General features: G+C 63.8%; 54 protein-coding genes (1 of these 54 only partly in view). 23 read left to right on the forward strand and 31 right to left on the reverse strand.

Features of this window, described 5'->3' with window-relative positions:
• Positions 1–154 precede the first annotated feature (154 nt).
• Both GXP34_04230 and GXP34_04235 read right to left on the reverse strand, forming a co-directional pair.
• Positions 155–1,633: an AAA family ATPase gene (locus GXP34_04230; GenBank protein NOY55175.1), complete on the reverse strand. Its 1,479-nt coding sequence runs from the start codon at positions 1,631–1,633 to the stop codon at positions 155–157.
• A 150-nt stretch (positions 1,634–1,783) separates the two neighbouring features.
• Positions 1,784–3,004, reverse strand: a complete 1,221-nt coding sequence (locus GXP34_04235) for a cysteine desulfurase-like protein (protein NOY55176.1) — start codon at positions 3,002–3,004, stop codon at positions 1,784–1,786.
• Positions 3,005–3,079: 75 nt separating this feature from the next.
• On the opposite strand from GXP34_04235, the gene GXP34_04240 reads away from it, so the two are divergent.
• The 3 genes from GXP34_04240 to GXP34_04250 all read left to right on the forward strand — a co-directional run bounded on the left by GXP34_04240 (position 3,080) and on the right by GXP34_04250 (position 5,782).
• The gene (locus GXP34_04240) at positions 3,080–3,487 is read left to right on the forward strand and encodes an archease (protein ID NOY55177.1); all 408 of its coding nucleotides are present in this window, start codon (positions 3,080–3,082) and stop codon (positions 3,485–3,487) included.
• Between the two features lie 294 nt (positions 3,488–3,781).
• Entirely contained in the window at positions 3,782–5,146 is a 1,365-nt protein-coding gene (locus GXP34_04245) for an RtcB family protein (protein ID NOY55178.1), read from the forward strand.
• Between the two features lie 90 nt (positions 5,147–5,236).
• Entirely contained in the window at positions 5,237–5,782 is a 546-nt protein-coding gene (locus tag GXP34_04250) for a cysteine hydrolase (protein ID NOY55179.1), read from the forward strand.
• 9 nt (positions 5,783–5,791) lie between these two features.
• On the opposite strand, the gene GXP34_04255 is transcribed toward GXP34_04250, so the two are convergent.
• From GXP34_04255 to GXP34_04290, 8 genes are all read right to left on the reverse strand, one after another.
• Positions 5,792–6,202, reverse strand: coding sequence for a helix-turn-helix transcriptional regulator (locus tag GXP34_04255; protein ID NOY55180.1), 411 nt, complete (start codon positions 6,200–6,202; stop codon positions 5,792–5,794).
• Positions 6,203–6,205: 3 nt separating this feature from the next.
• A complete protein-coding gene (gene dnaJ, locus GXP34_04260; GenBank protein NOY55181.1) occupies positions 6,206–7,336 on the reverse strand; it encodes a molecular chaperone DnaJ in 1,131 nt (376 codons plus the stop codon).
• The gene (locus GXP34_04265; protein NOY55182.1) at positions 7,326–7,895 is read right to left on the reverse strand and encodes a nucleotide exchange factor GrpE; all 570 of its coding nucleotides are present in this window, start codon (positions 7,893–7,895) and stop codon (positions 7,326–7,328) included. Before GXP34_04265 ends, dnaJ begins: the two co-directional genes overlap by 11 nt.
• Entirely contained in the window at positions 7,895–9,733 is a 1,839-nt protein-coding gene (gene dnaK / locus GXP34_04270) for a molecular chaperone DnaK (GenBank protein ID NOY55183.1), read from the reverse strand. Before dnaK ends, GXP34_04265 begins: the two co-directional genes overlap by 1 nt.
• A gap of 143 nt (positions 9,734–9,876) precedes the next feature.
• Positions 9,877–10,935 (reverse strand): ABC transporter permease, encoded by a 1,059-nt coding sequence (locus GXP34_04275; GenBank protein NOY55184.1) that lies wholly within the window; start codon positions 10,933–10,935, stop codon positions 9,877–9,879.
• Positions 10,932–12,014, reverse strand: a complete 1,083-nt coding sequence (locus GXP34_04280; GenBank protein NOY55185.1) for an ABC transporter permease — start codon at positions 12,012–12,014, stop codon at positions 10,932–10,934. Before GXP34_04280 ends, GXP34_04275 begins: the two co-directional genes overlap by 4 nt.
• The gene (locus GXP34_04285) at positions 12,011–12,874 is read right to left on the reverse strand and encodes an ABC transporter ATP-binding protein (protein NOY55186.1); all 864 of its coding nucleotides are present in this window, start codon (positions 12,872–12,874) and stop codon (positions 12,011–12,013) included. The genes GXP34_04280 and GXP34_04285 overlap by 4 nt, the downstream gene beginning before the upstream one ends.
• The gene (locus GXP34_04290; GenBank protein NOY55187.1) at positions 12,871–13,221 is read right to left on the reverse strand and encodes a MarR family transcriptional regulator; all 351 of its coding nucleotides are present in this window, start codon (positions 13,219–13,221) and stop codon (positions 12,871–12,873) included. The genes GXP34_04285 and GXP34_04290 overlap by 4 nt, the downstream gene beginning before the upstream one ends.
• A 175-nt stretch (positions 13,222–13,396) precedes the next feature.
• Here GXP34_04290 and GXP34_04295 point away from each other — a divergent pair, with 175 nt between their 5' ends.
• A complete protein-coding gene (locus GXP34_04295; protein ID NOY55188.1) occupies positions 13,397–13,798 on the forward strand; it encodes a TIGR03667 family PPOX class F420-dependent oxidoreductase in 402 nt (133 codons plus the stop codon).
• Positions 13,799–13,990: 192 nt separating this feature from the next.
• Here the strand turns inward: GXP34_04295 and argE are convergent, their stop codons facing one another.
• The gene (argE, locus tag GXP34_04300; GenBank protein NOY55189.1) at positions 13,991–15,127 is read right to left on the reverse strand and encodes an acetylornithine deacetylase; all 1,137 of its coding nucleotides are present in this window, start codon (positions 15,125–15,127) and stop codon (positions 13,991–13,993) included.
• 209 nt (positions 15,128–15,336) lie between these two features.
• Here argE and GXP34_04305 point away from each other — a divergent pair, with 209 nt between their 5' ends.
• The 5 genes from GXP34_04305 to GXP34_04325 are packed head-to-tail and all read left to right on the forward strand — an operon-like array spanning position 15,337 to position 19,521.
• The gene (locus tag GXP34_04305) at positions 15,337–16,212 is read left to right on the forward strand and encodes a DUF4129 domain-containing protein (protein NOY55190.1); all 876 of its coding nucleotides are present in this window, start codon (positions 15,337–15,339) and stop codon (positions 16,210–16,212) included.
• A complete protein-coding gene (locus GXP34_04310) occupies positions 16,209–16,700 on the forward strand; it encodes a hypothetical protein (GenBank protein NOY55191.1) in 492 nt (163 codons plus the stop codon). Before GXP34_04305 ends, GXP34_04310 begins: the two co-directional genes overlap by 4 nt.
• A gap of 10 nt (positions 16,701–16,710) precedes the next feature.
• Positions 16,711–17,679, forward strand: coding sequence for a MoxR family ATPase (locus tag GXP34_04315; GenBank protein NOY55192.1), 969 nt, complete (start codon positions 16,711–16,713; stop codon positions 17,677–17,679).
• Complete coding sequence (locus GXP34_04320; GenBank protein NOY55193.1) at positions 17,676–18,974, forward strand: DUF58 domain-containing protein; 1,299 nt, start codon at positions 17,676–17,678, stop codon at positions 18,972–18,974. Before GXP34_04315 ends, GXP34_04320 begins: the two co-directional genes overlap by 4 nt.
• On the forward strand, positions 18,961–19,521 hold the full coding sequence (locus GXP34_04325) for a hypothetical protein (GenBank protein ID NOY55194.1): 561 nt from the start codon (positions 18,961–18,963) through the stop codon (positions 19,519–19,521). The genes GXP34_04320 and GXP34_04325 overlap by 14 nt, the downstream gene beginning before the upstream one ends.
• A gap of 151 nt (positions 19,522–19,672) precedes the next feature.
• On the opposite strand, the gene GXP34_04330 is transcribed toward GXP34_04325, so the two are convergent.
• A complete protein-coding gene (locus GXP34_04330) occupies positions 19,673–20,305 on the reverse strand; it encodes a hypothetical protein (protein NOY55195.1) in 633 nt (210 codons plus the stop codon).
• 491 nt (positions 20,306–20,796) lie between these two features.
• Between GXP34_04330 and GXP34_04335 the strand changes: the two genes are divergently transcribed.
• A complete protein-coding gene (locus GXP34_04335; protein ID NOY55196.1) occupies positions 20,797–22,206 on the forward strand; it encodes an LCP family protein in 1,410 nt (469 codons plus the stop codon).
• A gap of 317 nt (positions 22,207–22,523) precedes the next feature.
• Here the strand turns inward: GXP34_04335 and GXP34_04340 are convergent, their stop codons facing one another.
• Positions 22,524–23,123 carry a sugar transferase gene (locus tag GXP34_04340; GenBank protein NOY55197.1) on the reverse strand — a complete coding sequence of 200 codons (600 nt, stop codon included), beginning with the start codon at positions 23,121–23,123 and terminating at the stop codon, positions 22,524–22,526.
• Between the two features lie 1,356 nt (positions 23,124–24,479).
• Here GXP34_04340 and GXP34_04345 point away from each other — a divergent pair.
• Positions 24,480–26,018, forward strand: coding sequence for a PQQ-binding-like beta-propeller repeat protein (locus tag GXP34_04345; GenBank protein NOY55198.1), 1,539 nt, complete (start codon positions 24,480–24,482; stop codon positions 26,016–26,018).
• Between the two features lie 317 nt (positions 26,019–26,335).
• Here GXP34_04345 and GXP34_04350 read toward each other — a convergent pair whose 3' ends face one another.
• Positions 26,336–26,560: a hypothetical protein gene (locus GXP34_04350; protein NOY55199.1), complete on the reverse strand. Its 225-nt coding sequence runs from the start codon at positions 26,558–26,560 to the stop codon at positions 26,336–26,338.
• Positions 26,560–27,702 carry a PspC domain-containing protein gene (locus GXP34_04355; GenBank protein NOY55200.1) on the reverse strand — a complete coding sequence of 381 codons (1,143 nt, stop codon included), beginning with the start codon at positions 27,700–27,702 and terminating at the stop codon, positions 26,560–26,562. Before GXP34_04355 ends, GXP34_04350 begins: the two co-directional genes overlap by 1 nt.
• A gap of 34 nt (positions 27,703–27,736) precedes the next feature.
• Here GXP34_04355 and GXP34_04360 point away from each other — a divergent pair, with 34 nt between their 5' ends.
• Together GXP34_04360 and GXP34_04365 are read left to right on the forward strand one after the other, a co-directional pair.
• Positions 27,737–29,044, forward strand: coding sequence for a PspC domain-containing protein (locus tag GXP34_04360; protein NOY55201.1), 1,308 nt, complete (start codon positions 27,737–27,739; stop codon positions 29,042–29,044).
• A complete protein-coding gene (locus tag GXP34_04365; protein ID NOY55202.1) occupies positions 29,041–29,673 on the forward strand; it encodes a response regulator transcription factor in 633 nt (210 codons plus the stop codon). Before GXP34_04360 ends, GXP34_04365 begins: the two co-directional genes overlap by 4 nt.
• Before the next feature lie 66 nt (positions 29,674–29,739).
• Here the strand turns inward: GXP34_04365 and GXP34_04370 are convergent, their stop codons facing one another.
• Positions 29,740–30,030: a hypothetical protein gene (locus tag GXP34_04370; GenBank protein ID NOY55203.1), complete on the reverse strand. Its 291-nt coding sequence runs from the start codon at positions 30,028–30,030 to the stop codon at positions 29,740–29,742.
• On the reverse strand, positions 30,027–30,779 hold the full coding sequence (locus GXP34_04375) for a ParA family protein (protein NOY55204.1): 753 nt from the start codon (positions 30,777–30,779) through the stop codon (positions 30,027–30,029). The genes GXP34_04370 and GXP34_04375 overlap by 4 nt, the downstream gene beginning before the upstream one ends.
• 53 nt (positions 30,780–30,832) lie before the next feature.
• Here GXP34_04375 and GXP34_04380 point away from each other — a divergent pair, with 53 nt between their 5' ends.
• Positions 30,833–31,603: a M15 family metallopeptidase gene (locus GXP34_04380; GenBank protein NOY55205.1), complete on the forward strand. Its 771-nt coding sequence runs from the start codon at positions 30,833–30,835 to the stop codon at positions 31,601–31,603.
• Between the two features lie 4 nt (positions 31,604–31,607).
• Here the strand turns inward: GXP34_04380 and GXP34_04385 are convergent, their stop codons facing one another.
• A complete protein-coding gene (locus GXP34_04385) occupies positions 31,608–32,345 on the reverse strand; it encodes a class I SAM-dependent methyltransferase (GenBank protein NOY55206.1) in 738 nt (245 codons plus the stop codon).
• Between the two features lie 77 nt (positions 32,346–32,422).
• On the reverse strand, positions 32,423–33,004 hold the full coding sequence (locus GXP34_04390; GenBank protein ID NOY55207.1) for a DJ-1/PfpI family protein: 582 nt from the start codon (positions 33,002–33,004) through the stop codon (positions 32,423–32,425).
• A 312-nt stretch (positions 33,005–33,316) separates the two neighbouring features.
• On the opposite strand from GXP34_04390, the gene GXP34_04395 reads away from it, so the two are divergent.
• Positions 33,317–36,028, forward strand: coding sequence for a pyruvate, phosphate dikinase (locus tag GXP34_04395; protein ID NOY55208.1), 2,712 nt, complete (start codon positions 33,317–33,319; stop codon positions 36,026–36,028).
• Positions 36,029–36,099: 71 nt separating this feature from the next.
• Here the strand turns inward: GXP34_04395 and GXP34_04400 are convergent, their stop codons facing one another.
• From GXP34_04400 to GXP34_04425, 6 genes are all read right to left on the reverse strand, one after another.
• Entirely contained in the window at positions 36,100–37,095 is a 996-nt protein-coding gene (locus tag GXP34_04400) for a hypothetical protein (protein ID NOY55209.1), read from the reverse strand.
• A 26-nt stretch (positions 37,096–37,121) separates the two neighbouring features.
• Positions 37,122–37,682: a sigma-70 family RNA polymerase sigma factor gene (locus GXP34_04405; GenBank protein NOY55210.1), complete on the reverse strand. Its 561-nt coding sequence runs from the start codon at positions 37,680–37,682 to the stop codon at positions 37,122–37,124.
• 246 nt (positions 37,683–37,928) lie between these two features.
• Positions 37,929–38,717 carry a YwiC-like family protein gene (locus GXP34_04410; protein NOY55211.1) on the reverse strand — a complete coding sequence of 263 codons (789 nt, stop codon included), beginning with the start codon at positions 38,715–38,717 and terminating at the stop codon, positions 37,929–37,931.
• Positions 38,714–39,310 (reverse strand): DNA-3-methyladenine glycosylase I, encoded by a 597-nt coding sequence (locus tag GXP34_04415; protein ID NOY55212.1) that lies wholly within the window; start codon positions 39,308–39,310, stop codon positions 38,714–38,716. Before GXP34_04415 ends, GXP34_04410 begins: the two co-directional genes overlap by 4 nt.
• Before the next feature lie 55 nt (positions 39,311–39,365).
• Positions 39,366–40,865: a peptidase S10 gene (locus tag GXP34_04420; GenBank protein NOY55213.1), complete on the reverse strand. Its 1,500-nt coding sequence runs from the start codon at positions 40,863–40,865 to the stop codon at positions 39,366–39,368.
• 283 nt (positions 40,866–41,148) lie between these two features.
• Complete coding sequence (locus GXP34_04425; GenBank protein ID NOY55214.1) at positions 41,149–42,945, reverse strand: acyl-CoA dehydrogenase; 1,797 nt, start codon at positions 42,943–42,945, stop codon at positions 41,149–41,151.
• A gap of 266 nt (positions 42,946–43,211) precedes the next feature.
• Here GXP34_04425 and GXP34_04430 point away from each other — a divergent pair, with 266 nt between their 5' ends.
• From GXP34_04430 to GXP34_04440, 3 genes are read left to right on the forward strand one after another with little or no spacing between them, the layout of a single operon-like run.
• Positions 43,212–44,963 carry an ABC transporter ATP-binding protein gene (locus tag GXP34_04430; GenBank protein ID NOY55215.1) on the forward strand — a complete coding sequence of 584 codons (1,752 nt, stop codon included), beginning with the start codon at positions 43,212–43,214 and terminating at the stop codon, positions 44,961–44,963.
• Positions 44,964–44,989: 26 nt separating this feature from the next.
• Complete coding sequence (locus GXP34_04435; protein ID NOY55216.1) at positions 44,990–46,744, forward strand: ABC transporter ATP-binding protein; 1,755 nt, start codon at positions 44,990–44,992, stop codon at positions 46,742–46,744.
• A gap of 6 nt (positions 46,745–46,750) precedes the next feature.
• Complete coding sequence (locus tag GXP34_04440) at positions 46,751–47,842, forward strand: cation transporter (protein ID NOY55217.1); 1,092 nt, start codon at positions 46,751–46,753, stop codon at positions 47,840–47,842.
• On the opposite strand, the gene GXP34_04445 is transcribed toward GXP34_04440, so the two are convergent.
• Positions 47,843–48,484, reverse strand: coding sequence for a class I SAM-dependent methyltransferase (locus tag GXP34_04445; protein ID NOY55218.1), 642 nt, complete (start codon positions 48,482–48,484; stop codon positions 47,843–47,845).
• 214 nt (positions 48,485–48,698) lie between these two features.
• Between GXP34_04445 and GXP34_04450 the strand changes: the two genes are divergently transcribed.
• Genes GXP34_04450 through GXP34_04460 form a run of 3 tightly spaced genes read left to right on the forward strand, consistent with a single transcriptional unit; the run spans position 48,699 to position 50,484 of the window.
• The gene (locus GXP34_04450) at positions 48,699–48,860 is read left to right on the forward strand and encodes a PLDc_N domain-containing protein (protein NOY55219.1); all 162 of its coding nucleotides are present in this window, start codon (positions 48,699–48,701) and stop codon (positions 48,858–48,860) included.
• A complete protein-coding gene (locus tag GXP34_04455) occupies positions 48,857–49,738 on the forward strand; it encodes an ABC transporter ATP-binding protein (protein NOY55220.1) in 882 nt (293 codons plus the stop codon). Before GXP34_04450 ends, GXP34_04455 begins: the two co-directional genes overlap by 4 nt.
• Complete coding sequence (locus GXP34_04460) at positions 49,735–50,484, forward strand: hypothetical protein (protein NOY55221.1); 750 nt, start codon at positions 49,735–49,737, stop codon at positions 50,482–50,484. Before GXP34_04455 ends, GXP34_04460 begins: the two co-directional genes overlap by 4 nt.
• 72 nt (positions 50,485–50,556) lie before the next feature.
• Here the strand turns inward: GXP34_04460 and GXP34_04465 are convergent, their stop codons facing one another.
• The 5 genes from GXP34_04465 to GXP34_04485 form a co-directional block, all read right to left on the reverse strand.
• Positions 50,557–51,753, reverse strand: coding sequence for an ABC transporter permease (locus GXP34_04465; protein NOY55222.1), 1,197 nt, complete (start codon positions 51,751–51,753; stop codon positions 50,557–50,559).
• Positions 51,753–52,457 carry an ABC transporter ATP-binding protein gene (locus GXP34_04470; protein NOY55223.1) on the reverse strand — a complete coding sequence of 235 codons (705 nt, stop codon included), beginning with the start codon at positions 52,455–52,457 and terminating at the stop codon, positions 51,753–51,755. The genes GXP34_04465 and GXP34_04470 overlap by 1 nt, the downstream gene beginning before the upstream one ends.
• Positions 52,454–53,497, reverse strand: a complete 1,044-nt coding sequence (locus GXP34_04475; GenBank protein NOY55224.1) for an efflux RND transporter periplasmic adaptor subunit — start codon at positions 53,495–53,497, stop codon at positions 52,454–52,456. Before GXP34_04475 ends, GXP34_04470 begins: the two co-directional genes overlap by 4 nt.
• Entirely contained in the window at positions 53,497–54,105 is a 609-nt protein-coding gene (locus GXP34_04480) for a hypothetical protein (GenBank protein NOY55225.1), read from the reverse strand. The genes GXP34_04475 and GXP34_04480 overlap by 1 nt, the downstream gene beginning before the upstream one ends.
• Before the next feature lie 310 nt (positions 54,106–54,415).
• Positions 54,416–56,119 (reverse strand): aminotransferase class V-fold PLP-dependent enzyme, encoded by a 1,704-nt coding sequence (locus GXP34_04485; protein NOY55226.1) that lies wholly within the window; start codon positions 56,117–56,119, stop codon positions 54,416–54,418.
• Positions 56,120–56,245: 126 nt separating this feature from the next.
• Here GXP34_04485 and GXP34_04490 point away from each other — a divergent pair, with 126 nt between their 5' ends.
• Together GXP34_04490 and GXP34_04495 are read left to right on the forward strand one after the other, a co-directional pair.
• A complete protein-coding gene (locus GXP34_04490) occupies positions 56,246–56,929 on the forward strand; it encodes a response regulator transcription factor (GenBank protein NOY55227.1) in 684 nt (227 codons plus the stop codon).
• A protein-coding gene (locus tag GXP34_04495) for a HAMP domain-containing histidine kinase (GenBank protein NOY55228.1) crosses the window boundary here: on the forward strand, positions 56,926–57,056 show its start. The gene runs 1,210 nt beyond the window's last position; the window shows 131 of its 1,341 coding nt (coding positions 1–131); it begins with the start codon at positions 56,926–56,928; its stop codon lies off the right edge, out of view. The genes GXP34_04490 and GXP34_04495 overlap by 4 nt, the downstream gene beginning before the upstream one ends.

A 57,056-nucleotide genomic window follows, 5' to 3' on the forward strand; every position in this document is an offset into this window, starting at 1 on the left:
CCTGGGGAAACAACGCTTTGTCATGCCCTGCATTCAAAGCGTCCTCGCCGGCCAGCGGATCCTCGGCAGAGGCCATTCCCGTGCATCTCGAGTGTCCAGTTCACCTATCCGCGTGTCCTCGAAGTACGAAACACAAAGAAAACCAGCCGTTTCTCTAGGCCATCACGGCTCTCGTGGAAGCCCACGCGCGCAGTCGTGCCACGTCCTCGGCGCGTGACACCGACAGCGGTACGGTGGAGCGAATCTCGTCGAGCACCCGTGCGGTCGTGAGCGGTTGGTCGGCGGCGACGGCCCGATACAGGGCGCCCACGATCGCCGTCTCGATCTCGGCACCGGAGAAGCCGGCGGTCTGTGCCACGAGCGTGGTCAGGTCGAAGCATGAGGGATCGTTTGCTCGCTTGGCCAGATGGACTCTGAGGATCTCGCGGCGCGCGTCCTCGTCGGGGAGATCGACGAAGAAGATGTCGTCGAACCGACCCTTGCGAAGCAGTTCCGGAGGCAGCGCATCGATCTGGTTGGCGGTCGCGACGAGAAAGACCTCCTCGGAATGGTCCTGCATCCAGCGCAGGAACGTTCCGAGAAGGCGGCGGGCCACGCCTCCGTCCTGGTCTCCGGTCGCGAATCCTTTCTCGATCTCGTCGATCCAGAGCACGGCCGGAGCCATCGCCTCGATTGTTCGAAGAGAACTGTCGAGACGGTTCTCGGATTCGCCGACGAACCTCCCGTAGAGCCGCGACGGGTCGAGCAGGACGAGCGGCAACCCCCAGGTGCGAGCGAGGGTTTTGGCGATGAGGGACTTTCCACATCCCGGTATGCCCGTGAGCAGGATCCCTCTTGGAGGATCGAGGCCGGGCATTTCGGAGTCCATGGCGATCCGGCGCACCCGCAACCAGGACTTCACTTCTTCCAGACCGCCGACCTCGTCGAGTGTGCCGGCGTCGGATTCGACGAGCTCGAGGACTCCGTCTGTGTTCAGGAGATCGGCTTTGGCGGCTCGCAAGGCCGAGATGTCGTTCGATCCGAGCCTGCCGTCCTGGAGTGCCTGGCGCTGGATGAGGCCGGCGGCCTCACGAAGCGTGATTCCTTTCAATGCGTTCGCGACCTCGGTGAGGTGGTCGTTGTCGAGGACCACCGGGAACCCACGATCCGCGAGCCGCCGAACGGTCCTTCTGACGAGCCGGAGCAGTTCCGCTTCGCTGGGCGGATGCAGCCTCCAGCGGTGGGCCAGTCCCTTGATCTCCTCCGGAAGATCGGGATGCGGGGCGGTGAGGATGATCGTCTGACTCCGGCGCTGCGCCTGGGCCAGCTCCTTGATTCGGCGGACGACGATCGGGTCGCGAAGGATCGGGTTGGCATCGGCGAACACGAATGCCCCCGGTGTCGAGATCTCTGCAATGAACCCGAGTGCCTGGTTCGGGTCGGTGCTCTGATACTGGGCCTGCTGCCGATCTCGGGCCAGACCTTGGGTTGAGGACCACGTCCAGACCGGAATGTCGAGTTCCCCGGCAGCGCTTCTCAGGACTTCAAGGAATCGTGGCTCCTCGTCTGTGGCGACGACGAGCAATGGGTACTGGGAAGCGAGCAGAACTCGAAGGTCGCCGGTGTTGTCCATGATCACAGATATCGCCCGCATCCGGGGGGACACTTAGGAGTTCCGGGGCACCTGCCGGGTTCAGAACTCGATGTGCCCGTCGCGATACGGACCGGGGGGCAATGACCCGGCGTCGGCTCGGCATCGGTCTCTTCGATACATCTGCCACGATGCCGCAGTCCGAACGTCGGCTCAGGGAGTGAGGTCGGCCAGTCCCTCGAGGACTCTGGCGACTTCCTCGAGGGTGTTGTAGTGGACGAATCCGACCCGGACCGCTCCTCCGGTTTCCAGCAGTCCGAACCGGTCCATGATGTTCAGCGCGTAGTAGTGACCCGACCACACGAAGATGCCTTCCTCGGCCAAACGCGTGGCCGCCACGTGCGGGTGCACACCGTCGATCGTCACTGCAAACGTAGGTACCCTGTCCTCGATCCGATCCACGCCCCAGAGGTGGGCGCCGTCGATGGCGGCGATGCCATCGAGGAACGCCCTCGCCATGTCGGATTCGTGTTGTCCGATCCACTCATAGGCAGCTATGAGTCGGCTGCGCCGAGGGCGGTCGGTGCCGACTGGAGCCAGGTTCGCGAGGTACTCCACGGCGGCGGCGACACCGGCGAGCGATTCAAAGCTCTGTGTTCCCGTTTCCCATTTCTCAGGTGGCTCCTCGGGGGCCGGGCGCACCTTGTATGCATCGATCCGGTCGAGAAGGTCGGTACGACCGTAGAGGACCCCCGTGTGTGGCCCGAAGAACTTGTATGCGGAACAGACGAGGAAGTCACAACCGATCTCGGCGACATCGAGCAGGCGGTGCGGTGTCGAGTGCACCGCGTCCACGAAGACGAGTGCACCCGCTGCATGCGCCCGGCGGGTCACCTCTTTGACATCGACTTTGGTTCCGAGGGCATTGGAGGCAGCGGTCACGGCCACGAGTCTGGTTCTCTCCGACAGGGAGCGATCGAGGTCGTCGAGATCGAGCGTTCCGTCGTCCCGGACTCCCACCTGCCGCACAACGGCGCCGGCGTCACGGGCGGCGAGCACCCATGGGGTGACGTTGGCATCGTGGTCGAGCGTCGTGACGATGACCTCGTCGCCTTCGTGCCACGAGTGGCCGATCGCCCTGCTCATGGAGAATGTGAGCGAGGTCATGTTCTGGCCGAATGCGATCTCGCCCGGGTGTTCTGCCCCGAGAAGCTCGGCCATCGCCGATCGGGCGGCATCGGTGATGGTGATGGCGTCCCGGCCCGGAGCGAAATGCGAGCTCAGGTTCGAGACCCCCGCCGTCAACGTGGCGGCCATGGCATCGATGACCGATCGGGGAGTCTGCGTTCCTCCAGGTCCATCCAGCCACGCGACTTGGCGGCCGTCCTGGGTTCGAGACAGTGCGGGGAATCGGGATCGAATGGTTGCGAGCATGGAGCGAACGATAGCGCTCGGCCTGCTCGGTGGAACTCGCCCGCGTGCGGCGACCCCCGGTGGCACAATGGCCATGTGCGATACGAGGTCGTCGCCCACACCGCCGATACCGGCATCATCGCCTACGGAAGAACGCTTGCCGAGCTGTTCGAGAACGCCGCGTACGCGATGTTCGACCTCATGTTCGATCTGGCTCCCTTGGTTGCGGCTTCGGAGATCGAGATCGTCGTCGAGGGCGAGGATCTTCAGGACCTGATGTTCGGCTGGCTCTCCGAGCTTCTGTTTCGCTTCGAGGTCGACGGACAGGTGTGGTGCCGATTCCGGGTGGGCATCGAGGGTGACCGGATCCGGGCGCTGGTCGGTGGTACGTCGGCGGCTTCGTTGCCATTGCGAGGATCACCGATCAAGGCTGTCACGATGCACGACCTCGAGGTCGTTCGCAAGGGACCCGAATGGGCAGCGACGGTCATCTTCGACGTCTGAGTTTGGGCAAGGCAGCAGCCAAAGGGCCGAATGAAGCGGCGAGGGAGTTCAGGGACTTGCTTGCCCGCGACGATCCGGGCGTCGATGTGCACAGGCCCTCCAGAGTGAAAAGGGAAGAGGAGGAGCGGGTCGGATCTCCGGAGGACACCCCGCTGTTGTGGGAGACGTCGAACCGACCGGCAAGGTGGCAGCGTGCACAGGACCGTTCAAGTGCCGGCTGCAACGCGTAACCTTGAGGCCGTGGAACTGCGAGCCCTCGGCAGGCATGTATGGGAGATCCCGAAGGAAGGCGGGATGCGTGTGCCCGGTCGAGTCTTCATCCCGGAGATGTTTCTTGTGGAGGCGGACAAGGCGCTGACGCAGGTGAAAAACGTTGCGTGCCTTCCCGGTATCGTTGAAGCCTCGATGGCGATGCCGGACATCCATTGGGGATACGGGTTCCCGATCGGGGGCGTTGCGGCAACCGACATCGAAGACGGCGGCGTCGTTTCACCCGGCGGCGTGGGGTTCGATATCGGCTGCGGCGTACGGCTCCTCGCTTCCAGGTTCACGGCAGAGGACTTCGAAGCGCGGGCCGAGGCGGTAATGGGAGAGCTCGATCGACGGATTCCACGGGGCCTTGGCAAGGGAGCCGTCGCCGACCGCCTCGACATCGACGAAGTGCTCAGTGACGGTGCTGCCGCGGTGCTTTCCGCCGGGTATGGCTGGGAGAGTGATCTGGATCGGTGTGAGGAGAATGGGACATCCGTCGGAGCAGTCCCCGCGTCGATCGGCGACCGCGCCAAACGGCGCGGGGGTGGACAATTGGGCTCGCTCGGGGCGGGTAACCACTTCCTCGAGGTCCAGGTCGTGGAGGAAATCCACGATGCCGCCACAGCGAACGTCTTTGGACTCGGTGCAGGGATGATCTGTGTGATGATCCACTGTGGGAGCCGGGGCCTCGGTCACCAGACCTGTACGGATCAACTGGAGATCATGGGCCGTGCCTCGGCTCGGTACGGGATCGAGCTTCCCGATCGGCAACTTGCCTCGGTCCCCGTGCGGTCCCCGGAGGGCGAACGGTATCTCGCCGCGATGGCGTCGGCAGCCAACTTCGCGTGGGCGAACCGGCACGTCCTCGCTCATGAAGTTCGTCAGGCCTTCGCTCGAGCATTTTCCACGACCCCGGAACATACGGGCATGCGACTCGTGTTCGACGTTGCGCACAATCTCGCCAAGATCGAGGAGCACATCGTCGATGGCTCGAGCCGGCGTTTGTGCGTACACCGCAAAGGGGCGACGCGTGCCTTTGGCCCCGGACATCCTGATCTCGCAGACGACCTCCGCGCGGTCGGCCAGCCAGTGCTCGTTCCGGGATCCATGGGGACGGCGTCGTGGGTGCTCGCCGGTGTGGAGAACAATCCGGCATTCTTTTCGGCGGCGCACGGTGCCGGCCGGATGATGAGTCGCAAGAAGGCCAAGCGGCGCGGATCGGGTGCGGACGTCAAACGCGCGCTCGAGAGGAAGGGGATTGTGGTGCGCCCAGGTTCGGTGGCGCTCCTGTCCGAGGAGGCGCCCTATGCCTACAAGGATGTGGACACGGTCGTCGGTGTCTGTGAGGAAGTCTCTCTGGCTCGCAGGGTGGCGCGACTGCGACCGCTTGGGGTCGTCAAAGGGTAGGAGGGTCGCCTCTCCGGTCGGTGACCCCGGTCGACCTTCGAAGTACGAGGTGCCGGGTACCGGGTATGCAGCACCGAGTATCCTCGAATCATGTCCGACGCCACCGCCCTCATCGTGATCGACGTGCAGCAGGGATTTGACGATTCCGGCTTTGGACGTCGCAATAACCCCGACTGTGAACGCAACGTGGCCATGCTGATCGATGCGTGGCGATCGAACGGCCGGCCACTGGTCTTCGTTCGGCATGACTCTGCAAAGAAAGGGTCCCCGCTCGCGCCAGGGACCGTGGGGAATGCTTTCAAGGATGTCGTTTCCGGCGACGCCGATCTGCTGGTCACCAAATCGGTGCACTCGGCGTTCTATGGACGGCCGGATCTCGACGCGTGGTTGCAGGAGCGGGGGATCGAGAAGGTGGCCATTTGCGGCATCCAGACGAACGTGTGCTGCGAGACGACCGCCCGGATGGCCTCGGACCTCGGGTATGAGGTGCAGTTCGTGGCCGATGCGACGTTCACGTTCGCCACGCACGGGCCGGATGGGGACGTCGTCTCGGCAGACGAGCTCACGAGGGCTACGTGTGCAAGCCTGGAAGGTGAGTTCGCGACGGTGGTGAGCACCGCGAATCTCGTGTCGTGACAGGTCGAGCTATTCGAACAGGTCTCGCAATTTCCTACGGATGTCCGGGTGTGCATGGCGGCGCAGAACGATGTCGCGTCGGTAACTGCGGTGCACCTCCGCGATCTGACGGCCGGTCTGCTCGATGGTCTCGTTCAACGAAGCCTTGATCGATTCCAGATCGCTCTCGAGACGTTCGATGCGTTCTCGGAGTTCGAGAACTTGTTTGACGCCCTCCAGGTTCAGGCCCTGGTCGGTGAGGCTCTGAATCAGAGCGAGGCGTTCAATGTCTTCCTGCGAGTACCGGCGCGTACCGCCCGGTGTCCGGTACGGCTCGATCAAACCCCGGCGTTCGTAGATGCGCAGCGTCTGCGGGTGCACACCTGCGAGTTCGGCGGCCACCGAGATCACATAGACTGCCTGATCCTTGCGCTTCGCCATGATCTACACCTCGAGGCCTTCGCGAGGATTGATCCCCGCCTCGAATTCCTCTGCGAACTGCTGAAGCATCTTCTTGGCTTCCCTCGACAGCCTGGTGGGCACGACGACCTCGACGGTGACCAGGAGATCACCAGGGCGTCCCCTCTTCTTCTTGACGCCGCGGCCACGAACACGGAAGGTGCGCCCACTGCGGGTTCCGGCCGGGATCTTGAGGCGCACCGGTTCGTCGAGGGTCGGGACCGTGATCTCGGTTCCGAGCGCAGCCTCCGTGAACGTGATGGGCACCTTGATCTTCAGATTGTCGCCGGCACGCCGAAACAGCTTGTGTCTCGCCACGTGCACCTTCACGAGCAAGTCGCCTGCAGGTCCACCGTTCTTTCCTGGAGCACCTTTGCCCTTGAGCCGCACGACGGCACCGTTCTTGACGCCTGCCGGGATCTTGACTTTGATCGTGCGGGAGAGCGTCGTCGTTCCAGAGCCATGACACGTGTGGCATGGGGTTCTCACCGTCGTCCCGGTGCCGCCGCATGTTGGGCATGGCCTGGTCGTGGAGAAGAAACCTTGGCTCTGGGCGACCACGCCGCTTCCGCGGCACGTCGGACACGTCTCCACCGGAGTACCCGGCTCCGCTCCACTACCTCGACACGTCCGACACACCGTCTCGCCCTTGACGGACACCGTTGTCGTGACGCCGCGAATCGCGTCTTCGAAAGACAGATGGAGTTCGGCGCTCGTGTCGGCTCCTCGCTGCGGGCCGGACCGTCGACCTGCGGTGCCTCCGAATCCGAACACTTCTCCGAGGCCTCCCCCGAACAGATCCCCGAGGTCCTCGAATCGAATCTTCTGGCCGGCACCGAAGCCGCCGGGAGCGTTCTGGAAGCCGCGGAACCCACCGGAATCGACCATCCGCCGCACCTCGTCGTACTCCTTTCGCTGCTCCTCATTGGAGAGCGTCGCATACGCCTCCGAGATGTCCTTGAACTTCTCTTCGGCTTTCGCGTCAGTAGGGTTCGCGTCGGGGTGGTACTGCTGAGCGAGTTTGCGGTAGGCGCGCTTGATCTCCTTGGCGTCCGCATTCTTCGAGACACCAAGGACTTTGTAGAAATCCTTGTCGACCCAGTCCCTATTCATGATCCACTGCGACGAGTGCTGCGCGGATCACACGACCATGCAACGTGTAGCCACGGCGCATCTCTTTGGTAACCACGAGCCTGCCTTCGCCCTCCGAAGGGGCGATAGCTGCTTCGTGGGCCTCCGGGTCGAAGGGAACTCCGACGGACGGGATCGGTTCCAGGCCCTCGTTGCGGAGGATGTCCAGGAGGAGATCGCGAGTGCTGCGGACTCCCTCGAGGAGTCGCTCCTCGGCCGGTGAGCCCGGCTCGGTGGCAAGAGCGGCATCGAGCGAGTCCAGCACCGGCAGCAGGTTCTTGGTGACCCGCTCGGCCGCCCGTTCGATGTTCTGTGCCTGCTCGCGCAGCATTCGCTTCCGGTAATTGTCAAAATCGGCCGCGACGCGCTGCAGATCGTTGAGGTAGGTTCCTGCTTCCTGCTGGAGCGCCGCCACGGTCCGCAGGAGAACCTGGACTGCCTGGGACGGGTCCTCAGGCAGCTCCAGTCCGAGATCGCGCGGGTCGATAACCTCTTCTTCCGGCAGGATCTCTGCCGGCACGACAGCTTCTGGCTCTTCGGTCATCAGGACTCATCACCTTCGTCGATGATCTCGGCTTCGACGACGTCCTCGTCGGAGGGGCCTTCATCGCTCCCGGCCGCCGTTTGCTGGGCCTGCTCGGCCTGCTGTTGGTACAGCCGCTGTGCGAGGGACTGCGAAGCCGACACCACGGCGTCCATCTTCGCCCGGAGGTCTTCCGTCGACGCGTTCTCGTCGTTGAGCGTCGTTCGCAGCTCTTCGAGCGCAGACGTGATCGCCGTCTTCTCCTCGTCGTTGAGTTGTTCCGCCTGCTCGGTCAGCAACTTGTCCGTCTGGTGCGCCAACTGGTCTGCCTGGTTGCGCGTCTCTGCTGCTTCACGAAGCCTGCGGTCCTCTTCTGCGTACTGTTCGGCATCGTGAACCATGCGATCGATGTCCTCTTGGGCCAGGGCAGTGCCACCGGTGATCGTCATGGCCTGCTCTTTGCCGGTGCCGAGGTCTTTCGCCGAGACGTGAACGATGCCGTTCGCATCGATGTCGAACGTCACCTCGATCTGGGGGACCCCCATCGGAGCAGGTGGAATACCCGTCAAGCGAAACTTGCCAAGGCTCTTGTTCGCGGCAGCCATCTGGCGCTCGCCCTGCAGCACGTGAATCTCCACCTCCGGCTGGTTGTCGTCGGCCGTCGTGAAGATCTCGGACCGGCGGGTCGGGATCGTGGTATTGCGCTCGATCATCTTGGTGGCGATACCGCCCTTGGTCTCGATCGACAGCGTGAGGGGGGTCACGTCGAGCAGGAGGATGTCCTTGACATCTCCGGTGAGCACACCGGCCTGGATGGCGGCGCCGGCAGCGACCACCTCGTCCGGGTTGACGCCCTTGTGGGGTTCCTTGCCGCCGGTGAGGTCACGTACCAGCTCCTGGACGGCCGGCATCCGGGTCGATCCACCGACCAGCACGACGTCATCGATCGCGGACACGGAGATGCCGGCGTCCTTGATGGCCTGCTCGAATGGCGGCTTGCACTTCGCCAAGAGGTCCTCGGTCATCTTCTGGAACGTGGATCGGGAGAGCTTGACCTGCATGTGGAGCGGTCCCGCTGCCGTTGCCGTGATGAACGGAAGGTTGATCTCGGTTTCGGCGACCTGCGACAACTCGATCTTCGCCTTCTCGGCCGCTTCTTTCAGGCGTTGGACCGCCATGCGATCCGCCGACAGGTCGACGCCATGCTCGTTCTTGAACTCGGTGACGAGCCAGTCGACGATCGCCTGGTCCCAGTCGTCGCCGCCCAGGTGGGTGTTCCCCGACGTGGACTTCACCTCGAAGACGCCCTCACCGATCTCCAGGACGGACACGTCGAACGTGCCGCCACCGAGGTCGAACACCAGGATCGTATGGTCGTGTTCCTTGTCGAGACCGTAGGCGAGTGAAGACGCCGTCGGTTCGTTGATGATGCGCTGCACTTCGAGGCCTGCGATCTGTCCAGCCTCTTTCGTGGCCTGGCGCTGCGCGTCGTTGAAGTATGCGGGCACGGTGATTACCGCTTCGGTGACCGGCTCCCCGAGGTACGACTCGGCATCACGCTTGAGCTTCATCAGGATGCGTGCGGAGATCTCTTGGGGCGTGTAGCTCTTGCCTTCGATCTCGACTTTCCAGTTCGGATCGCCCATGTGTCGCTTCACGGAGTGGATCGTGCGGTCCGGGTTGGTGATCGCCTGCCGTTTGGCGACTTCTCCGACCATCACCTCGCCGTCCTTGAACGCGACGACCGACGGGGTGGTGCGGGCGCCTTCCGCGTTCGGGATGATGATGGGCTCGCCGCCTTCGAGGGTGGCGATCACGCTGTTTGTGGTACCGAGGTCGATACCGACTGCCTTGGCCATGGGGAACTCCTCAACTGTGTCAGATTTAGTGTGTCACAAGTGTATAACCTGAGTGACCCTTTGTCATATTTCATCTTTGTCACTGAACCCAGGGCTCAGGGGGGTCGTCACGACCCCCCTGAGCCCTGGGTTCAATGAGGGGGCTACGCGGTGGCGGCGAGGCGTCCCTCGAGGCGGTGGCCGAGCACCTTGACGATCGGGACGAGTGCCGCGCAGATGGCCACGCCGATGGCCAGCGTCACCCAGACGTCCCTGAGGGCAGAGCCTTCGACGGCGATCTTGAAGATCGGATCCAGGAAGTAGTACGTCGGTCCCAGGTGCGCGATCCACTGTGGCAGGTTCGGGAAGATCGGAAAGATCACCGGGAAGAGGAGCAAGATCCCTGCCGACTTGAACAGGGTGAACAGGACGGTCGAGTCCTTGGATACGGACCCGAGGATGAGGCCGATCTCGGCCATCATCACGCCGGCGATCGCGAGCGAGATCAGCATGGCTCCACCATGGCGGCCCCAGGCGGAGTTGAGGAGCAGCGTGAACACCCCGGTTGCGATCGCCAGCACAAACCCGAACAAGCCCTTGGCGGCCAGCACCTCCGTCATGCGAGCCGGTGTGGCCAGTACGGCGTCGAGGGTGCGGTTCTCCCGCTCTTGCACGATGCTCATGGCCGGAATGAACGAGCCGCCGATGACTACGGCGTAGATCATCACGAGTGGCAGAAGGCGGGTGACGAGGTCGTATCCTTCCTGGCCGAGCGAGATCACCTTCACGTCGACGGGGGCCGGAGCGCCCGCGATGCTCCGGATGAGATCGAGCATGGTCACCTCGAGGATGATGCGGTTCGACACAAGACTCTCCCCGGAGACGAACAGGTGCAGCTCCGGCATTGCGCCCGTCTTCACGTCCGTGTCGAAACCGGGCTGGAGAACGAGTCCGGCATCGAGGTCGTTCGACTCGACCATGCGCTTGAGCTTCTCCACCGAATCGAGGACGGTCACCTTGATCCCATCGAGTTGCCGGACCTGCGCCGTGATGACCGAGTTCCCTTCATCGACAACACCGAGGCGGGGCTGTGCTTGGAACAAGGTCCCGAACACGCCTCGAATCAGCAGAGTGATCAGGATCGGCAGGACGATCGCGTAGAGGAGCAACGGCGATCTGGGTCCGACCTGGAGCTCGCGTCGGAACAGGGCAAGAAGTCTCATAGCGTCTCGACTTTCCGCTTGAGGACGAAGACTCCTGCGCCAAAGGCGACGGCGCTCCATGCGACGGTCATCGCGAAGAAGGGAGCGGTCTCGCTCCATCCGGCTCCATAGGATGTGGCACGCACGATGGCTTCGGTCATGCCGTAGGACGGCAGGACCTGGATCCACGTCGCCGGCGTGCCCGGGAACAAAGCCGCTCCGGCGGGAATCATGATCGGAATCATGAGGAACATGCTCCAGAAGAGAATCTCGATGAAATCCTTGCCGGTCGCTCCTGCAAGCAGGGCAAGCCCGGTCACGAGGAACGCACCGAGGAGGAGCGCGGCCGCGAGCACGAGCGGCCGGCCGCCAAATGATCGGATCGCGACCATCAGGACGGCGACTTCGGCGAACGCAAGCCCGGTGCCGAGCAGCGTCTTGGCTGCCAGGAAGTCCGACGTCCGAGCCGGTGTCACGAGTATGGCCGTGACGGTTCGGGAGCGTATCTCCTCGGCGATGAGCGCGGCAAAGGCGAACATTTCCATCATGAGGGCGAAGATGGCCAACAGCGGGCGCATCCGCTCTTGCATCGAGATCTGGTCACCCGTCCGGTCCGGACCGAGCACCATGGCTTCTTCGGCCGGCGCCGACACCGGTGGCCGGTTGCCGGCGATCATGTAGGCGAGCTCGCGAACCATGCTGCGCATGGCCTCGCGGATCTCGGGGGGTGTACCGGCCGGAACGAACACCCGCACGGTGGTCTGCCGACCGGTCGCGACGGCGCTCAGAAAGCCATCGGGGAAGTCGATTCCTGCGGCCAGTTGGTTCTGTTTCTCTTCGACCGCGGTCTGCAGCGCCTCCGATGTGTCGAAGTTCGTCAAGGCGAGCCCCTCCTGGTCGCCAAGTCGGGCGAGGAGCGTCTCGATCCCGGTTCCGTGGACTCCGAGACGGATCGTTTCGTCGACGGTGTCAGGCATCGCCCAGAAGAGCGCGACGTAGCCGACGAGGGCGAGCGTGGTGATGAACACGAAGAAGCGATCCCTGCTCATCTGGGCGACGTCCTTGCGGACGATCGCCCAGATGATGCGTCCTCGGTTCATGCCACGAGCCTCTTGCCGGCGAAGTGAATGAAGATATCCTCCAACGTGGCCTCTTCCGTGTGGATCGTGAGGAGGTCGTCCTGGGCGACTGCCTGGCGGATCCGCTCGCCGGCATCCTGATCGTCGAGTGGGATGACGATCTCGACGATTTCGCCGTCCCTCCTGGCTCTGATCCTGACGGAACGCCGGCCGTAGGTCTGCTTGAGGTTTTCTGGTGTGTCGGTGACCAGGATGCGGCCCTCATCGATGAACGCGACACGATCGGACAGCTTGTCGGCCTCCGTCATGTCGTGGGTCGTCAGCAACACGGCTGCTCCACGAAGCGCCTCTTCCCGGATCACCTGACGAATCGACTGAGACGAGACCGGATCGAGACCGTCGGTCGGCTCGTCGAGGAACAGAACGTCGGGTGTGTTGATGAGCACCCTGGCAATCATGAGGCGCTGCTTCATTCCCTTGGAGAACTCGGCGACCCGATCACCGCCGCGGTCGGCGAGGTCGACTCTTCGAAGGAGCGAGTCGGCGTCGAGATTGGCGATTCCGAAGAGCCGACCGAAGAAGATCAGGTTCTCCCTGGCCGACATGTTGCCGTAGAGATTCTTTTCTTCGAACGCCACGCCGATGCGGGCCTGAATCTCCGTGGCCCTTGTGGGCATGCTCATGCCGAGGATCGTGATCGTGCCCGTCTGCGGCTTCAGCTGGCCGGTGAGCATCTTGATGGTCGTCGACTTGCCGGCGCCGTTCGGGCCCAGGAATCCGAGGATCTCTCCCGGCGCGACGGTGAAACCGATGTCGTCGACGGCGAGTTGCCCGTCGTACGAGTAGCCGATCCCTTCGACCCGGATGGCTGGTTCACTCATGTGGTCCCCTTCTTCCAGCGTTCCATGAGTGCAGGCCACTCTCGTTCCCAGAAGAGAAAGGCATCGCGCATCTCCACGAGGCGGTTTCCTCGGTTCGTGTCATTGCCGACGGCGGCGATGCCACGTTCAGCCAGCCGGCGCAGGTTGATGATCTCATCTCCTTGGCGCTCGAAGACCGTCTGCCAAGCTCCGGGTGTGACACGGTGGTGCATCTCGCGGGATCCCGGCTTTCGGTACCGGTCGATAAGCCCCACCTGCTCGAGAAGACGACTCATCGTGCTCGTGGAGCTCTTCGAGGTGCCCAGTGCCTTCACCAGCTCGCCCGTGGACTGGCCGGGGGGGATCACACACCATCAGCCATCCGATCAGGCGACCTGCCATTCGGGGGAGGCCGTTGGACACGTAGTAGGAACCGAAGGCCTCGACGATCCGTGCAATGTCGGAGTCTTCATCACTCGGCGGCATGATCGTTCCGAACGTTCAGGAATGACCGAACGATACCAAATTGGTACCGTGGAGATCATGCAGATACCCGAAGCAGCGGAGCAGCGTCTCCAACGAGAACTGATCATCTGGTTGACCACGGTCACGCCGACCGGGCGGCCGCAGACGTCACCGGTGTGGTTCTTGTGGAAGGACGGCGAGTTCCTCATCTACAGCCTCGCCGATACGGCACGGGTTCGGAACATTCGGGCGAATCCGCATGTCGCCCTCAACTTCGATGGGGACGGTGTGGGCGGTGCAGTCGTGACCTTCGAAGGAGTCGCGCGTATCGATGATGCTGCCCCGCCGGCGAGCGGCATGCCCGAGTATGTCGAGAAGTATCGTGACGACATGGCCGAGAACAAGTGGACGCCGGAGGTGTTCTCGGCCCGCTATTCGGTGCCGATCCGAATCACCCCGCGGCGGGTCCGATCCTGGTGAGAGGGTGGGGGTCGGGTCTTCTCGGTGTCGTGCGTTCGATTCGAGTGATCCGTCAGGGTTGGTGTATTCACCGACGACCGACTGTTCCGTGGTGCGGTGGATCGATGGGAGAGTTCGATCGTTGCACCGAAACCGATGTGCTGTGACTGTGGTCACAGGGGCTCTTTGAAGACATGCTCACGCCTCAGGGAGTTACCGCTTCGCCCACCCGATCAGGTTCGAGACGAACCGGTCGGCGAGCGCCAGTTGGGCAACGCTGACATATTCGTCCGGCTGGTGGGCTTGGGCGATGTTTCCGGGGCCGAGGAGAATCGAGGGAATCCCGGCGTTCGAGAACAATCCTGCCTCGCTCCCATAGGTGACTTTCCCCGTGTCCCGGCGCTCGGCGAGGCTGTTCGCCCATCGGACGATCTGTGCATCTCGGGCGGTGGAGAGACCAGGGAGATACACATTGGGCTCGATGTGGATGGCGCCGTAGCTTCCCATCTCGCGTGCCAGCCTGTCGCCTTCTTCCCGGATGCGTCGGAGGATCGTGTCGAGGTCGTCTGTGGGGAGATTGCGGATCTCGAACTGGAAGACACAGGAGCCGGGGACGATGTTCAGGGCGGTGCCCCCGGCGACGGTACCGACGTGGACCGTGCTGTGCGGCACGACGTATCCGGGATCGAAGGGACCGTTCTTCGCGATATCCCGGGCCAGGTCTTGAAGGAACACGATGAGTCGTGCCGCATACTCGACTGCGTTGACACCTTGCGGGGCGAGGGAGGAATGGCGTTCTACTCCCGTCACATTCACTCGATAGGTGCCGATGCCTTTGTGATCGGTAACGACCTGCATCTCCGTCGGTTCTCCGACCACGCAGAATCGAGGAAGAACCGGGAGGGATTCGAGCGCTCGAATCAGATCAGGTGCACCCAGACCACCGACTTCCTCGTCGTAGGAGAGGGCAATGTGGATGGGAACTCTGAGATCGGCAGCGACGAAGGCCGGCAGAGCGGAGAGGATGGCGGCGATGAAGCTCTTCATGTCGGCGGTACCGCGGCCGTAGAGACGCTTCTTGTGCTCGGTTGCTGTGAAGGGGTCGGTCGACCAGTTCTGGCCGTCGACCGGAACGACGTCGGTGTGTGCCGAGAGAACGACACCGGGTTCGGATATCGGTCCGATGACGGCCAGCAGGTTCGCTTTGGTCCCTTGGGGGTTCGGAATCCGGCGGCTTTCGATACCGTGCTTCGCCAGGAGGTCTTCGACGAATGCGATGAGCGGCAGGTTGGTCCCGGCACTCGTCGTGTCGAAAGCGACGAGCTGCCGGAGCATGTCGATCGTACGCATGGGCAGATCCTAAAGGCTCGCTGCACTCGTCGAATTCGGCACCCGGTATCTCTACGCCGGGTCGACCCAAGATCCGGGGGCGAACGCAGCCATCACCGCTTCGCGGCTGCTGTTCCCCGCATTGCGTTCCATGCGCCATTCAACGGAACGTCGGCACTTCCTGCGGGGGACCTCGGTCGACAATCCGTACGCGTCGGTACCCTGTGACCGTGAACAAGCTGGAACCGACTCCCCGCTGGGTCGTCGCGGTGCTCGGCCTGGCTCTGCTGACGCTCCTGACGGTCGTGGCGATCGGTGCACGGCAGATTCCCGGCGCGACCGGTGATTCACAATTGCCGCTGGACTCGCGAGCGATGGGACAGATCCTCGCGGTCACCGCCTGGCTGGTGATGGTCGCGTTGCTGATCTGGATCATGTTGCCGGGTGGGGTACGGAAGAAGCAAAGGACGCCCCCGAAGCGGAAGTCGTGGTTGGCGGCTGCCTTGGTACTGGTCGCTCTGCTGGCCGTGTTCATGCAGGTGGGAAAGTTCACACAGTCGGGAAAGCAGCATTCGGATCTCACGGCGGAGCAGCCGTCGACGATGCTGAGTGTCCCGAACGCGCAGAACCCGACCGCCGTGTCGATGGGGTCGCGTGCAGCCTTGCCGGCCGGCTCGACGGCAGGGCTTCTGCTCGTGGCGGCCGCAGTGGTCCTGGCGGTCGTGGCACTGTCTGCAATCGGGAAGGGGAGGAACGACCAGTCCGACATGGAGCCTGTCGAGGAGCCTGACTTCTCGAGCGTCATCGATGATCTCCTCGCAGAGTTGGAGCACTCCGGCGATCCGAGAGCCGTCGTGATCGGAGCGTACGCGCGAATGGAGCAGGCGCTCGGAAAGGACGGCATGTCGCGCCGCAGCACGGAAGCGCCACTGGAGTTCCTCGACCGGGCACTTCGCCAGTTGGATGTGAGTGGACATGCCGCGAAGCGTCTCACCGGCCTGTTTGCGGAGGCGCGTTTCAGTCCGCATGTGATCGATGAGGGAATGTCGGCGGAGGCGATCGATGCCCTTCGTGAAATCCGTGATGAGTTGAGGGCCAAGGCATGAGACGGGTGGTGGTGGCGACTCTGGCGGTGGCGGTGGTTGTCACGGGCATCCTGTTCTGGTTTTCCGGCTTCATGGAGGCAGCCGCCTATGAGGTGCTGCTGGGAGTCGTTGCCGTCGCCGGTCTGGTCGCGTTGCGCACGTCGGTACCCACCTCCCGGTCGGCGATCGGCGCGCCGGCGCGCCGGCGCGCCGTCCCTCCGCAACTCGAGCGCCTGGAGCGAATCGTCAGGTTTGGAACGAGCACGGCCATCGATGCCGATCGCCGGTTGTACCGGGTCTTGCGCGACCAGGCCCGCGAGTTGCTGCTCAGCCGTTACGGGGTGGATCTGGACGCCGAGCCGGAGGAGGCAAGGCGGCTGTTGGGTGACGGCGCATGGGAACGCATCCGTCCCGATCGGCCCGTTTCCAAGGATCCTCTCGGTCCGGGTGCCGAGCTGTCGGAAGTGGATATGGTCGTCGGCGCGATCGAACGCATCGCCGGTCGGTAGGCTGCGGCTGATGAACGAACTCGATGTGCAGCAGGTTGCCACGCTGGCCAGGCGTGTCCTCGATGAAATCGAGCGGGCGGTGATCGGAAAGCGGGCTGCTCTCGAGCTGATGCTGCTGTCGATTCTGTCGGACGGTCACATCTTGATCGAGGATTATCCGGGACTTGCGAAGACGCTGATGGCTCGCTCGTTCGCTCAAGTCACGGATCTGGCATTCAACCGTGTGCAATTCACCCCCGATCTGATGCCGATGGACGTGACCGGGTCCATGGTGCTGGGTGCCGGACGACAGCTCGAGTTTCGTCGAGGGCCCGTGTTCACGAACCTGCTGCTCGCCGACGAGGTGAACCGTGCGCCGGCGAAAACGCAGGCGGCCCTGCTGGAGGCGATGCAGGAACGCCAGGTGACCGTGGACGGCGTGACACATCCGCTCGATCGGCCATTCCTGGTCATGGCGACTCAGAATCCGATCGAGTACGAAGGCACCTATCCACTGCCGGAGGCGCAACTCGACCGCTTTCTGATGCGACTCTCCGTCGGGTATCCGGAGCCGGAAGACGAATGGCGAATCTTGGAGGACCGCATGGAGCGACGGTCCGACGACGTACGGCTCGACGTTGTCATCGATGGTCGGACATTGCGAGGAATGCAGCGGGTGGTCGAGAGCGTCCACGTTTCCGAGCCTGTCGGCAAATACATCGTGGATCTTGTCGGGTCGACGCGGACACGGAGAAGGACACAGGTCGGAGCGAGCCCTCGGGGATCGTTGGCGGTGATGAAGCTGTCCAGGGCGAAGGCTGCGGTCGATGGGCGAGACTTCGTCACACCCGACGACGTCAAACGCGTTGCCATCCCTGCCCTTGCGCACCGCATCATCCTGCGCCCCGAGCTCTGGGTTCAGGACGTCCGGGGCGAAGACGTCGTGGAAGAGTGCCTCGACACCGTTCCCACTCCACCATCCGTGCCGCGCGACGAATGACCCGTCTGGTCTCTCCTCGCTTCCGCACCTATGCGGTGCTGGGAGTCGTGGCGTTGATCGGAGGCCTCGCCTCCGGCAGGCCCGAGCTCGTTGCCGTGTCCGCGCCCTTCATCTTGCTGATCGGACTCGGCCTGATGGGGACCTTCGATCTGTCTCCGGTGCTCGAGGCTCGATTCGATCGGGATCGCGCCTTGGAGGGCGAAGATGTTCACCTTCACATCGCCATTACTTCGCGGGCCGTCCGCTTACTGGAGGTCTCGTGCGATCTGCCTGCCGGGCTCTCGGTTGCGCCAGACCAGGACGATCCGCTGATCACTCTCGTCGGCGAGACCGGTGTCGTGATCCGTCACGGCGGCGGGCTGGTGGATCTCACCGTGCGCCTGTCCTGCGATCGGTGGGGTGCCTACCGTCCGGCCTGGATTCGGCTGCGAAACCGGCAGGGCCTCACGCAGTTCGTTCACGTGGGCGTGTTCCCCGTTGATCTCGAACTGCGCGTCTATCCAAGGACCGATACGCTTCGCCGCCTCTTTCAACCGGTGGAGACACAACTCGGGTTCGGGGACCTGGTCTCACGAAGGAAGGGAGAGGGACTCGAGTTTGCCGATATCCGACCGTTCAGTCCCGGTGACGACCCTCGCCGTATCAACTGGAGAGTCAGCGCCACGGGGCGAGGTGTCTGGGTCAACGATCGACATCCCGAACGCAACAGCGATGTGGTGCTGCTCGTCGACACGCTTGCCAGTGCTCGTCGAGGAGTAGGTGTCGTGCTGGACCTGGCGGTACGAGCAGCGGCTGCAATCGCGGCCGGACACCTGGGGCGCCATGATCGTGTCGGACTGATCTCGTTCGGGGAGCCCATTCGGTGGCTTCAGGCGGGCATGGGTGACGTTCAGCGCTATCGGATACTCGACACGCTGATGGAGAGCCATGTCCATTGGCAGCTGCTCTGGCGGGGCGTGCGAGTCGTCCCGCCAGGTGCCCTTCCCGCGAAGGCGCTGGTCGTCGGGCTCACGCCGCTGCTGGACGATCGGGTGATCGAGGCATTCGGCGAGCTTGGCGGGCGAGGCTTCGATGTGATCGTCATCGAGATTCCTCCCGAACCGTTCCTGCCCAACGCCGAGAAACCGCCCGATCGTGTGGCGCGTCGCATCTGGAAACTCGAACGCGAAGCAACACGAAGTCGCTTCGCGCGTCACGGCATCGCCGTTGTGCGGTGGGACCCGAGCGAGCCTCTGCAGCAGGCGCTCGTGAATGCGCAGAGCTACCGAAGGAGTCGTCTTCGTGCACGAGCGTGAATCGATGGTGTTGGAGAGGATCGGCGCGCGTCGGAAGATCCGCCGGGATGTGGTGACGGCCTTGCTGGGAGCGTTTGCCGTGTTGCTGGCCGGTGTCATCGGTGTGTTCGGTGCCACGGGGCTTCCTCCGCTCCGACTCGTGGCGCTTGTGGCACTGGTGCTGTCGGCTCTCGGACTGACCGCCGGTGCATCATGGCCGATCACCGGCGCCGCGGTGCTGCTCATTGTCGAATGGGCCGTCGGACTGGCCGCTGGATCGGTTGTGTCCGGGTGGACTCCGTACTTTGCCGTCGGGCTGTATCTGCTCGTGGAGTCGGGGGTGACGGTGCTCGAGCGAAGAGGCGTTGTGGAGGCGCCGGAAGAGCCGAATCCGGGCAGGATCGCCGCCGTTGCCGCCACGTCGCTTGTCGTGTGGGCGGTGGCGGCGCTGATTGTCCAGCTGAGTCGCTTCGAGATATCCGTCGGAGCGTTCACTCAGATCGCAGGAGCGGCGGCGGCAGCGGCCGTGGTCGCGACGCTCGGCAGGCTGCTGCGGAAGAGAGTGTGATCCGAACGGTGCCCGCTGCACCGGGTCCCGAGGGTCCTGGTGTTCGGCCGCCGGCTTTCCCGGGCACGGCGAGGTTCGCTTCCCTGATCCTGCGATGGCCGGTCGCCGTTTGCCGGGGGAGGAGCACCGGCTCGGCTTCGTTGCCGGCGCCCTAACGAGATCCTCGTGCAGGGCGGAGGAGCACCTCACCTCCGATCGGACGAAAACCCGCGGCCAGGAAGGCCCGCAGTGACGCCGCATTGCCGGGTGAAATCGAGGCAAAAAGCCAGTCTGCCTTGCCTACGAGGCCTCGTGCATCGGTGATGAGGCTGCGACCCACACCCCTGGAGCGAGCGCTCTCGGGGACCTCGACGCTCACGTCCAGGCGACCTGCCACACCGGTGCCGAGGATGACCAGCCCGCGGTCGTCCCCGTAGACACGCACGTCGACCCGCAGATTCCGGGCGAGTCGCGTTCGTGGATGATCGTCGAGATCGAATCGTTCCGGCAGCGCCGGAGCGTCGAGCCCGGGTGCGACGAGGAGATTGTCCAGGCAGCCGATCCATCCGTCCCTGCCGGCAAGCCATGTGAGAAACCTCGCGTTGTGCGCGCCACCGTATCCATCCGCACCCGCCGCTCGGATTGCATCCGCCTCGAGAGCCGTGGCGACGAAGGCGTGCCCGGTGAAGGCGATGACCGCTTCGAGGCTGCGCCAGGAGGGAAGCACGTCGACAGCTCCGTCGACGGGAGGGAATCGGCCGGCCGCTGCGTCCTCGAGGACGGCGAGAAGTGGATGCGGTGCCATGAAGCGGGATGCTATCGACACGATCGGTGGGCTGCGAACGCCTCCGGCATGACCGGACCGCCCTCGGCATGATGTTCAGAGCGGGCCCGTGCGGAGTCGCCGTACTCCCGGCGTACTTCGGCTGCAGGACGAAGCGCGGGAGGAGAGCGCGGCGCCGCCGATGCCATCGGTGGTGGTCGCGATGTCGGTCGACACCTGCGGTAGATGCCGGTGCTCCACACGTCTCTCTCTGTGGCCGGACAGGTCGTCGGTGGGAGACACGCCGCCCGTACCATGGAGGACGCAGCCGAAAGGGAGAATCTGCACCGCTTGTCGGGCCGGCGGCAGTGTGTGCGTTCTCCGCCCACGATCGTCGGTGAGCAGTATCCTCTTGCCTCATGCAGGTGTCTCGCCATCGTCGGGGAACCCGAGGAGCCGTTGCGGCGTTCTGGTCCGCGATCCTTCCTGGTCTTGGGCAGCTATACGTAGGGCGTCGACGGCGGGGATGGGTGATGCTCCTTGTCACGTTTGCGCTGGTGGTTGCCGCCGGAGTCGTTGCCTCCGAAGGACTGTCGAACCTGCTGAAGGTGCTTGTCCGGCCGGACGTTCTCGTCGGTATCTTCGTCGGCAACATCGTGCTCTTCGCTCTGCGGGTGGCTTCCGCGATCGATGCGTACCGTCTCGGCTCGGGGGTTTCGAGTGGTTTGCTTCGACCTGAGGCCGCCGGACTGTTCATCATTCTTGCCGCGATTCTTCTCATCGTTCCCCACGCATATCTGGGGTACGCGGACCTGGTCACCCATCGGGCGATCAGCTCCGTGTTCGAGTCTGCCTCTTCGACGTTGACGACGGCGGCGGCAGTGGTATCGACGACTGCCGGAGGGAGTAACACGAGTGCGCCGACCAGCACGGTGACGTTGCCGACGACCACCACGACGACTGCCCCTCTTTGGGCAGGCCAGGGAAGGTTGAATATCTTGTTGCTCGGTGGTGACGCGGGAGTGGGGAGGACCGGGATTCGCACCGATACGATGATGGTGGTGAGCATCGACCCGGAGACCGGGGATTCGGCGATCCTGCAGGTGCCACGCAACTTCGCACGAATGCCGCTGCCGACGAATCTGCGCATCAACGAGTGCAACTGCTTTTCCGACATTGCCAACGCGATCTATCAGTTCGGGGAGAAGCATCCGGATCTCTATCCCGACGCAGCCGATCCCGGGGCGGCGCTGATCATGGCTTCGTTCCAGCGCCTGATGGGCATTCCGATCCACTACTACGCGCTCGTCGATCTGGAAGGGTTCGTCGACATGGTGGACGCCGTCGGGGGAGTATCGATCTACGTTTCCAAACGGGTATACGACAAGAACTACCCGCATGAGGATGGGTCGACCGAAGTGATCGACATCCAGCCGGGCGAATACCACATGGACGGGCACTTGGCGCTCGCATACGCACGATCCCGGCACGGCTCCGACGACTACAACCGGATGGGACGGCAGCGCTGTGTCCTCGAGGCGATGTTGAAGGAGGCCAATCCTGTCACGATGGCACTGAGGATCGGGCCGATCGCCGACGCGATCTCCAGCTATGTCAAGACAAACATTCCGATCGAGCAGCTCCCCAATCTGATCGATCTGCTGCCGAAACTGGACTCTGACCGGATCGTCAGCGTTCGCTTCATGCCGCCGACCTATGTTGCCGGGTACACGAAAGATCGATACTCGATTCCGGATGTGGACAAGATCAGGCAGACGGTGTCTCTCGTGATGAGTGTCCCCGCACAGGAGGCGATCGCTGCGCTCGAGCTGAAACCGCTGTCGTCGACCTGTGAAAAGCCGGAGCCTGCGACCACGACGACGACCACCACGACCACCACGACCACCACGACGACCACCACGACGGCCACGACGAGTCCGTGACGGGCGGGAGAGGTGCGGGGCGCGCTCTGGAAAGCGGAGGTCGGATGGGTGCCACCCTTCGGTATCGAGAACGGCCGAACGCTTCGCGATCCGACACGTGGTTGCAGTGGCAACCCGGCGATCCCTCCACGGCACGCCGGCATCGGGTGAAACGACGCCGGATGTGTTTGTCGCTTCGACATGGTTCACGACCGTGCCTTGTCAGGTCCGAGCCGTCGCGCCCGTCCTACGGTCTTGTCTCGATCTGAGGTTGCGACTCGGAATACGAGAAACGATGCAGCCGGTACCGGCTGCATCGAGCGAGACGAGCGGTCGACCTACTCGCCGGGGTCACGAATGATTGCCGGAATCGTTGCGGCGAGAATCTTGAGGTCGAGCAGGAGCGTCCTGGTGCGGACGTACTCGGCGTCGTAGCGGTTGCGTTGCTCGGGTGAGATGGCATCCCTGCCGTGCACTTGCGCCAGCCCGGTGATTCCGGGTTTCGCGATTCGCCGTGTGGGGTCGCCGAGCAGCTCGGATTCTGCAGGGACGAGTGGTCGCGGGCCGACGAGCGACATCTCTCCCCGGATGACATTCCAGAGGTTTGGGAGTTCATCGAGGGAACCTTTGCGAAGCAGTCTGCCGATCGGTGTTACGCGAGGATCGTCCTCCATCTTGAGGCGGCTCCGGTTCGGCTGTCCTTTGAGATGCTCGAGATGCTCGAGATGGATGGTTTCGTCGGCGTTGTGCAGCATCGTCCGGAACTTCAGCATCGCGAACTGTTTCCCGTTCAGGCCGACCCGCGTCTGGTGGAAGAAGACCGGTCCGTGCGAGTTGAGTTTCACGGCGATCGCCACGGCGGCTATCGCCGGCAGGAGGATCAGCAGCAGTGCGGTCGCGAGGAGGATGTCGAGTGCGCGTTTCAACGTCGTATACATGATCGGGCTCGTAAACCGTGCCGCCGTCGCCGCGAGGGCGAAGGTCGCTGCCGCTTCTCCGGCGAGGAATGCGACGCCGATGCGGAAGTCCGGTGAACCTACGGTCAGGAGCAGTCCGGCCGCCGCTGCGATCAGGCCGACTATCCAGGCGAGTGTGAGCTTTCCGGTCTCCCCTCTGGCGACCAGGACCTGACCGAGAAACAGAGAGGCGCCGGCGAGGGTGACCCCGGCGGCGGCGAGCATCGCAAACGTGGGCTCGGGCCTGAAACCGCTGCCGAAGAGCGCCTCGACGATGGGCGGTCCGATCCAGAATCCGAGGAACCCTGCGGGAACGGCCGTGATCACGCCCGAAGCGAGGAGGAGACCTACCCATCGTGTGAGATGTGCATCCTCGCCACGTTGGGCCATCGTCGTGAACGGAGGCAGCACCCTGGCGATCAGGTTGTACCCGAAGATGAGTGGTGCTCGAGCGAGGGTCATGGTGACGAAGACGGTGGAGATCAGAGCTGCGGACGCGCCGAGAAGACCTGCGACGAGTGGGCCGGCGAGCAGAAGCACCTGTGAGGTGGCGGCGGCGAGGATGAACGTGACGAGGAAACGGGTGGGCTCCGTTCTCTCATCGGGGATCGGGGTGACGCGTAGCGAAGCAGGCCAGAAGAGGATCACGAGGGGTCCTGCTGCAAGAGCGGCGGCGAAGCCGAGCGCGCTACCGGTCGCGATCGCCACAACGACGGCGACACTCACGCGCAGGATGGCCGCTCCACCGCTTGCCTCTCCGTATGAGCGAAAGCGGCGGTTTCCTGCGAGCGTCCCCCGCCCATGTACGAAGAGCGCGTGGGTCAGTACCGTGGCTGCGGCGACATACGCGAACCGGACATCACCACCGAAGAGCCGGTCTTTTCCCCACAGGCCCACGGCGAAGGCGAGTACGGCCGTCAGGACGACGGTGATTCGGCCGGTCCGGGCTGTCGCCCTGGTGAGCCCACCGCGGATCGTGATCGCTCGGATCACGAGTTGCTCGACGGGAAGCAGCACGATGATGAATGTGAGGAAATGGATGGTGAGCAGCGACCCGATCGGCGCGAACTTCTCGGGTCCCAGGGCGCGACCACCGATGAGCTGGTAGACGTAGTTGCCGATGCCGGCGATGAGCGTTCCGGTGACCATCGCGGCGGTGCCGTCTCTGGCCAGGTATCGCAGGTGGGATGTTCTTTGATCTGTCACGGGGGTTGCAGGTCGACGGATCGGACCAGCGTAGTGGGCCGGAACTCGGGACCGATGATCGATCGGGTCCACGAAGGAACGCAAACTGGTGGTTAACTGTCGCTCATGCGCACCGGTCGCACGGGAACAACCATGCTGCTCACGGTGGTGACCGTTTTCGCCGCGGTCGTCGGCGGATGGCAGCTCGCGCGGCTCGTGGCAGGTGTGGAAACGACGAGCACGACCGTCGTTGGTGTGGCGCCCGTCGTCACGACTGCCGCGTCAACGTCGACTACGCACGCGGTCATCACCACGACGTCGACATCGACGACGACCACCACGGTTCCTTTTGCTCGGTTTGGTGATGCTCGCACGGTTGGACGCCACGTCGGATCTGTCGATGGGCTGACGATGTTCAGGGGGAATCCGAGCCGCACGTTCTACGGGGAGGGCCCGGTCCCGGACAATCCGGCGGTTCTGTGGAGGTACCCGGATGCGGCAATGTGCGGCCGATCGAGCGTGCACAATGAGACGCGTCTGTGGTGCGGTACGGGATGGACGGGCCAGCCCGTGGTCTGGTCACGTGACGACGGTGTTACCGAGATCATCATCGGCGCTTTCGACAAGGCCGTCCATTTCATCGATGCCGATACCGGAATCGACACGAGGCCGCCGTTCCCTACCGGTGATCTCGTCAAAGGCTCCGGTTCTCTCGATCCGGACGGGTATCCCCTGTACTACTTCGGATCGAGAGACAACAACCTGCGCATCCTGGCACTCGATCGCGACGTTCCCACCGAGCTGTGGGCCCTGAACGCGAACGTCGTCGCAGGCATGTGGAACAACGACTGGGACAGCGATCCGGTGATCATCGACGATATCCTCTTCGAGGGCGGCGAGAACAGCTATTTCTTCGCCTACCGGCTCAACCGCTCATACGGTCCGGACGGACTGGTTGACGTGAATCCCGAGCCACTCGTTCAGTTTCCCGCCTTCACCGACGAGCTCGTCCGGAAGGTAGGGAGGGAGCAGAGCATCGAGAACTCGGTGGCCGTATACGAGAACCGTGTGTATTTCGCCAACTCGGCAGGGCGGGTCGTCGGGCTGGACCTGACCCGTATCGACGATGGAGAGGCCCCGGTGGTGTTCGACTACTGGGACGGTGACGATACGGATGCCACGATCACGGTCGATCGCCAGGGGATGCTGTATGTCGCCATCGAGATGCAGCGGTTCAACGAGCGGTCGAGAGAGGTCGGGCAGATCATCAAGCTCGATCCGTACACGGACGGTGACCCTCGGCAGTGGGGGGTTGCGGTTCCTCCGATCGGCAACGACGAGGGAGGTGTGTGGGCAACTCCGGCACTCGGCGACGGAGTGCTCTACGTCGCCACCCACCCCGGGGAGCTGCTGGCGATCGACACCGAGACCGGTGAGGTCGTGTGGCGCGACGAGGTTGGCTGGCACGCCTGGTCGTCACCGGTGATCGTGGACGACACGCTGGTTCAGGCGGTGAACTGTGGGGTGGGCGGGGCGCTGCGAGCCTACGACCTCACGGATCCCCGCTCTCCCGTGCAGGTGTGGGAGACCGCTCCGGTGGGTGGATGCATCGAGTCGACTCCGGCGATATGGAAGGGCCGGATCTACGTGGGGTCTCGGGACGGATTCTTCTACGCGTTCGGGGACGGGTAGGGGGGTTCGGCCGCGTGCGGGAGACGCGAGAACGCGGGGGCAGCGGTGCCTGGATGCGTTCGAGGGTGCAGCATGGACCCGGGCGACGCGATCGTCCGGCATCTCGAGGGATGCGCGCACCGAATCGGCGATATCTTCGACCGGTCCGTGGTGGACGTCGTCGATGCGGACGGCGAACCGGCTGATGCACATCGGAAGGCCCTGGCGGTGCCGGGTGGTTTTCACGCAACGGGTTTCACGGATTCTTGCGGTCGTGGGCCACGCCTGAACGCGTGGCAGGCCCCCGCTTTCGCAGAGGCCTGCCGGTGGGGGGATCATCAAGTGTTGTCGTTCTCTCGGGTCTCGAGTTGCTCGGCCTTTCTGCGATCCGGCCGCAGCCCCGATACGGCGATCAGAGCACCGGTGATGATGACGGCCGTTGGCCACAGCCACCGCGTTTCCAGATGGAGGGGAGTGTTCGAGATCAGAACCGGCAGGGCGATGACGATGAAGATCAGTCCGAATACCAGTGAGACGAGGTCGAGTGGGTGCCGTTCCTTCATCAGCTGCCTTCCTGTGTCACGGTGATCTTGCCTGCCCCGACGCTCAGGTCGATGCGGGCGGTTCCGTCGGTGCCATCGAGATAGACCGTCCTGCCGATACCGAGACCTTGGCTCGTCGTTCCGAGCACGTTGAACTCGCCGACGCCGAGGCGGGAACTGATCGACCCTCCGATACCCTTGGGGAGAATGACGTTGAGTTCACCTGCACCGAGATTGGCGCTGAAAGCGAAGTCGGAGGAGGGGATGTCGGACAGGTCGATGGTGAGGGTGCCTGCACTGAGTTCGTAGCGGCTGCCGACCTGTGAGGCGGATTGTGGCTTGTAGGTGACCACCTGACGGTCCTGGACGGCGTCGACCGTGCTGCCGGTCGTGGCCATTCCCATGGCAAAGGCCAGGATGAGGCCGACTGCGATCAGACCTCTGGAACGTCCCCAGACTGCGCCGACGACCAGACCTGCTCCTACGATGGCCAGCGCCGCCGCGAAGTAGTGTCGAGGCTCGGGGACGAGAACCCCGGCATTGTTGAGCAGTGCGAGGACACCCAGACCGATCAGCGTCGCAGCAAGGGTGAACCGACCGAGGCTCGACCGTTGGCGGGGCTGTTGTCGACGTCGTGGACGAGGCTGCTTCGTCTGGGTCGTTACCGGAGCGGATCCAGAGGACGTCTCCGGTTGCTCCGATGTCCTTGGTGCTCTCGCCGTCTCCGGTCGTCTGGCCGGGCCTTCCCCCAGATACAGGAGGATGCCGATTCCGAGCAGGGCCAGTGCCACGATGACGCCGGATCCTGCGACGTTCAACGACGAGAGGATCCAGATCGCTGCGATGACGATCAGCGCCACGCCGATCCAGGCCGGTTCCGTGGAGATCCCCTGCAGCCATCCTTCGACGATCGAGTCGTCCGACCCCCGCTCCGGGATGATCAGCCAACCTGCCAGATAGAGCAGAATGCCGAGGCCGCCGGCGAAGACCAGGAGCAGGAAGCCCAGACGAATCAGCCAGGCTTCCACGTCGAAATAGTCGGCGATGCCGGCTGCTACGCCACCCAAGATGCCGTGCACGCGACGAAGAGGTGGGCGAGAGGCCCTTCCGCCGTCCGTTGGGGCTTCGGCCTCCGGTGGCGGGATTGTGGTGTGATCATTCATGGGGCCATCTTCAATGGTGTATCCCCTCTCGTCTATGAGGACTGTCCCTGATGAAACCCTGACGCTTCTCGGGGTTCATCGGGGGTTTCCCCTGTTGTGGAGCGCACTTGTCCTGTGCGATGATCCACGCAGGTCTCTTCAGAGGTGCACGATCAAGGATCATCGCTTCGGGCTTGCCGTCCGCAGAAGTGAAGACCGGCTGGTCACCGGCCTTGCCGGCGGCATCGCCGAGACACTCGGTATCGCCTCCGTGTTCGTGCGCGCGGCGTTCGTGGTGCTGGCGTTTGCAGGCGGGGTCGGCGTCCTGCTGTATCTGATCGGGTGGGTGCTCACACTCGAGACCCCGGACGCGACAGCCGTCGAAGCACTTCGGAAGCGGGTGGTTGCTCGCACCGGTAGACAGAGGTTCGCGCTGGCCGTCATGTTCCTTGGCATCCTGCTCCTGCTGAGATCGATGGGGCTGTGGTTCGGCGACTCCCTCGTCTGGCCCGTATCGTTGATCGTGTTCGGCTTCGCGCTCACCTGGTCGCGGCTCGACGAGGCGCGGCGAACCCGGTGGGCGCGTCGAACGTTTTCTGCCGAAGATCTGAAAGGGACGCTCGCCCGTCTCGCCGTCGGAGGACTCCTCATGACCGTGGGGTTGGGCTTGTACCTGCGGTCGATCGACGCCGTAGCCCTGGTGGGCGGCGTCGTTCTGGCCGTGCTGATGACCGCCGTGGGTCTGGGTTTGATCCTCGGTCCGTGGGTGTGGCGGCTCATCACGCAGCTCACGACGGAGCGGAGAGAACGAATCAGATCTGACGAGCGGGCGGAAGTGGCCGCCCACCTGCACGACTCGGTGCTCCAGACACTGGCGCTCATCCAACGTACCGACGATGTGCACGCCATGGTGATGCTCGCGCGACGGCAGGAACGGGAGCTGCGAGCCTGGCTCTATGACGGTTCCGGCCCTGAAGGTGGGACGTTGCGCGCTGCGCTCGAACAGGCTGCTGCCCGGTTGGAGGAAGTCCATCAGGTGCCTGTCGATGTCGTCGCCGTCGGAGATGCACCGCTGGATGACAAGCTGCGTGCAGTCGTCGCGGCTGCCGGCGAGGCGATGACCAATGCCGCCCACCATTCGGGATGTGGTCATGTTTCCGTGTTCGCCGAAGTCTCGGATGCCACAATCGATGTGTACGTGACCGATCAGGGGACAGGCTTCGACCTGGAAGCGGTTCCCGATGGCCGCCGGGGGATCGCCGAGTCGATCATCGGCAGGATGCAGCGTCAGGGTGGCGAGGCGGCAATTGCGAGCGAGAAGGGCGTGGGGACCGAGGTGCACCTGAAGGTGGGGCGTTCATGATCAGCGTGTTTCTCGTCGACGATCACCAGCTGTTTCTCTCCGGCGTGCGAACGGAGCTGGCTCGCTCATTCGAAGTCGCCGGTGTTGCGTCGGATGTCGACAGAGCGATCGACGAGATCCGGTCGACCAGGCCGGACGTTGTCCTGGTCGACGTCCACATGCCGGGAGGAGGCGGCTTGGTGGTGGTCCGTGCGGTTCATGAGACGAACCCCGATGTGCGTTTCCTCGCCCTGTCGGTCTCCGACGCCGCCGAGGACGTCATCGCGATGATCCGTGCCGGGGCACGCGGCTACGTGACGAAATCGATCAGCCCGGCCGATCTCGCCGCGGCGATCCGCAGGGTGCATGAGGGCGATGCCGTGTTCTCGCCGAGGCTGGCCGGCTTCGTGCTGGACGCTTTTGCGGACACGATTCCGGCCGAACTCGACCCCGAACTCGACCAGCTCACGCCGCGTGAGCGCGAAGTCCTGCGCCTGATCGCGCGCGGCTACCCCTACAAGCAGGTGGCGAGAAAGCTCTCGATCTCCATCAAGACGGTCGAGTCGCACGTCTCGGCGGTGTTGCGAAAGCTTCAGCTCTCGTCCCGATACGAGTTGACTCGCTGGGCGACGGATCGCCGCATCATCTAGAAACGTTGAACCCAGGGCTCAGGGGGGTCGTGGCGACCCCTACGAGCCCTGGGTTCAACGGATTGGTCAGCCGAGCCAGCGGATCCTGCACCATGTGCGTCGGTCACAGGAAGGGCAGGTCATCCACCTGCCGTAGCGGCGCCAGGGAAACCAGAGGGTCAGATCCATGATCCGGCGGAGGGCGTCCGTGATCGGTGTTCTCACCGCAACTTCACATGCCGAGCATTCGATGAGCACCGTTGCGGGCGAAGAAGTCGGCTCATGGGAGAAGACGGCTTCGCGTCCCTCATCGTCGGCCGTCAAGTCGATGGGCGGTGTCTCGAACAGGGCTCGTTTCCCCTGAGGGTCGTCTCTCACAATCGCTCCCGGATCGTGACGGCCAGATCTCGGTACGCCTGTGCAGCCTGTGAGCGAGGCGCGTACTCGAGGACGGTTGTGCCGAGTTCGGGCGCTTCTGCAACCCGAACCGTCTTGGGGATCGGCGGTCGCAGGACCTCGAGGCCGTACTGCTCGGGGAGCTCTTGGAGCACGCGTTGGGCGAGGCGTGTGCGCCCGTCGTACATCGTTGCCACGGCACCGAGCGTTTCGAGCTTCGGGTTCGTGTAAGAGCGGACGTCGTCGACGGTTTCGAGCAGCTGTCCCACCCCGCGGCGGCTCAGGGTCTCCGGCTGCACAGGAATGAGGAGGGACTGCGCAGCGGTCAAGCCGTTGATCGTGAGGAGGCCGAGGGACGGGGGACAGTCGATGAGGATCAGGTCGTACTCGCTGCGCAGCGGGCGCAGTGCCTTGGCGAGGACGTGTTCGCGGCCGGTCTTGGTGAGCAGATGCACCTCGGATCCCGCCAGGTCGATCGTCGAGGGGAGCAAGTCTGCCCCTTCGAGGTCGAGTCGCGCCTTGCCTGCGGTCGTGCGGTCCAACATCACGTCGTGGACGGAGAGATCCAGACCGTCGGCGTCGACTCCCATGGAGTACGTGAGACATGACTGGGGATCCAGATCGACCAGAAGCACATCGAGGCCCAGGTCTGAGAAAGCCGCGCCGAGGGTCTGGACGGTCGTCGTCTTGGCGACCCCACCCTTCTGGTTGGCGACCGCGATGATGGTCATAGAGGGAGTGTAGGTGCCGTCGGGATGTCGGGAGCGGAGGTACGCTGTCGCCGATGAGCTATGTCTCACTGGTGCTGGCGATGCTCGTTCTGGCCGGTGGGTGTACGGCCGAGCCGATTCGAGGACCCGATCCGATCCCTCCTGGGACGCTGGAACCGACGGTGCCCGAGGCTTTGCTGGAGATGACCACGACCAGCAACCCAGGCCCTTCGATGTCGTCGACGACGGTGAGGGCGGCGATCACCACCATTCAGCCCTCCACCACGGAGATCCTCGTGATCGACGATGCCATCGTCGAACGCATGGCTTCATCCTGGAGGCCGGGCTGTCCCGTGCCTTTGGAGGATCTCCGCCTTCTCCGACTTCGCTACCACGACTTCACCGGCGGGACGTCGATGGGAGAGTTGGTCGTGGCCGACGATGTGGCCGACGACATCATGGGGGTCTTCGAGGAGCTGTACTCGGTCGGTTTCCCGATCGAACGGATGGAGCTCGTCGATGCCTACGCCGGCGACGACACGGCGTCGATGCAGGCCAACAACACCTCGGCGTTCAACTGCCGGCGTGTGGAGGGCACCGACCGATGGTCCGAGCATGCGTACGGGATTGCCATTGATATCAACCCGTTACTCAACCCGTGGATGCGGAGATCGAGCGTGTCGCCGGCGGAAGGTGCCGCCTATGCGGACCGGAGCCTGGATGTGCCAGGGATGATTCACGACGGTGATGCCGTTGTACAGGCTTTCGCCAGGATCGGATGGGTCTGGGGTGGGACATGGCGCACCACGAAGGACTACCAGCACTTCAGCCGGTCGGGGCGGTGACCCGTCACGTGTCCGATTTGCGGTAGATGGACAGGTGCTGTTCGCTGCGCGCGGTGAATGCGTGGCGCTTCCAGTCCTCCCACCGGTGCTCCAGATCCAGGCCGGCAAGGCGGGCCATGAGGTCCAGTTCGGCCGGGTATGCATAGCGAATCGTCACCGGGAAGAAATCGATCGAGTCTTTGGAGAGGACGATCTTCTGGCTTCGCACGAGCTGGTTCGCCTGATCGTGCAGATCCACGTTGAGTGTGACCGATTCCGGCTCGATCTCGGTCACGTAGGTCCTCTGACCTCGGTCGAAGCGGGTCAGATCCGGGATGAACGTCTCGATCAGGAAGCGGCCTCCTGGCAGGAGACGGTTGGCGACCTGCCTGAAGCATCGCATCTGATCGTCTCGGGTGAGCAGTGCGAAGAACGTGTTGAATGCCGCGTAGATCAGGGAGAACGAGCCCTCGACGGGTACGTCTGCAAAGTCGCCGATCACGACGGGGATGTCCGCACCTCCGGGCTTCTCGCGAAGCCGCGCGACCATCGCCGTGGATGCGTCGACACCGTGGACCTCGACTCCGCGTGCGCGAAGTGGTAGAGCAACCCTGCCGGTGCCGATACCCAATTCGAGAACAGGACCGGCACCGGCGAGGTCGCTCAGCAACGCGACGGCGTCACCTGGATCGAGCTGCGCGTACAGATCGTCATAGACGCCGGCGATGCGGTCACCGTACGTAGATGCCTCATACCCGTCCATGTGCCGATACTGGCAGGACTCACGGGATGGTGCAGGGTGTTTTCGAGAGCCGCTCGCGTTGTGCGGGTGGCTTTCGTTCAGCCGGTGCTGATCTCCGTGCCCAGAAGTTCGAGGAACAGCGCCAGCCATTTTGGATGGGCCGGCCACGCCGGTGCGGTCACGAAGTTCCCGTCGACGATCGCATCGTCGATTGCGATGTCGGCGAACTCCGCTCCGGCGTTGCTCACATCAGGTCCTACGGCCGGGTAGGCGGAGATTCGCCGACCATCGATGACGCCGGCTGCTGCGAGCACCTGGGCGCCGTGGCAGACCGAGGCGATCGGCTTGTCGTTCTCGGCGAAGTGACGCGTGACTTCGATGACTTTCGCATCCAGCCTGATGTACTCCGGAGCCCGTCCTCCCGCGATCACGAGGGCGTCGTAGTCGGCAGGGTCGACGTCGGCGAATGTGGTGTTGAGGGTGAAGTTGTGCCCAGGCTTCTCGCTGTAGGTCTGGTCGCCTTCGAAGTCGTGAATCGCGGTACGAATCTGCTCTCCGCTCGCCTTGTTCGGACACACCGTGTGCACGGTATGACCGACCATCTGGAGCGCCTGAAACGGCACCATCGTTTCGTAGTCCTCCGCGAAATCTCCAACGAGCATGAGGATCTTCTTGGCCATGACCTCTCCTTCCTCACGACCAACCGTTGGTCGCTCCTGTGTCCATACTCGCGCTTTCCGGCGGGGGCCGGGTGGAGAATGTCTGTTTTTCGGATACGTGCGTTCTCGTTCGAGCGTGTGCAGGGGGTTCCTCGCAGGAAGGATCGGGCTCGAGGTGACACGTCGGTCTGGAAGTGTGAAACGGGGGATTCCGCTGCGGGAAGGCAAATGGGGCCTCCGGCCATGGCCTTCGGTAGCATGGCGTCCAGCACCGGAGCCGCCGGAGTGACGGTTGTTCGCGGCCGCTCTTCAGAGAGATTCGAGGAGATCACGATGACGAAATGGGTCTACGCGTTTGGCGAGGTGGCGGACGCAGAGAAGTATGCAGGTTCTTGGGACGGTGTCCGCGGCCTTCTGGGCGGCAAGGGGGCGAACCTCGCCGAGATGTCTCGGATCGGCGTGCCGGTGCCCCCCGGGTTCACGATCACGACCGAGGCCTGCAACGCGTACCTCGAGGCCGGCGAGTCATTCCCACCGGGCATGTGGGAGGAGGCGCTGGCTGCGTTGCACGCCATGGAGGAGCAGACCGGCAAGACGTTCGGCGACCCGGAGAATCCGTTGCTCGTGTCCTGTCGTTCCGGAGCGAAGTTCTCCATGCCCGGGATGATGGACACGGTGCTCAACATCGGTCTGAACGACGAGGTCGTCGAGGGAGTTGCCCGGCTCACCGGCGACCCACGGTTCGCCTATGACTCGTACCGCCGTCTCATCCAGATGTTCGGGACCGTGGTTCTCAACGTATCCGGCGAGCCGTTCGAAGAGGTTTTGGCGAAATACCGCGACCGGTTCGGTGTCACCAACGATGCCGAACTTCCGCCTGAAGCCATCAAGGAGGTTGTTGCCGAGTTCAAGGAGATCATCCGGGATGAGGCAGGCCTCGAGTTCCCGCAAGATCCCTATCAGCAGTTGGAGTTGGCAACGGAAGCCGTGTTCAAGTCCTGGAACAGTCCGAGGGCGTACGCGTATCGCAAGGCCGCCAACATCGCCGACGATCTGGGGACTGCGGTCAACATCGTCACGATGGTGTTCGGGAACATGGGGAGCGACTCGGCGACAGGCGTGGCCATGTCGCGCAACGCCACGACCGGTGAGAAGTCGATCGAAGGCGATTACCTGGTGAACGCCCAAGGCGAAGATGTCGTTGCCGGTGGTCGGGTGACCGACCCGGTTCAGAAACTCGCAGACGATATGCCGGAGATCTGGAAACAGTTCACCGGTATCGCTCAGAAACTCGAGCACCATTACCGCGACATGCAGGACATGGAGTTCACGATCGAACGCGGGAAACTGTGGCTGCTCCAGACTCGCGACGGAAAGCGCACCGCGCAGGCGGCCGTCAAGATCGCCGTCGACTTGGTGGGGGAGAGCCTGATCACCAAGGAAGAGGCGGTGATGCGGGTCTCACCCGAACAGGTCGACTTCTTCCTGCACCCGCAATTCGAGGCGGAGTCTCGAGCGGCCGCCACCGAAGGTGGCGCGCTCGTCGCCAAAGGCCTCAACGTCTCGCCCGGCGCCGCCGTGGGCGTGGTCGCGTTCGACGCCGACCTGGCGCAGCGGTGGGCCACCGAGGAGGGCAAGCAGGTGATCATGGTGCGCCCGGAGACCAAACCGGACGATGTGCACGGGATGCTTGCCGCCAACGGCATCCTGACGAGCAGGGGCGGCAGGACATCCCACGCGGCTCTCGTCGCCCGACAGTTCGGCAAACCGGCGGTGGTAGGTGTCTCGGAGCTCGACATCGACATGGACGCCCGGTCGATGTCGGTGGGCGGCAAGACGATCAACGAGGGCGACTGGATGTCCATCGACGGATCGACCGGCGAGGTGTTCATCGGTCGTCTGGACACGAAGGTCCCCGATATTTCGGACCCGGCGCTGATGACGCTTCTCGGGTGGGCCGACGAGATCCGTCGGCTGGACGTCTGGGCCAACGCCGACTATCCACGAGATGCCGAGCGGGCTCGCTCGTATGGTGCCCACGGCATCGGTTTGTGCCGCACCGAGCATATGTTCTTCGAGCCGGAGCGCCTGCCCTATGTCCAGCAAATGATCATGGCGAAGACCGCAGAGGAGCGTGAGGCGCCACTGGCGGTGTTGCTTCCGTTCCAGCGGGACGATTTCGCCGGCCTGTTCCGGGCCATGGATGGGCTTCCGGTGATCATCCGGCTGATCGACCCGCCACTGCATGAGTTCTTGCCGAGCCACGATGATCTGGAGGCCGAGTTGACCGACCTGCGTGCCAGGCTTGCCGCGGGTGAGGAAAGTGATGTGGTCCATGCGGCGATCGCCGAGAAGGAGCGGATGCTCGAACGTTCCGAAGCGCTGCGTGAATCCAATCCCATGTTGGGCTTGCGTGGTGTGCGGCTCGGTATCGAACTGCCGGAGCTGACCCGGATGCAGGTTCGGGCAATCTTCGAAGCCGCCATCCAGGTCAAGGGGGAAGGCATCGATCCACACCCGGAGGTCATGATCCCGCTGACGAGTCACGTCAACGAACTGAAGTGGCAGCGTTCGGTGCTGGAGGACGAGGCCAAGAAAGTCATGGAAGAAAAGGGCGTGGAGGTCGACTACAAGTTCGGCACGATGATCGAGATTCCGCGTGCGGCGCTGACCGCCGACGAGATCGCCGAGTATGCCGAGTTCTTCTCCTTCGGTACCAACGATCTGACCCAGACGACATTCGGGATCAGCCGAGATGACGCGGAGGCAGGCTTCTTGATCAGTTACTTGGAGCAGGGGATCCTGCCGGAGAACCCGTTCGCCACCCTCGACGAGGCCGGCGTCGGCAAGCTGATGCGCCTTGCCGTCGAAGCGGGAAGATCGACACATCCGGGGCTCGAAGTCGGGATCTGCGGGGAGCACGGTGGAGATCCGTCGTCTATCGACCTGTGCCATCGACTCAATCTCGACTACGTGAGTTGCTCGCCCTTCCGGGTGCCGGTTGCCCGGTTGGCGGCTGCCCAGGCGGCGGTGCGTAACCGCTGACCACATGTGCATCGAGAGGAGAGGGGCGCCCGGCCGGGCGCCCCTCTCGAGTGGATGATTGCGGGCGGTATCTATGGATGTGTGGTTCCCGGGCCTGCACCGTTTCCGCCCGAACCGCCGGAGCTGTCTCCGAGGCCGGCGTCAGAACCGGGCGTGGCGGGCATGGTCGTGGGGGTCGCCGGCATGGGCGGCATTACCGGGACGGTGATCGTCGGTCTGGTCGGCATTACCGGGACGGTGATCGTTGGTTTGGTCGGCATCTCGGGGATGGTGATCGTCGGACCAACCGGCATCTCGGTGGTGGTCGTCGTCGACCGTCCCACTTCTTGCCTCATCTGGTGGGTCATCTCTCGGGTCGTCTCTCGAACTTGGCGTGCCGTTTCCGCCACATGCTGAACGTTGATGTCCTGCTGCTGCATCTCTTGAGAGATGAGTCGCAGCATCTCGGCCACTTGATCCCGGTACTCCTGGGTCGCCTGGTACCCCTTGGTGTCGGTGTGCTGGGTGGCGACATGCGTAGCCGCCTCCTCGAGCGCGGAAGCGGCCTGCTCGAGACCGCGGTCGTGATCGGCTCTGCCGATCGCCTTTCCTGCGAACTCGAGCCCTTCTGCGATGTGGTCTTGAGCAACGAGTCGCTGTGCTTCTTGGAGCCGTTCGGTGGTACCGCCGTTGAAGAGGCCGACATGCTCGAGAGCGATGTCGACTCCGTACAACGGGTCGCCGGGCGCGGACTGATTCGCGACGGCGCCGACCCCACCCGTCACGGCGGCCAGCGCAACAGATGCAGCCAGCACTTTGGTCAGGATGGTGAATATGAAACTTGTGAACACGGTACGTCTCCTCCATCGATATCTCTTTGATTCCCGGCTTCTGGCCGGGCGTGGGGAGAGACGGGCGGCTTCCGCAGCCGCGGCGATCTGCCGGGCACCCATCGCCGGATCGACGGATTCGGTACCGGTGTCCCGTATCCGCTCGACCAGCGCCGCGATATCGGCGAGGTCGATCGGAGCGGTCCCGTTGAGGATCGCTTCGATCTCCTGGTCGCTGAGGCTGTGGAATGTTGCCATCTCGTGTTTGTTACCGTTCGGGCGTCTCAAAGGGGTACGTCCTTTGTGAGTTCTTTTCGGAGGGCGTTCAGCCCCCGGCGTTGGAGCGCCTTGACGGCGCCGGGACGCTTTCTCAGGATGTGCGCGATCTCCGTCACGGTGAGCCCCCCGATGATGCGCAGCGTGAGGACGTCACGTTGGTCATGCGAGAGACCTTCGAGCCTTCGTCGAATATCTCCCGTGGCCAGGCCCGTCATCGCTTCGGCCTCGGCAGACTGCCGGGGGTCCGATAGCGCGTCGAGTTCCCGGTCCTCTCCGATGAGACGTTCCTTGCGTCGGGATCCTCTGCGTCGCTCATCGATGAGACGGTGGTGGGCGACCATGAAGACCCAGGAGCGAAACGCGGCCTCGTCACCTTTGAACGTGCCGATGTTCCGGGCCAGTTGAAGGAATACGTCGCCAAGGCGGTCTTCAGGGTCGGAGGCGCCACGCGATCTGAGGTAGCCGAGGACCTGTCCGGCGAGGTCGTGGTAGAGCGCTTCCCACGCCCAGTCGGCCCCCGTTTGGGCGGCGGCGAGTACAGAGTCGAAACTTGGCCCGATCACCATGTGGAGAAGAGTATGCCTGCGTCTGCAATCGCCAAATCGGCCGGAACGATTGACGGGCGGGATTGTGCGTCTCCCTCGGATGTCGCGGCGGACCGCATCGGTGCAGGGCCTCCGTGCATGCACTGGTTACCGCCGGACGGTAACAAAAGGGTACGGCCGCCCCCCACTTTCATTGAACCCAGGGCTCAGGGGGGTCGCCACGACCCCTACGAGCCCAGGGTTCAATGAGTGTCGGCCGCCAAGGGTCTACCAGCCGACCCAGACTCCGATGGCGGTGAGCAGTGCAACCATCAGGCCGACGCCCATCTGCGTCCAACCGACGACTTTGGCCGGAACCGGCGGCCTGGTCAGCGAGACGACGGCGATGATTCCGAGCAGGCCGATCGCGACGACACCGAGCCAGGGGACCACTCCGGCGGCTGCGCCTGCCGCAACGACTCCGACGGCGGCGACCTGCACGATGTAGATCCGCGTTCGATCGACGGACTTGTCCTTGAACCTGCGGACCATGCCCCGTGCAAGGACGATTGCGGCGATGTCTCTTGCCGCGAGGATGAGCCAGAGGCCGAACGCGGGGATCCACTCCCATCCTGCCCCCATTGCGATCGCCGCCACGGTGGAGCCCATTGCGATCGATCCGGCCAGTTGTGGGGCCAGCGCGCGGTTGTGGCTGTGGGCGTCCGCCCGCAGGGCGAACGCCGCAAAGGGCACTGCGACGAGCAGCGGCCACCAGAACGGGCCGCGAGTGGTGGTGATCGCACCGGCGGCACCCGCGATCGCCACCACCCCGTAGACGGCCGCGACGGCAAGCGCCGTGGTGGAGCGGGGCAGCCATCGACCGCGGATGACATCGGTGGAGAAGAGTTTGACGGGTCGTCGAGCCAGGAAAACGCCGAGTGCGGCCGCCGCGATCTCCCAGCCCGCCGCCGACGGTGCGACGAGAAGTCCCAGGAGGATCGGTTCCAGTGTGAAGCCCCACCCGCCGTGCTCGGTGGGCAGCGCCACGGACCGCACACGGGCAGAAGGAGAAGTCATCGCGGCCTCGCCGCCTCGACGGCCGGTCTGATCGAGCAGCCATCGAGGTGATCATTCACCATGCCGATGGCCTGCATGAAGGCGTAGATCACGGTCGGTCCGACGAACTTCCATCCCCGGCTGCGCAGGTCCGTGCTCAGTGCCTTGGACTCTTCGGTGACGGCGGGGATGTCGTAGGTGGGGGCCGGGCCGGGATCTGGTGCGAAACGCCACAGGTACTCTGCCAGGGATCCGAACTCGTCGATCACGTCCAGAGCAAGCCGGGCATTCGCGATCGTCGCTTCGATCTTGCCTCTGTGGCGGACGATGCCCGGATTCGCCAGGAGTCGCTCGACTGCTCCACTGCCATAGGACGCCACCGTCTCGATGTCGAAACCGTCGAAAGCTCTTCGGAAGGCTTCCCGCTTGCGCAGGATCGTGATCCAGGCAAGCCCGGCCTGAAAGGCGTCGAGGCTGATCTTCTGGAACAGGGCCCGGTCGTCGGTGACCGGAAACCCCCACTCGTCGTCGTGGTAGGCCACGTACAGGGGGTCGTCCCCCGGCCACCAGCATCGCAGGGTCCCGTCGGATCCGATTCGCAGTCGGTCGTTCACCGGCGAGATGATACGGGGATCGGAATCCGACAGCTTGTCGGCTGGATGCCGGAGATCACTCGGCGATGGCTTCGGCGATGAACGAGACGAGATCCTCGCGCAGCCGCTCCAGCGACGGCCGGTGGATGTACATCATGTGCCCGGCCTCGTAGCGCCGTTCCGTGATGTTGGCTTCGAGCGCCTCCTCCAGTCCAAGGTGGCGCAGCGTGTAGTCGGTTGCGAAGTAGGGGGTTGCCATGTCGAAGTAGCCGGACGCGACGAACACCTTCATGTGTGGATTTCGGCTCATCGTCGACCGAAGCGTCTCAGACACGTCTACGTACGCGTTCTGGAAATCTTCGTAGTTCCAGGCCGGGTACACGTCCGGATTCAAGATCTCGTACGGAAGATCACTCTCGTAGCCCAGGTCGCGGCGCACGTAGTCGTTCAGCATCGCTGCGAACGATCCCAGGATTGCATCGATGCTCGGGTCGTTCTCGAGCATCGATCCCACCAGGTAACGGTCGACTCCTTTGAAGCGACTGTCGATTCGACCGACCGTGTGGCCCTCGTCTCGGAGCAGTTCCTTGAGGAAGTGGAACTTCTCGATCCGGAGGTTGGATCGTTGGACGAACTCGATACTCAGACCGCTGTAGCGGGCCACCGCCGCCGCGATCTCCGCTCTTTGTTCGGAAGGGAGACGGGCGCCTGCCCACAACGCCGCCATGTACTCGCCTCCAGCAAAGGCCTCGGCATCGGCGAGCACTTCTCGAAGTGGCCGGTTCTGGAGATCTTCCTCCAGCTTGCCGTGGTACCACGCGGTTGCCGTGTAGGCGGGCAGATACAGGATGTAGGGCAGGTCGTTGCCCCGGTGGAACATGTGGGTCTTCTTGTCGACGGCAATCGTCTGGAAGTTCAGTACCGAAGAAATCAGCATGACTCCGTTCAGGTAGAGGCCGTAGCGTTCGAGGAGATGCCCGGCCAAGCCGGCGGATCGGGTCGTTCCGTAGCTCTCGCCGATCAGGAACTTCGGCGAGGCCCAGCGACCGAACCGTCCCAGGTACAGGCGGATGAAGCTGCCGACCGTCTCGATGTCGCGTGTGAAGTGATGAAACGAGGATGCTTCCTTCTCCGGAATCGCTCTGGTAAAACCGGTGCTCACGGGATCGATGAAGACGAGGTCGGCAGCGTCCAGAATCGACGCATCGTTGTCGATGAGTTGTCCTGGAGGCGGTGGCTGGTTCCCTTCATCGTCCAGGAGAACCCGCTTGGGCCCGAGGAGGCCCAGATGCAGCCACACCGAGGCCGAGCCGGGACCTCCATTGAACGCGAAGACGATTGGACGCTGCGCCGGATCGGGTGCGTCGTCGCGCGTGTACGCAACGAAGAAGAACGACGCCTTCTTCTCGCCCTCTTCCTCCTTGAGGATGATCCGCCCTGCAGTTGCCGTGTAGGCGAACGTGTCACCGCCGATCGTCGCCGTGTGGGAACTCTCCGAGAAGTGGTCTTCGACGTGGGGTGGTGGTTCCCCCGGTGTGCCGGCCTTCTCTGCAGACTCGCTGTTGTCACTGGTCATGGGTCCAGGGTAACGCCCGTTGAAGGTTGGGCGTTTGCGAAACTCGAGACGGTTTCACCGATGCGCGCACGTTCACGGAACGATTCGAGCGCCGTGCGCACAGGCACCCGGCCGGCGTGTCGCGTCGGCCTTCGAGACCCCTGAACCGATCGGCCCCACCGGTACGGATCGGCGTCGACCTCGGAGATGAGCCCCCGGGCATCTTCAGAGGACACGGCAAACAATCCGGCGTGTCAACGATGTCCTGAGGGTTGTCCGGTACCAGGCACCAGGTGCCGGAAGCTCAGAACTGCTCTGGCTCGAGGGCGGCAAGCAGATCGTTGCCCGCGGTGACCGCTCCGATGAGTGCCGCATCCTGGGGGAGGAGATGCTCGGCATAGAAGCGTGCCGTCACGATCTTCGCTTCGAGGAACTTCTTGTTCTCGGCTCCCTCGTCCAGCAGCGCAGACGCAGTGAGTGCCTCTCGTGCCAAGTAGTAGGCCCCGAGCGTCGATCCAAGCATGCGCAGGTAGGGGGTTGCCCCCGCGAGCGCCTGGTTCGGATCCTGCATCCCGTTCGCCGCAAGCCACCCCGTTGCCTTTTCGACCGCTTCGACTGCCGAAGACAGATTGGTGCGAATGGTGGAAAAGCGTTCCCCGGCGGCTTCGAGTTCGCCGTCGATCGATTTCATCTCGCCGATGAGTTCCATGATCGGCGCTCCGTTCGCCATGGGGAGTCTCCGTCCCACCAGATCTATGGCCTGAATGCCGTTGGTCCCCTCGTAGATCGGGCCGATACGCGCGTCCCGGTAGTACTGAGGGATGCCGCTGTCCTCGATGAAACCCATGCCCCCGTAGACCTGTGAGGCGAGACCGGTGATCTCGATACCCATGTCGGTCAGCCACGCCTTGGTGATCGGTGTGAGCAACTCGGCGAAGAGCTGGTACTTCTCCCGTTCCGACTCATCCGTGTGGCTCGTGGCCAGATCGAAGGCGAGTGCGTTGGTGAGCTCGATGGCTCGCATCGCGTCGAGCTTCGCCTTCATCGTCATGAGCATCCGTCGCACGTCGGGGTGCTCGATGATCGCGACGGAAACGGTCTTGGGTGCACCAATCGGTCGTCCCTGGATCCTCTCCTGTGCGTACTGCACGGCGTTCTGATAGGCGACTTCACCGATGCCGGTGCCGCTGATGCCCACCTCGACCCTGGCCGCATTCATCATCGTGAACATGTAGTGCATGCCCCTGTGCTCTTCACCGACGAGGTAGCCGACGGCACCCTCACCGTCGTCTCCGTACGCCATCACGCAGGTCGCCGACGCCCTGATCCCCAGCTTGTGCTCGATCGACACGGTCTTCACATCATTACGTTCGCCAAGCGATCCATCCGGGTTCACGAGATACTTGGGCACCACGAACATGCTGATTCCCTTGGTGCCCGGGGGGGAGCCGGGCGTTCTGGCCAGCACCAGGTGGATGATGTTCTCGGTGATGTCCTGATCGCCCCACGAGATGAACGACTTCGTGCCGGTCAAGCGGTAGGTGCCGTCTGGCTGAGGGATCGCCTTGGTGGTGAGCGCGCCAACGTCCGATCCGGCTTGGGGCTCGGTGAGGTTCATGGTCCCGGACCATTCGCCGGACACGAGTTTCGGGACGAAGGTCGCTATCAGATCGTCCGAAGCGTGTTCGATGAGCGCGTGCGCGGCGCCCTGTGTGAGACCGAGCATGATCGAGAGGCTGGCGTTCGTGGAATCGAGCATCTCGGTGATCGCGGCGACGATGACCTGGGGGAGCTGACCGCCGCCATGTGCCTCGTCGAAGGGGGCGCTGAGCCATCCGTTCCGGGCGGCCATCTCATAGGCTTCCTTGAACCCTTCGGGTGTGGTGACCACACCATTCGCGAAGGTTGAACCGACTTCGTCGCCCGGCTGGTTGAGGGGGAACCATTGTTCTGTCAGGAACTTGCCGGCTTCGCTGAGGATCGCGTCGACGAGGTCGGCGTCCAGCTCCGAATAGCGAGGAAGCGCGGTGAGGCGATCGAGGCCGATGAGGTGATTGAGGACGAAGCTGAATTCGTCGAGGGGTGGTGCATAGACGGTCATCGCTTCCCTTTCTGTATCACCTGGAGGACCGTGGGGTCACTCCGTGTGGATCAACCCGGGAAACCCGGGATAGTTTGCCATTGTTTGCATTATCGCATTTTCTGCTTGCATTTGCAAGCTGTTGGTGCTGCTCATGACCGTACGATCGCGGTAAGCGAACGGCCTGTACACCGGGTTCTGGACAGTCCTTTGGGCCGACGCGCAGGCGAGCGATGGGAGAATATTCGGCCGTTCCCGAAGGTGCCGACCGGTAGCCTTCTCCTCTCATGCTTCGTCGGTATCTGACTCTGCTCGTTGGCTATCTGCGCCCGCTGCGCGGTCGTGTCGTCGCGCTCACCCTGCTGTTGCTCGCAGGGATCACCTTTCAGCTGATCAATCCGCAGATCGTGCGGCGATTCATCGACGGAGCAACGTCGGGCTCACCTCGGGCTGCTCTCGTCGCCCTGGCGGTGGTGTTCATGGCGCTGGCGGTGGCGCAGCAGGCATTCTCCGTGTTTGCCACGTTTCTGGCGGAAACGGTGGGGTGGTCGGCGACGAACGAGCTCCGTGGTGATCTCGCCGATCACCTCCTTCGCCTCGACATGGGCTTCCACAAGTCCCACACTTCCGGGGAGCTCATCGAGCGGATCGACGGAGACATCACGGCCCTGTCGAACTTCTTCTCCCAATTCGTCATCCACGTTGCCGGGAACCTGGTGCTTCTCCTCGGAATCCTCGTGCTCCTGTTCAGAGAGAACCTGTGGATCGGCCTTGGGATATCGGTGTTCGCCGTGATGGCGCTTGCAGGGATGGTGAGTATTCAGGCTCTCGCGATGCCGTGGTGGAAACGCGTCCGTCAGAAGAGTGCCGAGTTCTACGGATTCCTTGGTGAGCAACTCGGCGGGACCGAGGATGCTCGGGCCAACGGTGGTGTAGCGTTCATCGTCGAGCGGTTCACCCGGCACCTGCGCGAATGGCTCCCCGCCTCCGTTCGTGGATTCATGGGATGGGCGCATCTGTGGTCGACCAACATCGTGCTGTTCTCGGCACTCACCGCGTTGGTGTATTGGCTGGGTTCCAGGTTCTTTGGAGCGGGGGCGCTGAGCATCGGCTCGGTGTACCTGGTCTTCTCCTACAGCGAGCTGATGCGACAGCCCATGGATCGCATTCGCACCCAAATGCAGGATCTTCAGAAGGCTTCCGCAGCCCTCACGAGGGTCGAAGCCCTCTTTGCCCTCGAGTCCCGCCTGCCGCTGGACGGAACGAAGCTGCTTCCCGCCGGTGCGCTCTCGGTGACGTTCCAAGACGTCTCGTTTGCCTATCACGACGGAGATGACGGATCCGACGAGATCGTCCTGAGTGATCTGGCCATTGCCCTGGAAGCCGGAAGGATTCTCGGCGTACTCGGGCGCACCGGCAGCGGCAAGACGACACTGGCCAGACTTCTGACTCGCCTGTATGACCCGGTCGAGGGCACGGTGACGCTTGGGGACGTGATGCTGCGACACACGGACATGGCGGATTTACGCCGGCGGGTGGGAATGGTCACACAGGACGTCCAGCTCTTCCATGCGACAGTGCGGGACAACCTGACCTTCTTCGCCCCGGGGTTCGACGATCGGCGGATCCACGCGGTCCTCGACGAGCTCGAGCTGTCCGATTGGGTGCAGGCCCTGCCCCAGGGTCTCGATACGACCCTCGGGCCCGGAGGTGGTGGATTGTCCGCGGGCGAGGCGCAACTTCTCGCGTTCACGCGCATCTTCCTTCGAGATCCCGGCCTGATCATCTTGGACGAGGCATCGTCGAGGCTCGACCCGGCGACCGAGCAGCTCATCGAGCGCGCCGTCGACCGTCTCATGGCCGGCCGAACCGGGATCGTGATCGCCCATCGGCTCTCAACGGTGACGCGCGCCGACGACATCCTCATCCTCGAAGGCGGCGAGGTCGTGGAGTTCGGAAGCCGCAAGGCGCTCGCGCAGGACCCCGACTCTCGATTCTCGTTCTTCTTGCAGGCCGGCATGGAGCAGGTGCTCGAATGAAGCGCGACCGCTTGACCCTCCATCTGATGTGGAGACTGATTCGATCACAGCCTCTTCGTTACCTCGGGAACGTCGCTGCGTGGGCGACGGTATGGGTGATGCCGGTGGTACCCGGGCTGATCACGAAGGCTTTCTTCGACCGCATCACAGGAGACCAGACGGCAGGCTTCACCGTCGGGACGCTGATCGCGTTCCTCGGCGCCTACGCCGTGGCGCGTGTCTGTGTCGTCCAGTTCGGGATGTTCAACGACGAGAACTTTCGTTTCCGAGTCGCCGCGCTGCTTCGCGGTAACCTGCTCGAACGGATCCTCGAGCTCCCCGGCGCTCGGGCAATCCCCGACTCGCCGGGGGAGGCGATCAGCCGCTTCCGCGACGACGTCGATCAGGTTGCGGAGACGATCTCATGGACGACCGACATGATCGGCACGGTGGCGTTCGCGGCGGTTGCGGTGGGGATCTTGTCGTCGATCAACGCGCAGATCACCCTGGTCGTGTTCATCCCGTTGGTGCTGGTGATCGTTGCTGCGGAGCGAGCAGGCACCCGTATTCGTACGTACCGGAGAGCGGCTCGTGAAGCGACCGGCCGGGTCACCGGTGCGATCGGGGAGATGTTCCGATCGGTGCAGGCGATCAAGGTGGCCGGGGCCGAAGAAGGCATGATCGGCCACTTCCGCAGGCTGAACGATGAGCGGAAGGTCGTCGCGGTCAGAGATCGAGTGTTCACCGCGATCCTCGAATCGATCTTCTGGAACACGGTCAACATCGGGACCGGCATCATCTTGATCCTCGCCGCGGGCACGATGAGCCCCGAGGGGACGTTCACGGTCGGCGACTTCGCGATCTTCGTGTATTTCCTGACGTTCGCGACCGACATGGTGCACTTCGTGGGGCTGTTCATCGCGAGGCTCCGCCAGTCGTCCGTAGCGTTCGATCGGCTGTATGAACTGCTGCAAGGCGCACCCGCGGACCGGATGGTGGCGCCCCGAACGCTGCATCTCACAGGTGATGTCCCGCCCCTCCCCGACCCTCCGGAGCGAGAGCCTCTCGAGCGACTCGAGGTGCGCGGGCTCACGTATCGATACCCCGGGACCGGCAACGGGATCGAGAACATCGAGATGACGCTCGAGCGGGGAAGTTTCACCGTCGTCACCGGGAGGATCGGTGCCGGCAAGACGACACTGCTGAGGGCACTGTTGGGTCTGCTCGATGCCGGCGGCGGGGCGATCTTCTGGAACGGCCGTCGCGTCGACGACCCGGCCACATTCTTCGTGCCGCCCCGCAGCGCCTACACCCCGCAGATCCCGTTGCTGTTCTCGATGAGCCTGAGGGACAACCTCGCGATGGGCCTGCCCGTCGATGATGATGCGATGGCCGCGGCGATGCATGCCGCCGTGCTCGAGCCGGACGTCGCCGCCATGCCGGAAGGCCTGGAGACGCAGATCGGCGCGCTCGGAGTTCGGCTGTCGGGCGGACAGGTGCAGCGCACTGCAGCCGCACGTATGTTCGTGCGGGAACCGGAGTTGTACGTGTTCGACGACCTGTCGAGTGCACTCGACGTGGACACGGAACGCATCCTTTGGAGACGGATGTTTGCCGAGCACGCCCAGGCAACCAGCCTCGTCGTGTCCCATCGTCGGGCTGCGCTGAGGCGTGCCGATCAGATCATCGTGCTGCAGGAGGGCCGTGTGTCCGCCGAGGGGACCCTCGACGAGTTGTTGGAGTGCAGCGAGGAGCTGCGCCGTCTGTGGTCCGACGAACCGGATCGGGACGGAGACGGATGATCGATCATGACACCTCCGGATCGGGCGGCGTTGGCGGCGGGCTCGGGCGCCGCCCCGGGACAGCCGGCGTTCGTGGGGATACCCCCCGGCACGGCCGGCCGGGCCTTCCGCCGGCGAGAAGCAGAGACGTCTTGTCGCACGGATCCTGCGTCCTGTGGGAGCCGCTCCGACCCGCGTGATGCGGGTCCGTGTACGGGTAACCTGCGGGTCGTGAACGTGCGCGCCGAACGAATCCACACCGTCCGCAAGACCTTGTGGATCGTTCTCGGCCTGAACCTGGCGGTCGCCGGCGCCAAGCTCGGCTACGGGGTGGTCACGGGATCGGTGGCGATGACCGCCGACGGGTTCCACTCACTCTTCGACGGGTTGTCCAACGTGATCGGGCTGCTCGGGATGGCCATTGCCGGGCGACCTCCGGATGAGGGGCATCCGTACGGCCACGGCAAGTACGAGACGTACGCTGCAGCGGCGATCGGAGGGGTACTCGTCGTCGTGGCATGGGAAGTCGGCCGCAGCGCCCTCGAAGGACTCACCAGCGGTGCTCAGCCACCCGTCGTCACCTCGATCTCGTTCATCGTGATGTTGGTGACGCTGGCGGTGAACATCGGGGTGACGATAGGCGAGCGTCGCGTCGGCAAGCGAGTGGGCAGCGACCTCTTGCTCGCCGACGCCAGCGACACCGCCTCGGACATCATCGTCAGCCTCGGCGTGATCGGGAGCCTCGTGGCCGTCCGGCTCGGCTATCCGACGGCAGATCCGATCATCGCACTTCTCGTGGCTTTGGCCATCGTTCGCACCGCGATCTCCGTTCTCGCACGTGCAGAAGCGACGTTCTCGGATCGGGCACGTCTCGACGCAGACGAAGTCTGTCGGGTCGTGAGCACCGTGGAGGGTGTGCAGGGGTGTCATTCTGTTCGGACGCGAGGCTCGATGTCGGAGGTGTTCGTCGATCTGCACGCGGAGGTCGACCCCGACATCACCGTCGAGGAGGGACACCGCATGAGCAGGACCGTCATGGAAGAGGTTCGTGAGGCGTTCCCCGAGGTGGTCGACGTGCTCGTGCATCTGTGCCCGTCCGGGGTCCGGCACTCGAAATGATCACGTCCGTTTACGGAGCTTCCAGGCTTCTTTGGCGGGCCGGCGCCGCGCCCATTCGACGGTGACGAAGTCGTACCACGTGCAAGCGTCCGGTGGCGGACGCACTTCGATCAGATCCAGTATCTCGAGCCCCCGATCGCGAAAGATGCGGATCTGGTCGCCGTGGCTCAGGTGGAACTCGATTGCCGGGTTGCCCGGCCACTCGAACCGGTGCATGCCGAAGAGGTTTCGCTTGAGCGTCGTGTCGGCGGGGATGCCGTCCTCGTCGGGGACGCACATCATGAGCAGAGTCGAGTTCCCGAAGATGATCAGCTCACCTCCCGGTTTCAGGACTCTGGCTGCTTCGGGAATCCACCGGTACGGATCGGACCAGATGGTCGCTCCGTATTCGGAGATCACCAGATCGAAGTGCTCGTCGCGAAACGGGAGTGCCTCTGCGATGCCATGGATCAACGGAAAGACGAGGCCGTGCTCGTGCTGCATGCGCCGCGCCGTTGCGAGTCGGGCCGGAGAGTTGTCGAGTCCGACGACCCGCGCGCCGCGACGAGAAAGCCAAGCGGAGACGTACGCAATTCCGTAACCATCGTCGGGCACGTCCTTGCTGTCGATGTCGGGGAGGAGTCCGAGTTCGGTCTCGGCCATGCCCCAGACCCCCACGACGGTTCGCTCGCCCAGTTGCGTTCCCCGGCTGCGACCTAGTCGCCGGCGGAGTCGTTCCACGCGGTCCGGTCGTACTGGATGTAGCCGGGCAGGTCCATCGGCGCTCACCCAATCCGACGTGTTCCACCACGCTATGATTTGGTGATCGACGAAAGGAAATTCCTTGGCAATCCCATGGGCGGCCCTGGCTCCGGTGATGGCGCTTGCCCTCGCCTTCGTCGTCTACTGCTGGATCGACATCGCCCGATCGCGCGTCCGGTACCTCCCCAAGTGGCTGTGGGCGGTCATCTGCATCATCTCCGTGCCGGCCGGAGGCATCATCTATCTGCTGATCGGCCGGGAAGAGGGAAGTCCGTGATCGTCCGGACCTCCGGCCTTGTCAAGGAGTACGGTTCCACGACCGCCTTGGCGGGGGTCGATCTCGAGGTGAGTGAGGGCTCGGTGTACGGGCTGGTCGGATCGAACGGCGCGGGCAAGACGACGCTGCTCGCGATCCTCTCCGGGCTACGGCGCCCGACCGGCGGCTCGGTGCACCTTGGTGTTTCCTCTGCCGAGATGGCCGTGCTCCCGGACACCCCCCATTTCGACAAGTGGCTGACCGGTCGAGAAGTCGTCGACCTCGCTCGGAACCTGTCGGAGCGTTCGATCACCGAGTCACGCGTGGGAGAGGTCCTGGAGCTGACCGGAATCATCGACGCGGCGGAGCAGAAAGTCGGCGGATACTCACGGGGCATGCTCCAACGCCTCGGGCTTGCCGCAACCGTCGTGGCCGAACCGAAGCTGCTGCTTCTCGATGAGCCGTCGGCCGCACTCGATCCGGCCGGCCGTCGAGAGGTGCTGGATCTCGTTACGAAGATTCGTGGAGAGGCGACCGTTGTGTTCTCGAGTCACATCCTCTCCGACGTGCAAGAGGTCTGTGACACGGTGGGAGTCCTGGACCATGGCCGCCTTCGGTTCCAGGGGCCGATCGGTGAGCTGCTGAGCGGCCGGGCGGCACCCGCGTACCGGGTGCGTCTTCGGCCTCCGGCCGTGCCTGCGGTCGCCGCTCTCCAAGAGCAGCCCTGGGTGCAGGAGGTCGCCGTGCTCGGTGATGGCGATCTGCGTGTGTCGGTGACCTCGCTCGAGGATGCGGAGCGATACCTGCCTGGCGTGCTCGCCGGCGTGGAGGCGCGTGTCGTGTCGATCGCTCCCGAGGCCGCCACACTCGAAGAAGTGTTTCTGGAGCTGACTCGATGAACCTCTGGCGGCTGGAATGGCTTCGACTGTGGCGCACCAAGCGGTGGATCGCCCTGGTGGGTGTGTACCTCTTCTTCGGGTTTCTCGGCCCCCTCAGCGCTCGCTACCTCAACGAGATCCTGGCCCGGACCGCGCAGCTCCAGGGAGGTGCGGTCATCAAACTGCCGCCTCCGACTCCTGCCGATGGGATCGCCCAGTACGTCGGGAACATCGCGCAGTTGGGCATACTGGTCGTCGTGGTAGTTGCTGCCGGCGCGTTTGCGATGAAACCGGAGATGGCAACGTTCCTGCGCACGCGAGTCCAGAGCATGGTCCGGCTCCTCCTCCCACGCTATGTCGTCAGCGTGACCGCGGCCACCGGAGCGTTCCTGCTGGGGACCGGCGCAGCGTGGTATGAGACGAGCGTGCTCCTCGGCGGTCTCCCCGTGGGGAGGATGTTTGCCGGCATCGGGTACGGGGTCCTGGCGCTCCTGTTCGTCGTGTCTGTGGTCGCCGCCGCGTCCTCTCGGTCGAAGAACACGCTTGGGACGGTCCTGATCTCCATCGTCGCTCTGTTGCTACTCCCGCTGATCGGCCTGATTCACGGTGTGGCCAAGTGGGTTCCCACTTCGCTGATCACTGCGATGAGTGATCTCGCCCGGGATGCCTCCATAGGCGACTTCGCGAAGACGGCGATCGTGACGGTGATCGTCACCGCGGGGCTCTTGTGGTTCGCGGTGTGGGGGCATGCACGCCGCGAGGTGTGACGGCCGGGTCGCAAGTGTTGGCACTCCGTGGCAGCTCCTCCGCCACGAACCGGAGGAGGCGGCTGTCTTTCGTCAGCCCGTTCGCAGCGCCTCGGTCGGTGACATCCTCGCGGCACGCATGGCCGGGTACAGGCCGGCGATCGCTCCGATGACCAGAGCGGCGCCCAGCCCGCCGACCCACGAGATCGTCGGGATCAACGTCGTCCATCCTTTCAGCTGCGAGTAGGCGGCCGTGACCGCGGCTCCGAGGGCCACTCCGCCCAGTCCGCCGACCGTCGAGAGCAGGAACGACTCTCCGAGGAATTGGAGTGCCACGTGCCGTCGCGTTGCGCCGAGAGCTCTTCGAAGTCCGATCTCGGAGCGACGCTCGAGCACCGAGATCACCATGACGTTCGCGATGCCGACACCTCCGACGAGGAGCGCGATGGCGCCGAGCCCGAGAAAGAGAGCGGTGAGCGCGTCGTCTGCCGCTTCGCGTGCTTCGAGAGCATCGGTCGGTCGGGAGACTTCCACTTCCTCAGGGTTCTCCGGGTTGGTCGTCGCGGCGAGCACACCCATGACCGCGTCGACCTGATCGGGAGTGGTCCTCACATACAGGGTGCTCGGGACACCGTCGGCGTCGAGGTAGGTTTTCGCGGCCTGGATCGGCACGATCGCGGCACGATCGAGATCGGGGCTCAGATCGAGCGGGTCGAGGATTCCCCGTACGGCGAACCATTGATCCCCCAGCCATATCTTCGGTGCGGCATCCAGGCTGGAGATCCCGAGCCGTTCTGCCGCGACCGCACCAAGTACGACGGTCGGATAGGAACCTTGCTCGTCGAGGAACGTGCCGTCGGCAACGGTGCCTTGGAGCGTGTCGAGAAGGTTCGGGTCCACCGCCCTGACGGTGATCCCGCCGCTCTGTGTCGAGGGCACGTAGTCGGTGCGATAGACCTTCGCGCCGACGTTGCTGACCGAGGAGACGGCCCGCACGGGTCCGATCCGCTCGATCATGGACACGGCCGTGTCCGGAAGCTCCCCTCTGCCGATGCCGATTCCCTGGCCGGCTTCCACGGTGAGGAGGTTCGTTCCGAGCCGATCGAGTTTGGCCAGCAGATCCGACTTGCTCGACTCGGAGAGTCCGAGCACGCCCACGATCGCTGCGATGCCGATCATGATGCCGAGCATCGACAGGGCAGCACGCAGCTTGCGTGTGCGAAGACCCACCGTGGCCGTGCGGAACACGTCACCGATGTGCAGCTTGGACGGAGTCAGACCGTCCGGCATCAGGCCGCAACCCCGGTGTCATAGTCGATGATGCCGTCCCTGATACCTACGCGGCGGGGCATCTGGTCGGCGATCTCGCGGTTGTGGGTGATCACGACGATCGTCACCCCGTCGGTATTGAGATCTTCGAGGAGTTCTACGATCGCGTCACTCGAACGCGTGTCGAGGTTTCCGGTCGGCTCGTCGGCGAGGACGATGGCCGGATTCCCCACGATGGCCCTGGCGACGGCGACCCGCTGCCGTTCGCCACCGGACAGCTTGTTCGATACCTGATCGAGGCGGTGTCCGAGCCCGACACGCTCCAGCGCCGCGGCGGCCATCTCGCGGCGCTTCCTGGCCGGGATTCCCGTGTAGAGAAGGCCGTCCGCAACGTTGTCGAGTGCCGTGTAGTCACTGAGCAGGAAGAACCGCTGGAAGACGAAGCCGATGTGACGCGAACGCAACGCAGACATCTGCTTGTCCGACAGAGAGGCGATGTCGTAGCCGGCGACATGGATCCGGCCGGACGAAGGGCGGTCGAGGGTCCCCATGATGTGGAGCAGCGTCGATTTCCCCGATCCGGATGGTCCGACGACGGAGACGAGCTCGCCGGAGCGGATCTGCAGATCGATGCCGCGAAGTGCCCGCACCGGCGGCGTGCCGGCATAGGTCTTGATCACATTGGAGAGCGACAAGACGGTCGAGAGGTCGGTGGGCTCCGTCACGGAACCACGACCCGGTCGCCTGCGGCCACCTCGCCGGACGTGATCTCGACGAGCCCGTCGGCGTACATGCCCGGTTCGACGGCCACGAGATGGGTCGAGTCGCCGTCGCCGATCTCTACGGCGTAGCCCCCTTCCGAGAGTGCCAGCAGTGCGGTGACGGGTACGGCCAGCACGTCGTATGCCGCGTCGGTGACGATGCCGACGTCTACCGTCGAGTTCCCGAAGCTCGCTGCGGCCTTCGGATCGTCGAGGGAGATCGTCACCGAGGTCGATGTCGCTCCTCCCTGGCCGACGCTCGTATCGAGCGATGTCACGGTTCCACCCATGTCGGTGTCGTCGGGAAGTGTCACCGTGACACGGTCATCCACTTCGAACAGTCCTTCATCGGAAGGGTCCAGGGTCACGGTGACCACCGAGTCGCTGGAAGACGTGGACAGCACAGGTGTTCCGTCGCGGACGCCCGAACCCAGTTGAACGAGTGTGTCGGCCACTCGCACCGGTCCCGTGAGGAACACGACTTCGCCGAGATCGACGATCCCATCGACGGGTGCGCCGATGTCCTCTTGCCAATCCTTGACCATCGTTCGGGTGTACGACGTGAACTCCTCGTCCACGGTCACCTTGCCGTCGGGGTCATAGCCGAGAGCCACGAGCGCTTTCTCCAGCTGCCTCACGTCGGCGCCCTCGGTGCCCTTGCGCAGCGGACGCCACGCCGGCAGGTCTCCGTAGAGGAGGGTGACCGGCTGGTCGTTGATGACGAAGAGCGTGTCTCCCTGCTCGAGCGTGGAATCATCGTCGACGGAGGAGACGAGGGTTCCGTTGAGACGATTCAGAATCGGGTCGGTGGAGGTGTAGCCGAGGGTTCCGCTCACCGTCTCGGTCTGTTCGAGGTCGGTGACCGTTGCTTCCGCAAATCGGAGGGCTCTGACGGTCGTGGCCGTCGCGTTCTCTGTTCCGCCCCTGAGCGAATACCAGACGCCGGCTCCTCCGGCGACCAGAATCACGATGATGGCGGCGATCCAGCGTCCCGCTCGCCCCATCAGCCGCCTCCTCCTCCCGGTCCGACGGCACCCCGGGTTCCTCCGAGGAAGCCGGGAAGGTTCGTGAAGATGCTCTGGCAGGCGTCGTTGGCTTTGATGAAGGCCGGATCGCTCGGGTCGATATCGGCGAAGGGTCCGCGAGGCGGGCCGTCCCCGGATCCGGGTGAACCGACGTTGGAGAAGTCGGGGTCTGGCATGTCGTAGCCGTTCTCGCGCATGCAGGCCGCATACGTGACGAACGTGTCTTCGAGCTGTGTCCGATCCTGCTGCCGGAACCCGATGGCGACCCGTTCGAGAATCGGACCGCACGCATCCCGTGCCTTCTGGAAGAGTTCCCGATCATTCGGGTCGAAGTTGGTGGGACGGGAGAGCCGCAGGTTGCCGTTTGCGTCTACGACCGGATCCTCGATCTCGATCCCCTGTTCACGAAGGCACGCCGTGAAGTCGAGCATCGCCTGCTCGAAGTCGACCTCGGTCGTCGTCGTGGTGCTGCTTTGGGGCGTGGTGTCTTCGAGCGATGCCACCGCATCACTGCTCGTGCTTCCTCCACCGCATGCTGCCGCGACCAGGCCGAAGGCAGCCACGAGTGTGATGAGTCTGATGCTCATGGGCTTCCTCTCAGGAGTATCCAGAGTGACGATCGCGCACCGGGCTTAACGGCACGTGAAGGGAGCATGAGAATGTGATGAGAAAACCTGCGCCTGACACGGCGGCCTTTCTCACATTGCCTCCTGAGGAAGGCAGCGGAGTCGTGGCACCACATCATTGCCATGGCGCCTTCTGCCCCCCTGTCTTGCCTGTCCTCGAGCCTGGGTAGACGGCCATCGCACGGTCCGCCGTCCGGGAACCGGATGAGTCGTAGCCCCTTCGACCGGCGAGGCGCCCCGAGTTCGACGGGCGGGCAGGTCCGGACGTGGATCAGCGCATGTCCGCCTCGACCTCCTGCGGGAGGGGGAACCAGCGGATGGCTTCTGCGGAGGGTGACAGGCTGATCGGCTCACCATCGAACGGTGCGAGGGGCTGCCCGAGGATCCGACGCGCCGCAGACAAGTAGGCCGGAAGGCGATCGAGGGGTTCGACCGGCCGACGTCGAGGGTAGGTCATCGCCGCTCCGTCGTAGGTGATGTCGGCGAGTGCCATCGGAGGCACGCGGGTCCCGGCTCGATGCCGCCACACTGCCGTCGCGGGGTCGACGCCGTACCGGCTCAGGATCCGCCATCCGTCGTTGGCGATGAGGTGCACTGCGTCGACGATGTAGGAGAACTCGTCCTCGCCGATGAAGTAGTTGAAGTTGACGCGAGCCCAACCGGGCTTGATGATCTCGCAGCCATCCTCGACCTCCTTCTCGAGACGTCGGCTCATCTCGTGGTCGATACCGAGGAGACGATGTCCGTACGGCCCGGCGCAGGAGCAACCGCCGCGTGCCTGAATGCCGAAGAGGTCGTTCAAGAGTGCAACGACGTAGTTGTGGTGGAGCCACCGGTCGATCCCGAAGCGTTCGGGAGCGCGCACCACGAACGACACGATCGAGAGCCGATCGGCGTCGGGGTTGCCGAGGATCCGGATGTTCGGATCGTCTCGCCAGGAACCGATCGCTCGACGGATGAACGCTGACTCGCGGCGCCGAATCTCGTCGGATCCGACCGCCTCCTTGAGTTGGAACACGAGTCCGGCTCTGATCGACTCGACGATCGCCGGCGTGCCGCCCTCCTCACGGTGCTCCTGATCGCGGAGGTAGTGGTGCTCGAACGAGCTCACGTAGCTGACCGTCCCTCCGCCCGGCACCGACGGAACCCGATTGTGGAGGAGATCGCGACGTACGGCGAGCACACCGGGAGTCTGCGGCCCACCGATGAACTTGTGCGGAGAGATGAACACGGCATCCTTGTAGTCGTCACCGTGCGTGTCCGGGGATCGGAGCTCGACCGCGACGTAGGGTGCCGCAGCCGCGAAATCCCAGAACGACAAGGCTCCGTGACGGTGCAGCATGGACGAGATCGCCGACGTGTCGGTGATGATGCCGGTGACGTTGGAGGCGGCGGAGAAACTGCCGATTCGCAGAGGGCGGTTCTGGTACTCGACCAGCATCTCGTCGAGATGTCCGAGGTCGATGTGGCCGTCGTCGTCCTCGCGGATCTCGACAACGTCGGCGATCGATTCGAGCCAGGGGAGTTCGTTGGAATGATGCTCATACGGGCCGACGAAGACGACCGGCCTGTCCCTCGAGGGAATGTGGTCTTCGAGATGGTGGCGCTCATCGAGCTCGGCCGGGATTCGGATGCCGAGGATGGTGATCAGCTTGTCGATCGCTCCGGTCGACCCCGACCCACAGAAGATGACTGCGTGCTCATCATCGTTTCCGCCGAGGCATCGTTTGATGATCGACCTGGCCTCTTCGCGGAACCGAGTTGTCTGGAGCCCCGTTCTGGACGTTTCGGTATGGGTGTTGGCATAGAGGGGCAAGACCACATCGTGGATGTAGTCCTCGATGAACGACAGCGGCTTCCCCGAGGCCGTGTAGTCGGCGTAGGTGATCCGCCGGGGGCCGAAGGGACCGTCGATCGCCGCATCGGCGCCGACCACGGAAGAGCGAATCAACTCGATGAGGTTTTCGGTTGCCATGCCTCGATGGTAGAGGGATCTGTTGGATTGCATCGGGTCGCGGACCGGGTCATGTCGGTTCCTTCTCACCCGTTTCTCATCTTCCTCTCACCATCTTCCTAAGCCTCCCCGGTACAGTGGCTTTTCATGAGTGGTTCCCGAATCCTGATCGCCGAAGACGATCGCGGCGTGCGCCAATCACTGGAGCGAGCTCTGCGCTTTGAGGGTTACGACGTGTCCGCCGTCAAGGATGGTGCCGAGGCACTGGAGGTGCTCATCGAGGATGTTCCCGACCTACTGTTGCTGGACGTGATGATGCCACACATCGACGGTCTCACCGTGTGCCGGCGGCTGCGGGCCACCGGTAACGCTGTCCCGGTGCTCATGCTGACGGCGCGTCATGAGGTCCGTGACCGTGTCGCCGGGCTCGACGCGGGTGCCGACGATTATCTCGTCAAGCCGTTCGCGTTGGAGGAGCTGTTGGCGCGAATCCGTGCGCTCCTTCGGCGCAACGTCCCTGCCGAAGGAGCCGAAACGCTGACGGTCGGTGATCTGACTCTCGATCCCCGCACGCGCAAGGTCACGAGAGGGGATCGTGAGCTCAACCTCACGAAGACGGAGTTCGATCTCCTCGAGCTGCTCCTCATGAACGCCGGTGTGGTCCTGACGAGAGAAGTGATCTACGAGCGGATTTGGGGGTACGACTTCGGAACGAGCTCGAACTCCCTGGATGTCTATATCGGCTACCTACGACGAAAGATGGAGGAAGGCGGCGAGCCGAGGCTCATCAGCACCGTTCGCGGCGTCGGTTACGTGATACGGAAGCCATGAAGCTGCGAGCAAGACTCACGATGCTGGTCACCGGCGCAGTGGCACTTGCCGTGATTCTCGTTTCCGCTTCGGCGTTCTTTCTCGCTCGCGCCCAGATGCGTTCGGTGATCGACGAGTCGCTCCTGGA

Source organism: Actinomycetota bacterium (genome assembly GCA_013152275.1).
GTDB lineage: Bacteria > Actinomycetota > Acidimicrobiia > Spongiisociales > UBA4744 > BMS3Bbin01.

Excerpts from the sequence above, each read along its gene's own strand:
- GXP34_04235 (NOY55176.1), bottom strand. The coding sequence starts at position 3,004 with ATGCTCGCAACCATTCGATCCCGATTCCCCGCACTGTCTCGAACCCAG.
- GXP34_04350 (NOY55199.1), bottom strand. The coding sequence starts at position 26,560 with ATGAAGGAACGGCACCCACTCGACCTCGTCTCACTGGTATTCGGACTG.
- GXP34_04395 (NOY55208.1), top strand. The coding sequence starts at position 33,317 with ATGACGAAATGGGTCTACGCGTTTGGCGAGGTGGCGGACGCAGAGAAG.
- GXP34_04280 (NOY55185.1), bottom strand. The coding sequence starts at position 12,014 with ATGAACCGAGGACGCATCATCTGGGCGATCGTCCGCAAGGACGTCGCC.
- GXP34_04385 (NOY55206.1), bottom strand. The coding sequence starts at position 32,345 with ATGGACGGGTATGAGGCATCTACGTACGGTGACCGCATCGCCGGCGTC.
- GXP34_04410 (NOY55211.1), bottom strand. The coding sequence starts at position 38,717 with ATGACTTCTCCTTCTGCCCGTGTGCGGTCCGTGGCGCTGCCCACCGAG.
- GXP34_04480 (NOY55225.1), bottom strand. The coding sequence starts at position 54,105 with ATGAGCATCAGACTCATCACACTCGTGGCTGCCTTCGGCCTGGTCGCG.
- GXP34_04265 (NOY55182.1), bottom strand. The coding sequence starts at position 7,895 with ATGACCGAAGAGCCAGAAGCTGTCGTGCCGGCAGAGATCCTGCCGGAA.
- GXP34_04230 (NOY55175.1), bottom strand. The coding sequence starts at position 1,633 with ATGCGGGCGATATCTGTGATCATGGACAACACCGGCGACCTTCGAGTT.
- GXP34_04445 (NOY55218.1), bottom strand. The coding sequence starts at position 48,484 with ATGGCCGAGACCGAACTCGGACTCCTCCCCGACATCGACAGCAAGGAC.
- dnaK (NOY55183.1), bottom strand. The coding sequence starts at position 9,733 with ATGGCCAAGGCAGTCGGTATCGACCTCGGTACCACAAACAGCGTGATC.
- GXP34_04425 (NOY55214.1), bottom strand. The coding sequence starts at position 42,945 with ATGACCGTCTATGCACCACCCCTCGACGAATTCAGCTTCGTCCTCAAT.
- GXP34_04255 (NOY55180.1), bottom strand. The coding sequence starts at position 6,202 with ATGGCGAAGCGCAAGGATCAGGCAGTCTATGTGATCTCGGTGGCCGCC.
- GXP34_04475 (NOY55224.1), bottom strand. The coding sequence starts at position 53,497 with ATGGGGCGAGCGGGACGCTGGATCGCCGCCATCATCGTGATTCTGGTC.
- GXP34_04365 (NOY55202.1), top strand. The coding sequence starts at position 29,041 with ATGATCAGCGTGTTTCTCGTCGACGATCACCAGCTGTTTCTCTCCGGC.
- GXP34_04420 (NOY55213.1), bottom strand. The coding sequence starts at position 40,865 with ATGACCAGTGACAACAGCGAGTCTGCAGAGAAGGCCGGCACACCGGGG.
- GXP34_04450 (NOY55219.1), top strand. The coding sequence starts at position 48,699 with ATGGCGCTTGCCCTCGCCTTCGTCGTCTACTGCTGGATCGACATCGCC.
- argE (NOY55189.1), bottom strand. The coding sequence starts at position 15,127 with ATGCGTACGATCGACATGCTCCGGCAGCTCGTCGCTTTCGACACGACG.
- GXP34_04380 (NOY55205.1), top strand. The coding sequence starts at position 30,833 with ATGAGCTATGTCTCACTGGTGCTGGCGATGCTCGTTCTGGCCGGTGGG.
- GXP34_04490 (NOY55227.1), top strand. The coding sequence starts at position 56,246 with ATGAGTGGTTCCCGAATCCTGATCGCCGAAGACGATCGCGGCGTGCGC.
- GXP34_04340 (NOY55197.1), bottom strand. The coding sequence starts at position 23,123 with ATGTATACGACGTTGAAACGCGCACTCGACATCCTCCTCGCGACCGCA.
- GXP34_04405 (NOY55210.1), bottom strand. The coding sequence starts at position 37,682 with ATGGTGATCGGGCCAAGTTTCGACTCTGTACTCGCCGCCGCCCAAACG.
- GXP34_04390 (NOY55207.1), bottom strand. The coding sequence starts at position 33,004 with ATGGCCAAGAAGATCCTCATGCTCGTTGGAGATTTCGCGGAGGACTAC.
- GXP34_04375 (NOY55204.1), bottom strand. The coding sequence starts at position 30,779 with ATGACCATCATCGCGGTCGCCAACCAGAAGGGTGGGGTCGCCAAGACG.
- GXP34_04245 (NOY55178.1), top strand. The coding sequence starts at position 3,782 with ATGCGTGTGCCCGGTCGAGTCTTCATCCCGGAGATGTTTCTTGTGGAG.
- GXP34_04400 (NOY55209.1), bottom strand. The coding sequence starts at position 37,095 with ATGGCAACATTCCACAGCCTCAGCGACCAGGAGATCGAAGCGATCCTC.
- GXP34_04250 (NOY55179.1), top strand. The coding sequence starts at position 5,237 with ATGTCCGACGCCACCGCCCTCATCGTGATCGACGTGCAGCAGGGATTT.
- GXP34_04360 (NOY55201.1), top strand. The coding sequence starts at position 27,737 with ATGAGGACTGTCCCTGATGAAACCCTGACGCTTCTCGGGGTTCATCGG.
- GXP34_04285 (NOY55186.1), bottom strand. The coding sequence starts at position 12,874 with ATGAGTGAACCAGCCATCCGGGTCGAAGGGATCGGCTACTCGTACGAC.
- GXP34_04320 (NOY55193.1), top strand. The coding sequence starts at position 17,676 with ATGACCCGTCTGGTCTCTCCTCGCTTCCGCACCTATGCGGTGCTGGGA.
- GXP34_04295 (NOY55188.1), top strand. The coding sequence starts at position 13,397 with ATGCAGATACCCGAAGCAGCGGAGCAGCGTCTCCAACGAGAACTGATC.
- GXP34_04440 (NOY55217.1), top strand. The coding sequence starts at position 46,751 with ATGACACCTCCGGATCGGGCGGCGTTGGCGGCGGGCTCGGGCGCCGCC.
- GXP34_04460 (NOY55221.1), top strand. The coding sequence starts at position 49,735 with ATGAACCTCTGGCGGCTGGAATGGCTTCGACTGTGGCGCACCAAGCGG.
- GXP34_04430 (NOY55215.1), top strand. The coding sequence starts at position 43,212 with ATGCTTCGTCGGTATCTGACTCTGCTCGTTGGCTATCTGCGCCCGCTG.
- GXP34_04465 (NOY55222.1), bottom strand. The coding sequence starts at position 51,753 with ATGCCGGACGGTCTGACTCCGTCCAAGCTGCACATCGGTGACGTGTTC.
- GXP34_04310 (NOY55191.1), top strand. The coding sequence starts at position 16,209 with ATGAGACGGGTGGTGGTGGCGACTCTGGCGGTGGCGGTGGTTGTCACG.
- GXP34_04335 (NOY55196.1), top strand. The coding sequence starts at position 20,797 with ATGCTCCTTGTCACGTTTGCGCTGGTGGTTGCCGCCGGAGTCGTTGCC.
- GXP34_04485 (NOY55226.1), bottom strand. The coding sequence starts at position 56,119 with ATGGCAACCGAAAACCTCATCGAGTTGATTCGCTCTTCCGTGGTCGGC.
- GXP34_04435 (NOY55216.1), top strand. The coding sequence starts at position 44,990 with ATGTGGAGACTGATTCGATCACAGCCTCTTCGTTACCTCGGGAACGTC.
- GXP34_04315 (NOY55192.1), top strand. The coding sequence starts at position 16,711 with ATGAACGAACTCGATGTGCAGCAGGTTGCCACGCTGGCCAGGCGTGTC.
- GXP34_04345 (NOY55198.1), top strand. The coding sequence starts at position 24,480 with ATGCTGCTCACGGTGGTGACCGTTTTCGCCGCGGTCGTCGGCGGATGG.
- GXP34_04275 (NOY55184.1), bottom strand. The coding sequence starts at position 10,935 with ATGAGACTTCTTGCCCTGTTCCGACGCGAGCTCCAGGTCGGACCCAGA.
- GXP34_04355 (NOY55200.1), bottom strand. The coding sequence starts at position 27,702 with ATGAATGATCACACCACAATCCCGCCACCGGAGGCCGAAGCCCCAACG.
- GXP34_04330 (NOY55195.1), bottom strand. The coding sequence starts at position 20,305 with ATGGCACCGCATCCACTTCTCGCCGTCCTCGAGGACGCAGCGGCCGGC.